General features: G+C 42.1%; 41 protein-coding genes. 28 read left to right on the top strand and 13 right to left on the bottom strand.

Translation table 11 applies throughout. The features are described 5' to 3' along the window. The first annotated feature begins 53 nt into the window (after positions 1-53). Positions 54-587: a Uma2 family endonuclease gene (locus VL121_RS17175; RefSeq protein ID WP_325407630.1), complete on the top strand. Its 534-nt coding sequence runs from the start codon at positions 54-56 to the stop codon at positions 585-587. Between the two features lie 56 nt (positions 588-643). On the opposite strand, the gene VL121_RS17170 is transcribed toward VL121_RS17175, so the two are convergent. From VL121_RS17170 to VL121_RS17160, 3 genes are read right to left on the bottom strand one after another with little or no spacing between them, the layout of a single operon-like run. Beyond that, entirely contained in the window at positions 644-1,966 is a 1,323-nt protein-coding gene (locus VL121_RS17170; protein ID WP_325407628.1) for a TolC family protein, read from the bottom strand. Between the two features lie 6 nt (positions 1,967-1,972). Continuing rightward, positions 1,973-5,062 carry an efflux RND transporter permease subunit gene (locus tag VL121_RS17165; protein WP_325407626.1) on the bottom strand — a complete coding sequence of 1,030 codons (3,090 nt, stop codon included), beginning with the start codon at positions 5,060-5,062 and terminating at the stop codon, positions 1,973-1,975. Then, the gene (locus tag VL121_RS17160; protein WP_325407624.1) at positions 5,062-6,099 is read right to left on the bottom strand and encodes an efflux RND transporter periplasmic adaptor subunit; all 1,038 of its coding nucleotides are present in this window, start codon (positions 6,097-6,099) and stop codon (positions 5,062-5,064) included. The genes VL121_RS17165 and VL121_RS17160 overlap by 1 nt, the downstream gene beginning before the upstream one ends. Positions 6,100-6,666: 567 nt before the next feature. Here VL121_RS17160 and VL121_RS17155 point away from each other — a divergent pair. After that, positions 6,667-7,917, top strand: a complete 1,251-nt coding sequence (locus VL121_RS17155; RefSeq protein WP_325407622.1) for an efflux RND transporter periplasmic adaptor subunit — start codon at positions 6,667-6,669, stop codon at positions 7,915-7,917. A gap of 63 nt (positions 7,918-7,980) precedes the next feature. Here the strand turns inward: VL121_RS17155 and VL121_RS17150 are convergent, their stop codons facing one another. Next, positions 7,981-8,328 carry a four helix bundle protein gene (locus VL121_RS17150; RefSeq protein ID WP_325407620.1) on the bottom strand — a complete coding sequence of 116 codons (348 nt, stop codon included), beginning with the start codon at positions 8,326-8,328 and terminating at the stop codon, positions 7,981-7,983. A gap of 99 nt (positions 8,329-8,427) precedes the next feature. Between VL121_RS17150 and VL121_RS17145 the strand changes: the two genes are divergently transcribed. From VL121_RS17145 to VL121_RS17105, 9 genes are all read left to right on the top strand, one after another. Then, on the top strand, positions 8,428-9,105 hold the full coding sequence (locus VL121_RS17145) for an ABC transporter ATP-binding protein (RefSeq protein WP_325407618.1): 678 nt from the start codon (positions 8,428-8,430) through the stop codon (positions 9,103-9,105). Positions 9,106-9,132: 27 nt separating this feature from the next. Then, a complete protein-coding gene (locus VL121_RS17140; RefSeq protein ID WP_325407616.1) occupies positions 9,133-9,354 on the top strand; it encodes a hypothetical protein in 222 nt (73 codons plus the stop codon). A gap of 98 nt (positions 9,355-9,452) precedes the next feature. Then, positions 9,453-11,885, top strand: a complete 2,433-nt coding sequence (locus tag VL121_RS17135; RefSeq protein WP_325407614.1) for an ABC transporter permease — start codon at positions 9,453-9,455, stop codon at positions 11,883-11,885. A gap of 166 nt (positions 11,886-12,051) precedes the next feature. Next, positions 12,052-14,439, top strand: coding sequence for an ABC transporter permease (locus tag VL121_RS17130; protein ID WP_325407612.1), 2,388 nt, complete (start codon positions 12,052-12,054; stop codon positions 14,437-14,439). Positions 14,440-14,723: 284 nt separating this feature from the next. After that, positions 14,724-17,150: an ABC transporter permease gene (locus tag VL121_RS17125; RefSeq protein ID WP_325407610.1), complete on the top strand. Its 2,427-nt coding sequence runs from the start codon at positions 14,724-14,726 to the stop codon at positions 17,148-17,150. 507 nt (positions 17,151-17,657) lie between these two features. Beyond that, positions 17,658-20,036: an ABC transporter permease gene (locus VL121_RS17120; protein WP_325407608.1), complete on the top strand. Its 2,379-nt coding sequence runs from the start codon at positions 17,658-17,660 to the stop codon at positions 20,034-20,036. Between the two features lie 186 nt (positions 20,037-20,222). Continuing rightward, positions 20,223-22,574: an ABC transporter permease gene (locus tag VL121_RS17115; RefSeq protein ID WP_325407606.1), complete on the top strand. Its 2,352-nt coding sequence runs from the start codon at positions 20,223-20,225 to the stop codon at positions 22,572-22,574. Positions 22,575-22,719: 145 nt separating this feature from the next. Next, complete coding sequence (locus VL121_RS17110; protein WP_325407604.1) at positions 22,720-25,062, top strand: ABC transporter permease; 2,343 nt, start codon at positions 22,720-22,722, stop codon at positions 25,060-25,062. 167 nt (positions 25,063-25,229) lie between these two features. After that, positions 25,230-27,638, top strand: coding sequence for an ABC transporter permease (locus VL121_RS17105; RefSeq protein WP_325407602.1), 2,409 nt, complete (start codon positions 25,230-25,232; stop codon positions 27,636-27,638). A gap of 320 nt (positions 27,639-27,958) precedes the next feature. Here VL121_RS17105 and VL121_RS17100 read toward each other — a convergent pair whose 3' ends face one another. The 7 genes from VL121_RS17100 to VL121_RS17070 all read right to left on the bottom strand — a co-directional run bounded on the left by VL121_RS17100 (position 27,959) and on the right by VL121_RS17070 (position 39,780). Continuing rightward, positions 27,959-29,707 carry a phytoene desaturase family protein gene (locus tag VL121_RS17100; protein ID WP_325407600.1) on the bottom strand — a complete coding sequence of 583 codons (1,749 nt, stop codon included), beginning with the start codon at positions 29,705-29,707 and terminating at the stop codon, positions 27,959-27,961. Positions 29,708-29,811: 104 nt separating this feature from the next. Then, entirely contained in the window at positions 29,812-30,177 is a 366-nt protein-coding gene (gene acpS / locus VL121_RS17095; protein ID WP_325407598.1) for a holo-ACP synthase, read from the bottom strand. 1 nt (position 30,178) lies between these two features. Beyond that, complete coding sequence (locus VL121_RS17090; RefSeq protein ID WP_325407596.1) at positions 30,179-31,846, bottom strand: C45 family peptidase; 1,668 nt, start codon at positions 31,844-31,846, stop codon at positions 30,179-30,181. Continuing rightward, the gene (locus VL121_RS17085; RefSeq protein ID WP_325407594.1) at positions 31,839-33,350 is read right to left on the bottom strand and encodes a phytoene desaturase family protein; all 1,512 of its coding nucleotides are present in this window, start codon (positions 33,348-33,350) and stop codon (positions 31,839-31,841) included. Before VL121_RS17085 ends, VL121_RS17090 begins: the two co-directional genes overlap by 8 nt. After that, positions 33,347-37,210 (bottom strand): 1-acyl-sn-glycerol-3-phosphate acyltransferase, encoded by a 3,864-nt coding sequence (locus tag VL121_RS17080; RefSeq protein ID WP_325407592.1) that lies wholly within the window; start codon positions 37,208-37,210, stop codon positions 33,347-33,349. Before VL121_RS17080 ends, VL121_RS17085 begins: the two co-directional genes overlap by 4 nt. 34 nt (positions 37,211-37,244) lie before the next feature. Then, the gene (locus VL121_RS17075) at positions 37,245-38,420 is read right to left on the bottom strand and encodes a DUF2062 domain-containing protein (protein WP_325407590.1); all 1,176 of its coding nucleotides are present in this window, start codon (positions 38,418-38,420) and stop codon (positions 37,245-37,247) included. 130 nt (positions 38,421-38,550) lie between these two features. Next, positions 38,551-39,780, bottom strand: coding sequence for a proline dehydrogenase family protein (locus VL121_RS17070; RefSeq protein WP_325407588.1), 1,230 nt, complete (start codon positions 39,778-39,780; stop codon positions 38,551-38,553). Between the two features lie 165 nt (positions 39,781-39,945). On the opposite strand from VL121_RS17070, the gene VL121_RS17065 reads away from it, so the two are divergent. The 5 genes from VL121_RS17065 to VL121_RS17045 all read left to right on the top strand — a co-directional run bounded on the left by VL121_RS17065 (position 39,946) and on the right by VL121_RS17045 (position 44,250). Then, complete coding sequence (locus VL121_RS17065; RefSeq protein ID WP_325407586.1) at positions 39,946-40,263, top strand: helix-turn-helix domain-containing protein; 318 nt, start codon at positions 39,946-39,948, stop codon at positions 40,261-40,263. Positions 40,264-40,341: 78 nt separating this feature from the next. Continuing rightward, positions 40,342-41,535 (top strand): ATP-binding protein, encoded by a 1,194-nt coding sequence (locus VL121_RS17060; RefSeq protein WP_325407584.1) that lies wholly within the window; start codon positions 40,342-40,344, stop codon positions 41,533-41,535. Beyond that, positions 41,535-42,509 (top strand): ParA family protein, encoded by a 975-nt coding sequence (locus VL121_RS17055; RefSeq protein ID WP_325407582.1) that lies wholly within the window; start codon positions 41,535-41,537, stop codon positions 42,507-42,509. The genes VL121_RS17060 and VL121_RS17055 overlap by 1 nt, the downstream gene beginning before the upstream one ends. Positions 42,510-42,556: 47 nt before the next feature. Beyond that, positions 42,557-43,654, top strand: a complete 1,098-nt coding sequence (locus tag VL121_RS17050) for a mandelate racemase/muconate lactonizing enzyme family protein (protein WP_325407580.1) — start codon at positions 42,557-42,559, stop codon at positions 43,652-43,654. Between the two features lie 200 nt (positions 43,655-43,854). Beyond that, positions 43,855-44,250: a hypothetical protein gene (locus VL121_RS17045; RefSeq protein WP_325407578.1), complete on the top strand. Its 396-nt coding sequence runs from the start codon at positions 43,855-43,857 to the stop codon at positions 44,248-44,250. A gap of 108 nt (positions 44,251-44,358) precedes the next feature. Here the strand turns inward: VL121_RS17045 and VL121_RS17040 are convergent, their stop codons facing one another. Together VL121_RS17040 and VL121_RS17035 are read right to left on the bottom strand one after the other, a co-directional pair. After that, on the bottom strand, positions 44,359-45,456 hold the full coding sequence (locus VL121_RS17040) for a S1C family serine protease (RefSeq protein ID WP_325407576.1): 1,098 nt from the start codon (positions 45,454-45,456) through the stop codon (positions 44,359-44,361). Continuing rightward, positions 45,453-46,022, bottom strand: a complete 570-nt coding sequence (locus VL121_RS17035; RefSeq protein ID WP_325407574.1) for an RNA polymerase sigma factor — start codon at positions 46,020-46,022, stop codon at positions 45,453-45,455. Before VL121_RS17035 ends, VL121_RS17040 begins: the two co-directional genes overlap by 4 nt. Before the next feature lie 140 nt (positions 46,023-46,162). Here VL121_RS17035 and VL121_RS17030 point away from each other — a divergent pair, with 140 nt between their 5' ends. From VL121_RS17030 to VL121_RS16975, 12 genes are all read left to right on the top strand, one after another. Continuing rightward, positions 46,163-46,372: a hypothetical protein gene (locus VL121_RS17030; protein WP_325407572.1), complete on the top strand. Its 210-nt coding sequence runs from the start codon at positions 46,163-46,165 to the stop codon at positions 46,370-46,372. A gap of 302 nt (positions 46,373-46,674) precedes the next feature. Then, the gene (locus tag VL121_RS17025; RefSeq protein WP_325407570.1) at positions 46,675-47,607 is read left to right on the top strand and encodes a prephenate dehydratase; all 933 of its coding nucleotides are present in this window, start codon (positions 46,675-46,677) and stop codon (positions 47,605-47,607) included. Between the two features lie 43 nt (positions 47,608-47,650). Beyond that, complete coding sequence (locus tag VL121_RS17020; RefSeq protein WP_325407568.1) at positions 47,651-48,835, top strand: pyridoxal phosphate-dependent aminotransferase; 1,185 nt, start codon at positions 47,651-47,653, stop codon at positions 48,833-48,835. Positions 48,836-48,838: 3 nt separating this feature from the next. Next, a complete protein-coding gene (locus VL121_RS17015; protein WP_325407566.1) occupies positions 48,839-49,687 on the top strand; it encodes a prephenate dehydrogenase in 849 nt (282 codons plus the stop codon). Between the two features lie 155 nt (positions 49,688-49,842). Continuing rightward, positions 49,843-51,534, top strand: a complete 1,692-nt coding sequence (locus VL121_RS17010; RefSeq protein ID WP_325407564.1) for a DEAD/DEAH box helicase — start codon at positions 49,843-49,845, stop codon at positions 51,532-51,534. A 50-nt stretch (positions 51,535-51,584) separates the two neighbouring features. Then, positions 51,585-52,673 (top strand): chorismate mutase, encoded by a 1,089-nt coding sequence (locus VL121_RS17005; RefSeq protein WP_325407562.1) that lies wholly within the window; start codon positions 51,585-51,587, stop codon positions 52,671-52,673. Further along, positions 52,666-53,127: a transposase gene (locus VL121_RS17000; protein WP_325407560.1), complete on the top strand. Its 462-nt coding sequence runs from the start codon at positions 52,666-52,668 to the stop codon at positions 53,125-53,127. The genes VL121_RS17005 and VL121_RS17000 overlap by 8 nt, the downstream gene beginning before the upstream one ends. 46 nt (positions 53,128-53,173) lie before the next feature. Continuing rightward, positions 53,174-54,193 (top strand): 3-dehydroquinate synthase, encoded by a 1,020-nt coding sequence (gene aroB / locus VL121_RS16995; RefSeq protein WP_325407558.1) that lies wholly within the window; start codon positions 53,174-53,176, stop codon positions 54,191-54,193. Then, entirely contained in the window at positions 54,190-55,509 is a 1,320-nt protein-coding gene (aroA, locus tag VL121_RS16990; RefSeq protein WP_325407556.1) for a 3-phosphoshikimate 1-carboxyvinyltransferase, read from the top strand. The genes aroB and aroA overlap by 4 nt, the downstream gene beginning before the upstream one ends. A 29-nt stretch (positions 55,510-55,538) precedes the next feature. Beyond that, positions 55,539-56,573 (top strand): chorismate synthase, encoded by a 1,035-nt coding sequence (locus VL121_RS16985; RefSeq protein ID WP_325407554.1) that lies wholly within the window; start codon positions 55,539-55,541, stop codon positions 56,571-56,573. A gap of 20 nt (positions 56,574-56,593) precedes the next feature. Beyond that, positions 56,594-56,893 (top strand): DUF952 domain-containing protein, encoded by a 300-nt coding sequence (locus tag VL121_RS16980; protein WP_325407552.1) that lies wholly within the window; start codon positions 56,594-56,596, stop codon positions 56,891-56,893. 294 nt (positions 56,894-57,187) lie between these two features. Continuing rightward, positions 57,188-57,671: hypothetical protein (locus VL121_RS16975; protein WP_325407550.1), on the top strand; the 484-nt coding region annotated here is incomplete at its 3' end.

Below are 57,671 nucleotides of genomic sequence, written 5' to 3'. Positions count from 1 at the left end.
AGCAAGCCTAATAGGTTTGATGTAAATAATGTATCTTTAACCTCATCCTTATTATGAGCTCTTCCGTAAAAATATTACCGCATTATACCTATGCCGATTATGTGCAGTGGGAAGGTCAGTGGGAATTGATTGACGGCATACCCTATGCCATGAGCCCGTCTCCTGTGCCCAAACACCAGCGCATTGCAGGAAATTTACTTAGCGAGTTTAGAATGCAGCTCAAAAACTGCAAAAAATGCGCCGTATATCAACCCGTAGATTACCACGTAGCCGATGACACCATTTTACAGCCGGATATGCTGATCATCTGCGGCGCAGTCACTAAAAAGTATTTAGACTTTCCGCCTGCCCTGGTGGCTGAAATCCTTTCTCCCGCCACGGCGTTAAAAGACCGGCATACCAAATACGGCATTTATGAATCGCAGGGTATACCCTACTTTATGATCATAGCGCCCGATACCGAAGAAGTAGAAATTTATACCTTACAGAATGGCGCATATACACTTTCTGCTAAAGGAAGAGATATTAAGCACAGCTTTGATTTCGAAGATTGTAAGACGGAAATTGATTGTAAAGAAATATGGTGAAACCTGTTAGATTTGCAGGGCGGAAAGGCAGCGCGGCGAATCTAACAGGTCTCAAATTATCTTATCAGCTCCCCTTTCAACCGCAACAATTCCGTTTCAGAAAGCTTGGTGTTATACCTTGCGGCAATCAGGCGGTCGTAAGCATCTTCTAAGCTTTTTTGCGCTTCTCTCAATTCTAAAAAAGTAGATACGCCCTGGCGAAAACGTTCCAGTGCGATCATCACGTTTTCCTTCGCGAGCTCAATATTTTCTTCTTCCAGCCTCAATGCATTGATCTGGTATTGATAACTGTTAAATGCCACTTTAATCCAAACATTTACCAGGCTCATTTGTTTGGATACTGCAATATCCTGGTATTCCACATCTAACTGCGCCTGCCGTATATTCCTGTTAACGCTTAAATTATTGAGTATAGGGATGGTAGCAGTAAAGCCAAAATTGTATCCTTTATTACGGCTGTATGTAGAAGAAAAGGGATTAATATTATTCTGGTTCTGATTACGGGTAAAGTTATACGCAGATACAAAGGAAACAGTAGGCCAGCGCGAAGCTTTAGCTTCTTTCAATGAAATTTTTGCAATATCCGCACCTTTTAATGCCTGTAAAATAGTCGGGTTAGAAGTTTCGATCTGGTTTTGAATATCAGATATGTTCATGTCCAGTTCCAGCGGAATGGAATCAGCCACTTCATATACTGCCGGCAGTTGCATGCCGGTAAGCTGGTTGAGCTGGTCTCTTAACTGAATCATGGTCGTTTGCTGCTCCAGGTGAGCGGCTTTCTGTGCATTCAGATCTACCTTGGCCTGCAGCAGTTCAGGCTTTGTGCCCAGCCCCACTGATAATTTCCTGTCGGCCAATTTCACCCTTTCTTCGTTGATTGACATTTGTTCTTCAATGGCTTTCAGCAATTGCTTTTGCCGCACAATCAGGTAATAATTATTGATGATCTCCGCTGTAGTATTCACCACCTGGTTTTTAAGGTTAATGCTCCCCAGGCTATACAATTCCTCCACCTTCCGTTTGGTAGCAAACATTTTTAAACCATCGAATAAGGTCCAGTTTAAATTCAGGGCGGCATTAATATTGTCCGTTTTAATACCGGAGCCTTCCACGTCATCGCGGGTATCATATTTTTGCTTTTGGGCAGAAGTACTCCACAGCGTACCGGCGGTTGCATTCAGGTTGGGCAAAAACGCACCGTAAATATAACGCTGATCAGTAGCTGCCGCAACGGAGTCGTTGCTGAGCAGTAATATATCATAATTCTTGTTCAACCCGGCAGCTATGGCTTCCTGCAGTGTAATCATTTGCTGCCCCTTTACCGTAATATGTAAACTGCATGCTATTGTAACAATGCTGATGATTTTTTTCCACTCCATAACAGGTCAGGCTCTTTTTTCTTCTGAAAAATATTCGTCAATATGACTTTCTCCTTTTTTTGCCGAAAGAAAACTATACATGGCAGGAATTACAAACAGGGTTAATATCAGCGAAAATATAATTCCGCCCACAATTACAAGTCCTAATGGTATACGGCTGGTAGAAGCCGCGCCGATAGACAAAGCGATAGGCAACGCACCCAACGCCATGGCCAGACTGGTCATTAAAATGGGTCTTAAACGGGCTACCGCCGCTTCAATAACCGATTGCGCTTTAGACAGTCCCGCTTTTTGTTTCTGATTAGCGAACTCTACGATCAGGATACCGTTTTTAGTTACCAGGCCTATCAGCATAATCATACCAATCTGCGAAAAAATATTGAGTGTCTGGTCAAATAACCATAAGGTTAATACGGCTCCGGCAATAGCGAGCGGCACAGTGAACATGATAATAAACGGATCAATAAAACTTTCGAACTGCGCTGCCAGTACTAAAAAAATAAGGGCCAGCGCCAGAATAAAAGCGAACATGGTATTGCCGGAACTTTCGGCAAAATCGCGCGAGGCGCCTGAAAGCGAAGTAGCAAAAGTATCGTCTAACATTCCATCGGCGATATCCTGCATAGCTTTAATGCCATCGCCCAGGGCCACGCCAGGAGCTAATCCTGCCGATATGGTAGCCGATTTATACCGGTTAAAATGGTAAATCGTTGGCGGGGTGGTTCCTTCCCGCACGGTTACCAGGTTATCTAATGAAATATTTTCACCCCGTTGATTGCGCAGGTAAACATTCTTCAGATCGGTTGGCTTATTCCTGTCATCCCGCGGCACCTGCCCTATTACTTCATACTGCTTACCTTCCTTTGTAAAATACCCCAGCCGCCGGTTACTGTAAGCCAGTTGGAGCGCTTCGGAAATGGCGTCAATACTAACGCCAAGATCGCTCGCTTTCAAACGGTCAACTATAACCGCAAGTTCGGGCTTATTGAACTTCAGGTCAATATCCACCCCCTGGAAAGCGGGGTTTTTATTGGCTTCATCCATGAATTTAGGGATGATTTCCGTGAGCTTTTCAAAGTTGTTGTTTTGTATTACAAACTGAACGGGCAGCCCTCCCCTGCGGTTAACCGCTATGGTTTGCTCCTGTATAGGAAAAGCCCTTCCTTCCGTAAACTTCGGGAGATTCCTGCTTATCATATCTACTATTTCCTGCTGCGAACGCGACCGCTGATCCGGATCAACAAGCATCGTTCTCACAAACCCGGTATTAACAGAACCTGTGCCTGAAAAACCCGGCGCCGTTACCGTTAATACGGTTTTAAACTCCGGAACCGAATCCATAATTAAATTGGTAAGATCTCCTATAAACCGGTCGGTATATTCAAAAGAGGAACCCTCGGGCATGGTTACCTGCAGGCGAAACTGGCTGCGGTCTTCCATAGGCGCTAATTCCGATTTGAGTGTTCTGCCTATCCCCCATATCAATCCTCCGCAAACCACAATAATGATCAGCGCCAGCCACTTTACCTTCATAAATAATTCCAGCAAACGGTGGTAGCCGGTTTCCATACCATTGAAGAAGGGTTCGGTTACCCTGTAAAACCAGCTATGCGTATGCTTTTTGTGCGCAAGTTTTACATTAAGTACAGCGGTAAGGGTTAGTGATACAAAAGCCGATACCAGCACTGCGCCTGCCACTACAATACCAAATTCGCGGAAAAGCCTGCCCACAAATCCTTCCAGGAAAATGATAGGTAAAAAGATAACGGCGAGTGTAATGGATGTGGAAATAACGGCAAAATATATTTCTTTGGAGCCCTCCTTCGCCGCCTGCCATTTATTCATTCCTGCTTCCATTTTTTTATAAATATTCTCCGTTACCACAATGCCGTCATCTACCACCAAACCGGTAGCCAGTACAATACCCAGGAGGCTCAGCACATTGATGGTAAACCCGGCAAGATACATGATAAAGAACGCGGCGATCAGTGAAACGGGGATATCTATTAACGGGCGGATAGCCATTAACCAGTCGCGGAAGAAAAAGTAAATGATCAGTATAACCAGCGTAATGGCTATAAAAAGCGTTTCTTCCACTTCCGATATGGAGCGCTGGATGAATACACTCTGATCCAGCACGATGTCGAGCTTGATATCTTCAGGCACTTCTTTCTTTAACTGTTCAAAGCGCTTGTAAAACTCTTCAGATATAGCAACATAATTGGATCCGGGCAAGGGTATAATAGCCAGCGCTATCATAGGCACGCCATTGAGCTTTAAAATGGTTTCTTCATTTTCCGGTCCCAGCACCGCTTCCCCAATATCCTTTAACCGGATGATACTGCCGCCGAAGTTTTTTATAATAATATTATTGAATTCTTCTTCTGAAGACAGGCGGCCAAAAGTGCGCACGGTCAGCTCCGTATTATAACCCGCGATTTTTCCCGAAGGCAGTTCCACATTTTCTTTTAAAAGCGCCTCCTGCACATCCTGGAAAGTAAGGCCATAAGCATTCAATTTAGAAGGTTCGAACCATATACGCATGGCATACTTCTTTTCGCCCCATATTTGCAGGCTGCTTACGCCCGGAATAGTTTGTAACCTTTCCTGCAGCACATTGGTAGCATATTCCGTAATTTCCAGTTGGTTGCGTGTGCTGCTTTGTACCGTCATTGAAATAATAGCGTCTGAGCTGGCATCGGCTTTGGAAACCACCGATGGGGCATCTAAGTCCTGCGGCAGGCGGCGTTGCGCCTGTGAAGTTTTATCTCTTACATCGTTGGCGGCAGCTTCCAGGTCAACACCCAGGTCAAATTCAACTGTAATATTACTTGTGCCCTGGCTGCTTGAGGAAGTCATGTTCTTAATACCGGCAATGCCATTAATGGATTTTTCTAAGGGCTCTGTGATCTGCGATTCTATGATGTCTGCATTGGCGCCCGAATAAGTGGTGCGCACATTAATAACGGGGGGATCAATAGCCGGATAATCCCTTACCCCCAGGAATGTAAAACCAATGATTCCAAACACAACAATTAAAACGCTGGCAACCGTTGCCAGTACCGGGCGTCTCAGGCTTATTTCGGAAATATTCATTATTGTATTTTGCTGAGTTGTATTTGAGAATTGGGTTTAACTGCCATCAGCCCGGAAACCAGCACCGTATCTCCTATGTTTACGCCAGCAATCACCTGCACATACACCGAATCCCTGATACCCGTAGTAACAGGCAAAAAATGCGGACCGCCGTTCCTGTACACAATTACCTGCTTGCCGCGGCTAAGCGGTATTACAGCCTGTGTAGGTATAATTACAGCGTTATTATCTTTGGCCAGGTCTAACGCTACTTTCGCAAATGCGCCCGGTATAAGAGAAGCGTGTTTATCTTTTACTATCGCTTTTATATTCAGACTGCGGGTATTGGCGTCAATAAAATATTCGCTTGCCAGTACCGTGGCTTCAAATCTTTGCCGCACACCATCTATGCTAAAGCTTATTTTTTTACCAGGTACAAAGTTCGTACTGTATTTTTCGGGAACGGTAAACGCTAATTTCAGTTGATCTACCTGGCGAATCGTGGCAATGATATCGGCGGGGGAAACATAAGCGCCCAGGCTGGTATTCCTCAATCCTATCCTGCCATCAAAAGGAGCTCTTATCTCGGTTTTAGTAATAGCTACTTTCACTAATTCAATATCGGCCTTATTGTTATTCACCTGCAATTCACTCAGGTCAACATCCTGCTGGCTAATACCCTGAATTTTTAATAATTCTTTATACCGCTCTACCGTTTTTTCATTGATCTCCAACTGCACCTCAAGCTTTTTAAGCTGGGCCTGCAAATCATCGTCAAACAATTTGGCTAATAAAGTTCCCTTCCTCACGAAACTCCCTTCTTTAAAATTAATGCTCACCAGTCGGCCCGTAATTTCCGGGCGAATGTCGGTGCCTTCGGCGGGCATTAATGAGCCGGCTACTTCAATGTTTTCGCTAAGCGGAATGGTTTTTACAATAAAAGCATCGGCAATAACGGTACGGCTTCTCTCTTTGGGTTGAGCTGCAGCTTCCTCTTTTTTTTCGGAACAGGCGAAGAAGCCGGAGAAGACAATAACATATAAATATAAGTTTCTCATTGCTTGCGAAACTAATACAATTTGAAGTTGAAACATTCACCACCGGTAAATAAGTGAACGTTAATTAATGTTAATAAAAAATCACCATCTTAATGAAACAGATGGCTGAAGCCGGCTGCAGGCGATGGCGTTTCTACCTGTTTTCTTTCCTTATTGCAGCCTGGCATGAATGTGGCTAAAGCCACACAGTATCACTTTTAAGGCAGTCAGCTAATGCTGACTGGAAGTGATGGGGCTTTCCTATATAATATCAATTTCCTTTGTAGTTGGCTAAGCTGGTTGCAGGTGATAGGGCCCTCTAAATGTCTTCATGCCGCATTGCATCTATCATGTTTTATATTACCGGGAATGAAATGGCTGTATCAAAAACGAACACCTGTTGTATCGCTAACGTACGAAGAAACAAAATAATAGGTTACAAATTATTGATAATCAATGTACTTTTATTCTGGCACAACATTCACTTATAAGATGAATGTTTTCCCCTGCGATGATTTTTTTATGACCAGGTTTTAAACCCGGATAACTTTTAAAACGCCCGGGAAATTGCCCGAAAAATTAAAAAGAATGGACAGAGCTATTGCAAAAAAGAAATGGAATACAAAACGGGTACTCACTATAGCCGGTATAGCGGGCATCGTTGCATTGATTGCCGCGAGTTATTATTCCACTTCCGGTAATTCAAAATTAAATGTAGATACGGAAAGGATTACCATAAGCGAAGTAAAAGAAGGCATTTTCCAGGAAACGATTCCTGTAAATGGTGTGGTGCTTCCGGTAACGAGTATTTATCTTGACGCGCAGGAAGGCGGACGCGTAGAAGAAAAATACGTGGAAGACGGCGCTGTTATGAAAAAGGGAGAACCTATTTTACGGCTTTCCAATACCGACCTTTTAATGAACCTGATGAGTCAGCAGAATACCGTTTACAATACACTAACGCAAATGCAGATCAACAATAATGCGGCACAGCAAAATACAGTAAGCAAACTGAACCAGATGGCGGATGTGGAAAGCCAGTTGAAAGAAGCGGAAAGGCTATACAATTTAAACAAAAAGCTTTTTGAACAAAAAGTTATCGGCTCCCAGGAGTTTGAGCAATCGGAGATCAGTTATAATTATTACCTGCAAAAAGAAAAATTAACAAAACAAATATTATACCGCGACTCTTTATCGCGTTTACAACAGGCTACGCAGGATAAACAATCCTATGCCGGTTCGCAGCAGGCGCTCAACATTATGCAAAAAAAGGTAGGCGATCTTATTGTGCGTGCACCGGTTGACGGGCAACTGACTTCATTAGACGCGGAGATTGGCCAGAATAAAAATAAAGGAGAAAGATTGGGGCAGATAGATGTACTGAGCGGTTTTAAAGTACGGGTGGATGTTGATGAACATTATATTTCAAGAATATACCCGGGTCAGAGAGGCCGTTTCACCTTTGCAGACACTACCTACCAGTTGGAAATTAAAAAAGTATTTACACAGGTAACCAACGGCCGCTTCCAGGTAGACATGGAATTTGTAGATAAAGTACCCAAAGGCATAAGGCGCGGTCAAACCCTGCAAACCCTGCTGGCACTAAGTGATGAAAGAAAATCTTTACTGCTGGCTCGTGGCGGATTTTACCAGCAAACAGGTGGCAACTGGGTATTTAAAGTATCCGCAGATGGTAAAAAAGCGTATAAAGTAGATATACAGTTGGGCAATCAAAACCAGGATTACTATGAAGTGTTGCAGGGATTACAACCGGGCGATAAAGTAGTAACCAGCAGCTACGAAAATTATGGAACCATGCAGGAGTTGGTGTTGAAATAATGATTAGCTGTCAGCAGTCAGCCATGAGCCGTCAGCTAACAATAGTCAAAGCCGATTGTTTTTTTACAGTTTTTCACAATATTTAAAAATCATTTTTCTGATTTCAACCGCCTCTTTATGAAGTTTAATAAAAAGTTCTTCAGTTATGTATAAAAGTTCTTTGCTAAGCATTAGTTGATATTGAATTTCGGAACAAGAACCCGTAGCAATCTGAAGGAAATTGGCAAATTGGGGATTTGAGTTTCTGCCACAACCTTCAGCGATATTCGTAGGGATTGAATAAGCAGAACGGCGCATTTGACTGGTTAATCCAAATAATTCTTCTTTAGGGAAGTTTTTAGTGATCTTATAAATTTTCAAAGTAAGTAGATGGCTCCTTTTCCAGATTTCAAGTGTTAAGAAATCACGCATAAATTAAATTTTAAAATTAAAATATAAATTTAATAAAATATAAAACGCTAAACAAGCTCATGGCTCATAGCTGAAAGCTCATGGCATAAACCAAATACAATGATCAAAATCTCCGAATTAGAAAAAATATACCGCACAGAAGAAGTAGAAACGGTTGCGCTGAATAAACTTTCATTTGAAGTAAAAGAAGGCGAGTTTGTGGCGGTAATGGGCCCTTCAGGCTGCGGAAAATCAACCCTGTTAAATATCCTGGGGATGCTGGATGATCCTGATGCAGGTAGTTTTTTATTCAATGGTATTGAGGTAGCCCATTTTAATGAACGCAAACGCGCCGACCTGCGCAAGCATAATATTGGTTTCGTATTTCAAAGCTTTAACCTTATTGATGAGCTCACCGTTTTTGAAAATGTGGAGTTACCATTAATATATACCGGTGTAAAAACCGCTGATCGCAAAAAAAGAGTAGAGGCGGTATTAGATAAGGTACAGATCATGCACAGGCGTAACCACTACCCCCAGCAATTATCCGGTGGGCAACAGCAACGTGTAGCCGTTGCAAGAGCAGTGGTTAATAACCCCAAGCTCATTTTGGCGGATGAGCCTACGGGTAATCTCGACTCAAGCAATGGCAATGAAGTAATGCAAATGCTTACCGACCTGAATGAACAGGGTACTACTATTGTTATGGTAACCCACTCCGAGCACGATTCAAGGTACAGTCATCGTATCATACGCATGTTAGACGGTCAAACGGTTACGGAGAACATACTCGTGTAATTTGAGATTTAAAATTTAAAATCAGTTATGACAACGCAATATCAAACCAAAGTACAGCGCATTACCATGCTGCTCACACTGCTGGCATTGGTAATCGTTATTGCCAAAAATGTATCGGCAGGTACACAATGCGTGCCTGTTCAGCAACCGCATCCCTGTGAAAGCAATGCAAAGACCAGTGTTATGGAAACCACCACGTCAGATATAAAAGATATTCCCTGGCAGCCTGTAATATCCATGATCTGGTAAACAAAGTATACTGTTTCCCGGTCCAATTCCCATGATTTTATTTCTGGTCGTACTTCAGTAAAAATAACCTGCCGGCAATAACTATAAAACGTATTATAATGATCAGGAATTATTTAAAAGTGGCGTTAAGAAATTTATGGAGAAATAAAACCTTCTCCCTTATCAACATTATTGGCCTTGCCACCGGCCTTGGTTGCTTTATTCTTATTGCTTTATATGTACTGGATGAACTGAGTTACGACCACTTTTACAAAAATTCCGATCGCATTTACCGCATTAGTTCCGATATCCGTTTTGGCGGAGATGAAACAAAGTATCCGTTTACTTCCGACATGATGGGGCAGGCGCTGAAAAAGGATTATCCCCAGGTTGAGCAATACACACGCGTTTATAATTCCAATGGAAGCAAACTGGTAAAAAAAGGAACGCAGTTTATTATGGAAACCCGCGTGGCACATGCGGATTCAACTTTCTTTGATGTATTTAGTTTACCGGCCATTGCAGGTAATATACACGCAGCGCTGTATGAACCCAATACGTTGGTAATAACGGAAACAACTGCCCGGAAATATTTTGGTGATGGTAATAATGCTATCGGAAAAATTATTGAAACCGATGACAATGGTAAAACATTGTATAAAGTAACGGCAGTTATAAAAGACATTCCCTCTAATTCACATTTCAATTTCGATTTTATTTTCTCCATGAAAAACGTGGATTACCGGTGGGGACAGTACCTGAGCCATAATTTCCATACCTATCTTTTGCTTAAACCCGGCATAAACCCGGCAGCTTTTAAAAAAATTTTTGACCAATATACAGATCAATATGTACTCCCTGAGGCAAAAGCGTATTTACAGATCGCCAGTATGGATGAGTTTCAGCAATCGGGTAATAAACTGAAATACTCATTAACGCCGCTTACTGATATTCACTTGTATTCTAACCGCCCTTTTGAGCTGAGCCCCGGCGGGAACATACAATACGTATATATTTTTTCGGCGGTGGCTATATTTATTTTGCTGATCGCCTGTATCAATTTCATGAACCTCACCACTGCACGTTCGGCAAACAGGGCTAAAGAAGTAGGCGTTCGCAAAGTACTGGGTACTGAACGCAAAAATTTAATAACGCAATTCCTTAGTGAATCCACCTTAACTGCTTTCATCTCCTGCATACTGGCCATATTACTTGCTTTTGCCATTATACCTTTGTTCAACAGTATTTCCGGGAAAACCATGAGTGTGCTCCACATTTTCACGCCTGCCATCATTCCTGTTTTGTTGCTATTGCCCTTTGTGGTAGGACTTTTGGCCGGTAGCTACCCTGCGTTCTTTCTTTCTTCATTTAAACCCATAGAGGTATTAAAGGGCAGGTTAAGATCGGGCCGAAGCAACGGAAGTCTCCGGAGTGCGCTGGTAATATTCCAGTTCGCTACTTCTATTGTACTCATTGCTGGCACCATTATTATTTACCGGCAGTTGCATTATATACAAACCAAAAACCTGGGCTACAATAAAAACGAGGTACTGCTCATTGAAAACGGGTATGCTTTACAAAATAAGCTGGAAGCGTTTAAGCAGGATATGCTGCAGCAACCCGGCGTAAGCAGCGGAACCATCAGCAGCTATTTACCCATACCTTCTTCAAGAAGCGATAATATTTTTTCAGGAGAACGGGTCATTGATGCAAAAAACGGGTTTAGTATGCAGGAATGGAACGTGGATTGTGATTACCTGCAAACATTAGGCATAGAACTTATTAAAGGAAGGAATTTTTCCCGGGATTTTGGAACAGACTCCAATGCAGTTATTCTTAATGAAGCTACCGCAAAAACTTTGGGGTACGCTGATCCCATAGGACAGCATATTTACAAATCGGGCATCGGCCCCGGCTCCGTTGAATCGTACACTATTATCGGTGTAGTTAAAAATTTTCATTTTGAATCCCTCAAAAGGGATATTGGTATGTTAGGTTTGTTCCTGGGTAGAAGTACAGGTTTTGCTTCTTTTAAAATGAATGCAGCCAATGCTCCGCAGATCATACAATACGCCGAAAAGAAATGGAAAACCTATGCTCCGGAAATGCCTTTCAGCTATCAATTTTTAGACGCGGCATTTAACAACGTATACCGCTCGGAGCAACGGGTAGCAAAAATTGCCATAGCCTTTTCTGTACTGGCTATTCTTATCGCCTGTTTGGGATTGTTTGGCTTGGCCACCTATATGGCCGAACAACGCACCAAAGAAATTGGTATACGAAAAGTGCTGGGCGCTTCTGTTGGCAATGTAGTTACTATGCTTTCGAAAGATTTTTTAAAATTAGTAACCATAGCGTTTTGTATTGCCGCGCCACTGGCCTGGTGGGCCATGCACAATTGGTTACAGGATTTCGCCTATCGCATTAATATATCGTGGTGGATATTTGGCATTGCAGGTGTGCTGGCGCTTTTCATTGCTTTGTTTACAATTAGTTTCCAGGCAATAAAAGCAGCGGTGGCGAACCCTGTGAAATCGTTAAGAACAGAGTGAGCCCGTCATTGCGAGCATGGCGAAGCAAAAAGCAGCAGTTGCGAATCCGGTGAAATCGTTACGAACGGAGTAATCAGATGTGAAGATATGAAAATGAGGAATATGGATATAGAATCGAAACCCTGCCCGCTGTGGCGGATATCAAATATCAAATCTCAAATCTCAAATGATAAAGAATCTCTTACTCGTTGCGCTGAGGAATTTTAAAAGAGACAAATGGTATAGCCTCTTAAATATTCTTGGGCTTACCATTGGAATAACGTTCGGTTTGTTCCTTATCTTTTATATTAAAGATGAGTTGAGTTATGACAGGTATCACGAAAAAGCGGATAGAATATTTCGTGTAAACTCCATCATTAAGGAAGCAGACAGGGATACCATGCGCTGGGCGATAGCGCCATTTCCGATGGGACCCGCTTTGGCAAAAGATTACCCCGAAGTAGAGGAATCCGTTCGGTTTGTAAACAGTGGAAGAACCATGTTTAAGAATGGTGGGTTAAGGTTGTATGAAGACAAGGTATTTTTTGCCGACAGTAATGTGTTTCGTGTATTTACTTATCCTTTTATTGAAGGAAATCCACAAACAGCATTGAAAGAACCCAACACAGTTGTACTTTCCCAATCATCAGCTATAAAATTTTTTGGCACAAACAAATCTTACGTTGGTAAAACTTTGGAGAATGTAAATGGTAAGGTATACAAAGTAACGGGAGTGATGAAAGACGTTCCCCACAATTCCCATTTCATTTTTAATATCCTCGTTTCGAGGAGTTCGCTTCCGGCTGACTTTGCAAACAACTGGGGAAACTTTGATTACTTCACTTACGTGTTGCTAAAACCAGGTACAACTGCGGCCGTTTTTGATAACAAGATGAAACCCATGTACGATAAATACCTGGCTTCCATTTTTGCGCAGTATAATATTAAAATAAAGTTTGAAGCACAACCCATCACGTCCATACATCTTCATTCCACTACAGCTAACGAGCCTGAAGAAACGGGTAGCATGTCTTATATCTACATCTTTTCGGCTGTAGCATTTTTTATGCTGCTGATCGCCTGCATTAACTACATGAATCTCACTACCGCAAGATCAGCGAGAAGAGCAAAGGAAATAGGTATAAGAAAGGTAACCGGTTCAAATAAAACACAACTGGTATTACAGTTTTTGATTGAATCAACACTTACGGCTTCAGTTGCTTTATTATTGAGTATAGGGCTTATTGCGCTATTCCTTCCCATGTTTAACACACTGGCCGGGAAATATATTTCGTTCGGGACATTATTCAAACCAGATACTATACTTATTCTGCTGGCTGTAGTGGTATTTGTTGGAATTGTGGGCGGCAGTTACCCGGCATTTTATTTATCAAAGTTTAACCCGGTTGATGTATTAAAGGGAAGCTTGTCAAAAGGCTCCAGCAATGTTAATTTAAGAAAAGCTTTAGTAGTGATACAGTTTTCCATATCCATGATTATGCTCATTTGCACATGGGTGGTATATGGGCAACTCCGATATTTAAAAAACAAAGATCTCGGTTTTGATAAAGCCCAGGTGATGACTGCATCCGCTGTTACAGACAGGGATATACAAAGTGCTGTTCTTTCTTTTAAAAATGAAATGCGCAATAACCCGCAGGTGGTTTCTGTTAGCTCAGCAAGCTCGGTGCCGGGGCAGGGAAATAGTTTTAATTTATTTTCTGTTCAAACAAAAGATGGATATGTAGATAAAGGGGTAGATGTATATGCCATTGATGAGGACTATATTAAAACACTCGGTATTAAACTGGCAAAGGGCAGAAACTTTTCAGGACTTGCAGATACGCTGCATGGTATGCTGGTGAATGAAAAAATGGTACAGGAATTTGGCTGGGGCGATAATCCGCTTGGCAAAAGAGTGAAATTTCCCGGTGATACTTCAGGTAACTATCTTGAAGTGGTAGGCGTGGTGAAAGACTTCAATCAAAAATCGTTATATAATCCTATCGCTCCATTGATCTTGTTGTACCGGCCCAATACCAATCTTATCCAGCTAAAATTAAGTACTGCAAATATTTCTTCGGCTATTACAGGCATAGAAAACACCTGGAAAAAAATGTTTCCAGATATTCCTTTTCAGTATACCTTCCTCGACCAGGATTTTGATTCACAATATGCCGCCGATGAGAAACGCGGCAAGATATTTACCGCATTCTCGATACTCACGATACTTATTACATGCCTTGGACTCTTAGGCCTGATTGCCTTTACAACAGAGCAGAGACAGAAAGAGATCAGTATACGCAAAGTGATGGGCGCGAATGTTGGCCAGATCGTTCCGCTGATTACTAAAAATTTTGTTGTACTGGTTGGATTATCCTGTATTGTAGCTTTTCCGGTTGCATGGTATTTTATGGCGAAATGGCTGAAGATATTTCCATACAATACGGGGTTAAGTATAATGCCATTTATACTTTCAGCGCTGGTTGTGTTGTTGATAACGATGCTTACGGTTATATTTCATACCGTAAGAGCGGCTGTTGCTAACCCGGTGAAGGCTTTGAGGAGTGAATGATACAAATGTGGAGATGTGAAAAATGTGGAAATGCCTGCCCGACTGAACAGGCGGGTGAAAATGAAAGTGGTCGGTACGCAACGAAAAGAGCATCAGACTGCGGGTGAATGTGGGAAATGTGGAAATGTGAGAAGTCCAGTGATATATTTTAAAGCTCATGTGGCAGAACTAAATGTTTGATATTATTCCAAAGCACCGTCTTTCTCCGCAAGGAGAAGGATAAGAGGATGAGGCTAAACTTCTCAGGAGAGATCAAAACCAAAAGTAAAAACAATAAACAATAAATGTTTAAAAACTATTTCAAAATCGCATGGCGCAACCTGGCAAGGCACAAGGCGCATACCACTATTAACGTGGCAGGACTTGCAACAGGCATCGCTGCTTCCCTGCTTATTTTTATAGTGGTATCATACGAACTAAGCTACGATACTTTTCAAACAAACTACAACAGCATTTACCGTATCGTCACATCGTCAAAGCATGCAGATGGCAGCGTGGATTATAACCCCGGTGTACCATGCCCGGCTTATGATGCATTGAAAGCAATTTTTCCTCAAATTGAAAAAATGGTTGCGTTAAACGCAAGTTCCGGCAACCAGTTTACCGTTCTGGGAAACAATCCCAACAGTGATGTGGCGATCAGTAAAAAATTTATTGAAGAGAGTCATATGATTTTTACCCAGCCTGCTTACTTTGATATATTCAATGCGAAATGGCTTACAGGGAACAAAGAATCCCTGTCGGATCCGGGTAACGTGATCATTGACAGATCTACTGCCATAAAATATTTTGGTGATTGGAAAAAGGCTGTAGGTCAGTTCCTGAAATTAGATAACACCGTACTGCTGCAGGTATCCGGTATTGTAGAAGATATGCCAGCCAATACCGACTTCCCGATAAAAATATTTGCATCGTACGAAGCCTTTAAAAAATACCCTGATAATTTTGGTTATTCTGCCGAATGGGGAAGCCTCAGCAGCAATCACCAGTTATATTTTATGCTCCCGCCGAATGTAACTGCAGAAAGCATCCAGTCCGGAATAAAACAATTCGTCAAAAAGCATTCCCGTAATACAGGACGGGATGAAAGAATGATGGTATTACAACCCATGAAAGACTTTCACTTTAATATGCAATATGGTGCACTTGGTGATCACAGCTCCAGCAAAACGATTTTGTTAACACTTGCGCTGATTGGCGTACTGATCATTATTATGGCTTCCATCAACTTCATCAATCTTTCCACCGCACAGGCTATTGGCCGGGGCACCGAAGTTGGTATCCGCAAAGTTTTAGGCAGCAGCCGTGGCCAACTTATACGCCAGGTAATGGGCGAAACCTTTCTCGTTGTTTTCTTTTCACTTATGCTGGCGCTCGGTATTGCCAGATTGGTGATGCCCTGGTTAAGCAATGTTGCCAGTGTGCCTCCCGGCATTTCGCTGTTCACACCGGCAAGCAGCCTGTTCTTAACCGCCGTATTGATTTTGGTTACCCTGTTATCCGGCGCCTACCCCGCTTTGATCATCTCGGGGTTTAAACCTGCGCTTGCGTTAAAAAGCAAGATCAGTGTTGCCAGTATGGGTGGCATTTCCTTAAGAAGAGTTTTGGTTGTTACGCAATTTGCCATTTCACAGGTGCTGATCATTGGAACTATAGTAGCCGTTAGCCAGATGAACTTTGTACGCAATGCAGACCTGGGGTTCAATAAAGACGCAGTGCTGGTGTTGCCTTCAAACAGCAGCAGTGAAAACCTGGCCAGAAGAAATCCGCTAAAGGAACAATTGCTGCAAAATCCCAATGTAATAAGCGTTTCATTTGCAAGCGATGAAGCTTCTTCCGAAAACAACTGGGCTTCCAATTTTGCTTTCGATAATAAAGAAGATGCCCCCTTCCCGGTTTTTTCTAAATATGCTGATGAGGATTATGTACAAACATTCGGATTGCAGATAATAGCCGGAAGAAGTTATTCGGCCAGTGATACAGTAAAGGAATATTTAATTAATGAAACCCTGGCAAAGAGACTGGGATTACAGTATCCCAAACAAGCTGTTGGAAAGAACCTGCGGATGGGTGGCGGCCAATGGTTACCGGTAGTAGGTGTAGTAAAAGATTTTAAAGTAAACTCCCTGCATGAAGAAGTAAAGCCACTGACTATCGCAGCAAGAAAAGATTTCTATTTTACAATTGCCGTAAAGCTCCGTACGCAAAACCTTGCTCAAACAACAGCCCAGATACAAAAGCTATGGGAAAAAACATACCCGGAATACGCTTATACCAGTCATTTTTCTGATGAAACCATAGAGCGGTTTTACCGACAGGAAACCCAGCTATTGCTGCTGTACAAAATTTTCGCCGGTATTGCCATCTTCATTTCCTGTCTTGGACTATACGGATTGGTTTCTTATATGGCCATACAAAAAACAAAGGAAGTGGGCATTCGCAAAGTACTGGGTGCAAGTATAAGCAATATTGTACTGTTGTTTTCGCGTGAATTTACTTTGCTTATTGCCATCGCCTTCCTGGTTGCAGTGCCGGTGGGCTGGTATATCATGAACGGCTGGTTACAGAATTTTGTGTACCGGATTGATATGGGCATAGGTGTCTTTGTTTTAGCCATTGTTGCATCACTCACCCTTGCATGGATAACGGTTGGTTACAGGGCCGTAAAGGCAGCAATAGCCAACCCGGTGAAAGCATTGCGAAGCGAATAGCCCCCGCCCCTCTCCCCGCTGAGGAGAGGGATGCCTAAGGTCAGAGCGTGTGGAGTAAATGTAAATGGGATAAACTCGAAAATTTAAAACAACCAGATCGTTCAGATATGCAAGGAATTGTGCTAAAGAGGATGTACTATCGGTATAGTTTTGGATTTGTTTTGCAGCACCGTCCCTCTCCATTGCATGGAGAGGGAAAGAGGGTGAGGTACTGTTCGTTTCCGTACAGGCTTCGTCCGGTATCGCACACCTTCCTGCAGAATTATTTTCTTGGGGGCTGAATATCAAACAATTATGCACTGGCACGCGTGTTGACCTGTAACTCGTTTCCAAACCGGGAGCAATATAAATGCAGCAATTTGAAAATGATAGCGGTCGGCACGCAACGAAGGAAGCGTCAGACCGCGAATACAGGATGATGTAAATGTTAGATAATTGCTGAAAGAATCTGACGGCTCAAAGCCTACAATTATGTTCAAAAACTATTTTAAAATTGCTTGGAGAAATATGCTGAAGCATAAGACTTTCTCCTTTATTAATATACTGGGTTTGTCAATTGGTATAGCCATTTGCTTTATCATTATGCTTTTTGTTCAGGGTGAATTAAGTTATGACCGATTTAATATAAAGGCAGACAGAACATATCGCATTGCTTTCAAAGCCAGCATTAACGGAGGCAAAATATTAGAGGCTAATGTAATGCCACCGGTGGCAGCCGCATTGAAAAATGATTATCCCGAGGTAGAAGAAGCTATAAGGATTAAGGAAGGCGGACGCCCCAAAGTTACCTACAAAAACAAGACTTTTAAAGAAGGCAGGTTAGCATTGGTAGATGCTAATTTTTTTAATGTATTCACTTTGCCGTTTTTAAAGGGTGATTCCCAAGTCGCATTAACAGATCCCAATACTATTGTGCTTACAAAAGAACTGGCAGATAAATATTTTGGAAAAGAGGAGCCATTGGGGAAATTACTCTTTGTTAATAACAATACTACCTTATGCAAAGTAACCGGCGTTATTGATAACATACCGGTAAATGCTCATTTTCATTTTGATATGTTTGTATCCTTGTCGGGTATTGCTTATGCAACAGATCAGTCATGGATGTCTTCCGGTTTTTTTACTTACATCGTTTTAAAAAAAGGAAGCGATTATAAAAAGCTGGAAGCAAAGTTTCCGGCCATGGTGGAGAAATATATGGGGCCGCAGATACAGCAGGCAATGGGAATGAGCTTAGAACAATTTCGTACCCGGGGAAATCAGCTTGGCTTTCTTTTACAGCCGTTAACGGATATTCATCTCCATTCCGGCAGCAATTATGAATTTGAGCCCGGCGGCGACATGCGTTACATTTACATCTTTAGCGCCATAGCCATTTTTATGCTGCTGATTGCCTGTATCAACTTTATCAATCTTTCAACTGCCGGCACATCCAAACGGGCAAAAGAAGTGGGCATCCGCAAAGTAATGGGTTCTGCAAGAATAGAATTGGTAAAACAATTCCTGCTTGAATCTGTTCTCATTACTTTAATAGCCCTGCTGCTGTCTATTGTATGGGTTAAGTTGTCGCTGCCTGTATTTAATGAGTTGTCGGGAAAAAACTTAGCAATAGGCTTCGCTATCAACCAGGCAGCCATGTTTTTGGTAATCGTTCTTTTGGTTAGCCTGCTGGCAGGCATTTACCCGGCATTTTTTCTTTCCTCTTTCAAACCCATTGCAACGCTGAAGGGCAAAATGAATACGGGCATTAAAAGCTTCAAATTACGCAGCGGCCTTGTTGTTTTCCAGTTTTTTATTTCCGTTAGTTTAATTACCGCTACTGTTGTTGTATACCAGCAAATGAAATTCATACGGGAAGCAAAGCTGGGTTATAATAAAGATCAATTGATTGTATTGCCCAATTCCTGGGCGTTAGGAAAAAATGAAACAGTTTTTAAAGAACAATTGTTGAACGATCCCCGTGTGGTGAATGCAACTATTTCCGGTTATAAGCCCGCAGGGCCAAGCTATAGTAATAATGCGCTGGCCTACCCCGAAGGCAAGGAAAACCAGGTAATGAAAACATTGGAATATGGGATAGATGAAAGGTATATCCCCACACTTGGTATTGAAATGGCGGCGGGAAGAAATTTTTCACCATCCAGACTTACAGATTCTTTAGGTATGATCATCAACGAAACTGCGGCAAAAGCCTTTGGCTGGGGCAGCAATGCCATAGGACAAAGCGTAATAAGGCAAAACAGTGTGAGGGGAAACAATGTAACCTTTACTGTAGTTGGTGTTGTAAAAGATTTTCATTTCAGGTCGCTGCATGAGGCCATTACGCCTTTATTGATGGTTTTGAATCCTGAATCAGGTTTGATCATAAAAGTAAAAACAAAAGACATGGCAGGACTGCTGGCTACCATGAAACAGGAATGGGCAAAATTTGGCCCGGAAGAGCCCTTTACATACAATTTCATGGATGAATTGTATAATAAAACCTATGCGGCAGAGCAGAAAACGGGCCGCATATTGAACATTTTTGCTGCACTGACTATACTGGTAGCCTGTATGGGATTATTTGGTTTAGCAACCTATACCGCAGAACAACGTTCCAAAGAAATTGGGATTAGAAAAGTACTGGGCGCCAGTGTAACGCAGGTTACCGGCATGCTGTCAAAAGAATTTTTAAAGCTGGTGTTGATTGCCTGTATCATTGCTTTCCCATTATCGTACTGGGCAATGTATACATGGTTGCAGGATTTTGCATATAGAATAAATATTAACTGGTGGGTATTTGTGCTTGCAGGATCCGCAGCGCTATTGATTGCAGTGTTTACGGTGAGTTTCCAGGCTATAAAAGCAGCAGTTGCGAACCCTGTGAAGCCTTTGCGAACGGAGTGATATAAATGTAAAAATGAAGTGGTCGGTACCCGACCAGGGGAGCGTCAGACCGCAGGTAAATGTAAGAAATGTGAAAATACCAGCCCCCGTCCAACTGGTGTCATCCGGGCGGGCGAAAGAATCATTCTGGCGGGACTCAGTCGGGCAGGCGGGCGGATAAAAATCAGCAATCATAAATAACGCTTTATGTTTAAAAATTATTTCAAAACAGCGTGGAGAAATCTTTTTAGAAACAAGGGGTTTTCTATTACAAACATTCTTGGCTTAACCATTGGTATTTCATGCACCACTTTTATTTTATTATGGGTGTATGATGAGCTTACCTACGACAGGTTTCAAAAAAACTATGATAACATTTACCAGGTTATTGCCAACCGCGATTTTAATAACCAGGTTTTTACCGACAGAAGCATGGCGCTTCCGCTTGCAAGAGCGCTTGAAAATAGTTCTCCGCAAATAAAACATGCTGTTGTTACTACTTACCAGCAACAAAATGTTCTTGCTTATAACAACAAAAAAATAAAGAAAGATGGTTATGTTGTAAGCGATCATTTCTTTGACATTTTTACATGGCAGTTTGTTAAAGGCAATGCAGCAACAGCGCTGAAAGATCCGCATTCTATTGTTCTTACAGAGGATGCAGCGAAAGCTTTTTTTGGAAATGAAGATCCTATTAATAAAGTACTTACAATTGATAATAACCAGACAGCAAAAGTGAGTGCTGTAGTTAAACATGCACCAGGCAATTCTACTTTTCAGTTTGATTGGATAAGACCTTTTAACTATGCTGATCCTGGTACAAAACAATCCATGAATGAATGGATAAATTCTTCATGGAATATATTTCTGTTAACGGTACCTCAGGCTGATACAGCTTTATTGAATAAAACCGTTACTAAAATAAAAAGGGCACATGGGAACGATGAAATCAGCAGCTATTTTGTTTTCCCCATGAATCACTGGCATTTGTACAGCGATTTTGAAAATGGCAAGAATATCGGCGGCATGATTGAATATGTGCGCCTGTTTTCTATTATCGCTGTTATTATTTTGCTGATCGCCTGCATCAACTTTATGAATCTTTCTACTGCAAGAAGTGAAAAACGCGCAAAAGAAGTTGGAATAAGAAAAACACTTGGTTCAAATAGAAAACAATTGTTACTCCAGTTTTTCTGCGAATCATTCATCCTGACATTGATTGCTTTTGCGCTGGCTATTGTTGTTGTTATATTATTGTTACCGCTGTTTAATGCAATGGTTGACAAACACCTTTCGTTAAATGTAATGCAGCCCGTATTCTGGGTTATGGCTTCGGGCACTATTTTATTTACTGCATTTGTTGCGGGCAGCTATCCCGCACTATATCTTTCTTCTTTCAATCCGGTAAAAGTTTTAAAAGGAACAATTGTAGCAGGCAGAAAAACAATATTGCCAAGGCATGTGCTGGTTACTTTACAATTTGCAATTTCTATTTTATTGATATCTGCCACCATCATTGTTTACCAGCAAATACAACATGTTAAAGGTCGCGACATGGGTTATAACCCCAACGGTCTGGTGATGATTCCGTCAACACCTGATACGGATAAAAATTTTGCAGTTATCAGGAATCAATTATTGTCATCGGGAATAATTACAAATATTACAAGAACCTCATCTCCTATTACAGAAATTTGGTGGAATACCGGCGCACCGGATTACGATGGCAAGCCTGCCAATTCACAAATTATTATGGGTGGGCTGGCAACTGACGTTGATTTTTCGAAAACGATGAATGTGAAAATGTTGCAGGGACATGATTTTACAGGAACGCCTGCAGACTCAACTTCTATGATTTTAAATAAAGCTGCGGTTGACGCGATGAAACTAAAAAATCCGGTCGGTATGCAAATGCGGTATGGAAAAACATATACGGTGATTGGTGTTATTGATAATGTGATTATGACTTCGCCTTTTGAACCGGCTTATCCAATGTTGATGGTTTATGAAAACCGCAGCTCCGGCATGAACACCATGCGCATTAAAGCAGGAGTGCCGGCACAAAAGGCTCTTGCATTTTTAGAAACTGTTTTTAAAAAAAATAACCCTTCTGTGCCGTTTGAATACAAATTTGTTGACCAGGAGTTTCAAAAAAAATTCTTAACTGAAAAACTGATTGGTAAACTCACTAATATTTTTTCTGCATTGGCCATTTTTATTTGTTGTCTTGGTCTTGCTGGTTTGGCATCTTTTACAATTGAAAAACGTTTCCGCGAAATTGGTGTGCGTAAAGTATTAGGGGCAAGTGTTCAGCAATTGCTGATGCTGATATCAAAAGAATTTTTAAAACTGGTTGTAATTGCATTTGTAATTGCCATGCCGCTTACTTATTGGCTAATGAGTAACTGGCTCGATAAATATAATTATCGTATCACCATCAGTTTATGGCTTTTCTTTATTGTAGGTATTGCTATGTTCCTCTTAACATTGATAGTAGTGAGTTTAAATACAATAAGGGTGGCAACAGGCAGTCCGGTAAAGAGTTTGAGAACGGAGTAGGATAAATGTGGAAATGTGAAAGTGTGGAAGTTTTAAAATGGGAATACAGAAAATGCAAACGTTAAATAATTGCTGAAAGCTGATTGCTGACGGCTCAAAGCTTACAACTATGTTCAAAAATTATTTCAAAACTGCCTGGCGGAACATGGTTCACAACAAAGCATTCTCGGCCATTAATATTTCAGGACTGGCGCTGGGGATAACCTGCAGCCTGCTGATCATGCTTTGGGTACAGGATGAGCGGAGCATTGATGGCTTTCATGCCAATGGCAGTCGTTTATACCAGGTATATGAGCGACAGCACTACGATGGTAAAGTGGAAGCCGGCTATTCAACGCAGGGACTGCTTGCGGATGAGCTTAAAAGAGTTATTCCTGAAATACAATATGCCAGCGGATTGGAATATGCAGCATCGCCGGGTACGCTCAGTACTTTTGAAGCGGAAACCAGGATCAATAAAATGAGTGGATTTTTTGCTGGCGCTGATTTCTTCAGCATGTTCAGTTTTCCTTTACTGGAGGGAAAACCGGAATCAGCTTTGAATACGCCCGAAGGCATTGCTATTTCTCGAAAAATGGCCGAACTGTTTTTTGGAAGTCCGCAAAAAGCTATTGGCAAAACCATCCGTTACGAAAACAAAGATGAATTGCAGGTTACGGCTGTATTTGAAAATATACCTTCCAGTTCTTCAATACAATTCGATTTTTTGAGAAGCTGGAAAGCTTTTGTAAAAGAGAATGCCTGGGTAAACAATTGGGGAAACACAAGTCCTTCCACCTATGTGCAACTAAGCGCCGGTGCTGATCCCCTGAAAGTAAAAGCCAGGATCAAAGATTTCGTTTACAATTACAGGCAAAAAGAAAAAGGTTTTGTAGTGGAGCTGGATTTGCAGTCTTACCCTGAAAAATACCTTCATTCTTCTTTTAAAAACGGCAAAATTGATGGCGGCCGCATTGAATACGTACGACTGTTTACGCTTGTAGCTGCTTTTATTTTGTTAATTGCCTGCATCAATTTTATGAACCTGGCAACTGCCCGTTCTGCCAAACGATCTAAGGAGGTGGGTGTTCGAAAGGTTATTGGCGCCTCAAGGTATGCACTGATTGGCCAATTTACAGGAGAAGCCATGTTACTGACATGCATTTCAGTTTTAATCGCCGTAATTTTGGTAGCCTTGCTGCTGCCGGCCTTTAATACACTCACCGGCAAACAACTATACGTACCCGTTACCAAGCCTTTCTTTTGGTCATTCTTAGCAGGACTGCTATTGGTTACAGGCCTGGTAGCAGGCAGCTATCCCGCATTTTTCCTGTCTTCGCTTATACCTGTAAAAGTGCTAAAAGGTAGTTTGAGATTTAGCCGGAGTGCAATATTTTTCCGTAAGGCGCTGGTGGTTTTCCAGTTCGCACTTTCTATTGTATTTATTGTAGGCATGATCGTAATTTATAAGCAGATGAGTTATGTTCAGTCAATAAACCTCGGTTATGACCGGGAAAACCTGGTATATATTCCTATAGAAGGCGACCTGGTTAAAAACTATGCACGGTTTAAAGAAGAGGCAGGCAAAATACCGGGCATCCTCAGCATTTCGAAAATGAGAAATTCACCAACCGTAATTGAACATCATACCGGCAGCATCGCATGGCCGGGTAAAGACCCCAATCTTACCGTGTCATTCGCCGATGGCGTAGTGGGTTATGATTTTGTAAAAACAATGAAATTAGAGTTAAAAGATGGGCGTGATTTTTCAAGGAACTTTGGAACAGATTCGGCAAGTTTTCTGCTGAATGAAACAGCCGCAGCAAAAATGGGATATAAGGATCCTGTTGGTCAGCCTGTATCGTGGGGCAACCGCCCTGGCAAGATCATTGGCGTACTGAAGGATTTTCATTTCAATTCCATACACCAGTCCATTGAACCCCTGATCTTACGGTTAGATGAAAACTGGGGCTGGGGCACTATACTGGTTCGTACAGGGGTGGGTAAAATCAAAGAAAGCATTACCGGACTGGAAAAAATAGGTAAATCATTAAATCCAAAATTTCCTTTTACCTACCAGTTCTCCGATCTCGAATATCTGAAATTGTATAAAAGCGAGCAGGTTGTCAGCAAGCTATCCAATTACTTTGCCTTCCTGGCCATTTTTATTTCCTGCCTGGGTTTATTGGGTCTGGCAATGTTCACTGCCGAGCAACGCACCAAAGAAATAGGCGTACGTAAAGTACTGGGCGCATCCGTTCCCAATATTATTGCGCTGTTATCCTCTTATTTTATAAAACTGGTTTTGGTCGCCATACTCATCGCCGCTCCCATAGCATGGTACGCCATGAACAAATGGCTGCAGGGCTTTGCCTATAAAATTAATATAGCATGGTGGATATTTGCACTTGCCGGTTTGCTCACCATTGGCATAGCGTTGTTAACAGTAGGCTATCAAAGCATCAAAGCGGCGGTGGCCAACCCTGTGAAGGCATTGAGAACAGAATGATATAAATGTGGAAAATGTGAAAGTATGGAAATCTGGAAATAAGCGGTTGGCACGCGACAAAGGAGTGTCAGACCGCGGGTTAATGTGAGCATGTAAAAATATGAAAGTAGTAATGTAAGAATATTCATTTGCTGAAAGCTCATGGCTGACGGCTCAAAGCCTAAATCATGCTAAGAAACTATTTTAAAATCATTCTTAGAAACCTGAAAACCCAAAAGGTCTTCTCTGCAATAAATCTCCTTGGACTAAGCGTTAGCCTGACGGCTGTAATATTTATATCATTGTATATACGGTATGAGTTGTCTTACGACAAATATTTACCCACATCCGGAAATGTTTACAGGCTTTATACTGAAAATACCCGGTTAAAGGAGGATGCCAATAAACTGCAATTGCCAACCGGCCTGGCAGAAATGCTTAAAAAGGAGTTCCCCGAAGTGAAGGAGTTCGTGCAGATAAACCAGGGAAAACAGGAATTTATAGGGAAAAACGGAAATATAAAAGTCGGCACGCTTGATGCCGGCAATAATTATTTCACCATATTTCCTTTCACCTTTATTGCAGGTAACCCACAGCAGGCGTTATCGGAAAAAAATTCGATTGTTCTTACCGAATCTGCTGCTAAAAAAATATTTGGCAACACCAACCCCTTGAACCAGGTATTAATGAATACCCAAAATGAACCATTTACCGTAACCGCTATTGTAAAAGACATCCCGGCTAATACTCATTTTGAAGCAGAGGCTATTGTTAATTTAAGCTATCCCTGGGCCTTAAAGCCGCTCAACTGGAAAGCCTATTCCGGTATATACCAATATGTATTATTAGGAGATAACGTTGAAGCAGGTGCGCTGCAAAAAAAGTTTAAGTCTGTTTATGAAAAATATGCTTTTCCTAAAGATATACAACTTGTTTTGCAACCGGTAACAGCTATCCACCTGCACTCCAATTTCAGCGGTGAATTAGCTGTAAACTCCGATATCCGGTATATATACATTTTCGGACTGGCAGCACTGCTGCTATTGTTTCTTGCAGGCATCAATTACATCAATCTCTCAACTGCCCGTTCGCTGCACCGTGCAAAAGAAACAGGTATCAGAAAAGTACTGGGCGCCCAAAGAAAAGGGATTATCATACAATTCCTTTCGGAAACAATCCTGTTTTTCCTTTTAGCAACCATCGCCTCAATTGTATTAACAATTATTTTTTCTGCTTTCATTGCGGGAATATTACACATTAACCCGGATGTTTTTACAGCATTTGATACCGCTTCGCTCCTTGTTTTTTTGGGAGGAATAATATTTTTTGGAGTGATAGCAGGGCTTTATCCTGCATTTTACTTATCAAAACAAGCGCCTGCATTCATTATAAAAGGGATAATGAGCAGAAACGCATTTAATGTAATATTAAGGAAAGCATTAGTGGTGTTTCAATTTGGGGTTTCCATCTTCTTCATCATAGTTACCATTACCATTTTTCAGCAACTCCGCTTCATTCAGCATAAAAAACTGGGCTTCGATAAGGAACAATTACTGATGATCCCCTTTAACAGGTATGGCAAAAATGTAGAAATATTTAAAAACAGGCTGCAGCAAAATCCTGCTATTAAAAATATATCCATTTCTTCATGGAGCCCCGGTATAGGTTATGGAGGCAGCGGAAGCTGGGAAGATCAGGCGGATTCATCTAAAAAGATTTCGGTAGACATGATGTTTACAGATGTTCATTTTATAAAAAGCATGGGTATTGAGCTCATTGCAGGAAGGGACTTTTCTGAAAAGCATCCTTTGGACACATTAGAACCGTCCGGAAATAAAAAATTAACCGGGGAAGCTTTTCGAAAAGCGTTAAGCGACAGGTCGCTCATTTTAAATGAAACCGCTGTTAAAGTATTGGGGTTACAACTACCTGTAGTGGGAACGCGACTCAGTTATCCCGCATTACAGGGAACCGTAATTGGCATAGTAAAAGATTTCAACGGGCTTAGCCTCCATCATAAAGTAGCTCCTTTAGCATTAAGGGCAGAAGGCAACATGACAAGCGGCTATACTTTTATTCGCATCAATCCGGGAAATATGCATGCGGCAATTGAAACCATTAAAAACGAATGGAAAAAAACTTTTCCTGAGAAATCATTTGAAATTTCATTTGTAGATGAATCGCTGGAAAAATTATACACTTCCGAAAAAAGGCTTGCGGCATTATTCAGCTCGTTTGCTTTATTGGGAATAGGAATTGCCTGCCTGGGGATATTTGGACTGGCCTCCTATATGGCAGAACAACGTTCAAAAGAAATAGGGATAAGAAAAGTGCTGGGAGCCAGTGTAAAACAAATAGTGGATATGTTATCCCGGCAATTTTTGAGATCCATCTTTCTCGGCGCGTTGATCATATTCCCGGTTGCATGGTGGTTCCTGGATTACTGGCTGCGCGGATTTGCATACAGGATCAGCATTAACTGGTGGGTATTTGCTTCGGCAACGCTCATTGCAGCAATTATTGCATTGGTCACAATAAGTTACCAGTCCATCAAAGCAGCAATAGCCAGCCCCGTGAAAAGCCTGAGAACAGAATAATACAAATATGAAAATGCCTGCCCGACTGGATAGGCGGGTGGAAGTGTGGAAATAAGCGGTCGGTAAGCAACGAAGGAGCGTCAGACCGCGGATAAATGTGGAAGAATCAAAATCCTGGAATTGAACTGTAGTACCGTCCCTCTACACGCCGTGGAGAGGAAATCCATTATTTTTATTGCAACAATAGTGGTGCTGATCACCATTGTCGGGCAGGACTGGTACTCCCAGTGGTCGTTAAAAAAAATCCTGCCTCCTGACAAAGTGTTTCGCCTCTCACTTCTCACCTTTCACCTCTCTCGTTTTACCGCTCGCCTCCCAGGTCATTCTGCGGCCTCATCTTCTTCAACAACGGGAGGAACGGAATAAGTAACCGAAGCCTCACGCGCGGCACGTTTCTGGGCCGGGGTAAGCGGCTGAACCCATGAATTATCATAAGGTTTGAAACAGGGGTTATCTAACAATTCCTGCAAAGTTATTTTAGCGTCAATATAGCGGCATAGTGCCGTGAACGCAGGCCTGTTCTCTTTTTTTAAAATCAATAAACTTGCATTGGTTCCTGCTTTCGCAGCAATAGGCACGCCTCCGCCCAGTTCGGCCCAATGCCCGCCCAGCAACAGGTTTTTTACCGGCGTTTGATAATGGGCTATCTTGCTTTGCATGTTCTTTCTTCCCGGCTTGGCTCCCATCATCGTTCCGTTTTTATTACCGGTGTAACGGTAATGGGTAACCGGTGTTGCCACTTCATAAAACAAAATATGCGATCGCAGCCCCGGAGCTACCAGCGCTTCTACCCTTCCGATAATGATTTCAGCGGTTTCCTTTTTTAATGTTTTATAGGCTTCTCCCCTGATATAGTTACCCTGTTCATCCCGCGTAGTATGCCAGTTATTGCTGTAGTCCATCAGTGCCGGCATAAATAAAGTAAGTGAGCCATGTCCTTCCGGCGTCATCGTCTTATCTCTTACTGATGGCGCCAGTACGCTGATTTCGGTGGTAGCCGGATCTCCGGTATGATGGCTGTCGAACGGCTGCCTTTCATCGGAGATATGAATCATTTCCTCACCAAAACCCAATGCTTCCGCAGTGCAATCCAGCCCTATGGAAATAGTTACCGATGAAGTATACAATTCTGCCTGCTGCAGCTTCTCTTTTAATTTTACGGGAACAGCACCGGCCGGTAACATCTTTTCATACAGGGTTTCAATATCACAGGCGGCAATTACATACTTACTGCTAAGCTGATGCAACTGCCCCTTATGTGAAAATTTCACACCGGTACAGGTATTCCCCTCCACCAGTATCTCTTTCACACTGCATTGCGTGCAAACCATATTATCATAAAATTCAACCACATGCTGCAGCCATTGTGGTATTACCTGTCCCCCTCCTTTTGGCGGACACTGGAAATCGTTGGCGTACGACCAGCCTATAGGAACCATACACCCGATTAATTCTGTTTCAGATGCAAAAATATCGTGCAGTTTCCCGGCTTTAAAAAAACGGTTTAGCCCCTTTTTTAAACCTTTTTCCCCGCTATATGAAATAAAAGGAATAAAAGGCAGGATCACTTTAAGCACTTTTAATTTGTTCTGCAACTTTTCCGAAAAAGACATGGTTTCTTCCGAGCGGAATATGTGGTTGAGATTATTAAGTGAATTGCCAATTTTTTTGGCTTTTAAAAAAAACCGTTCAATCCCTTTTTCATCTTCAGGAAACGCCGCGATCAGCTCATCCTTTAATTCATCAGGATTATTGGTGAGAAGATAATTGTAACTATTGCCTAAGTACCTGCGGGTACGCTGCAGCGTTATGGCCCGGGGATGATCGCTGCCCAGCACATCAAAAAGCCTGGTTACCATCCCTTCCGGGCCATACTGGTTCAGCCAGTGAATAGCGGTATCAAATATAAAATCCTTTCTCCTGAAACCGGCGAGGTATCCCCCTACATGCGGTTCTTTTTCCAGTACACAAACCGAAAGCCCTGCCTTACTTAACAAAGCCGCGGCAGTTAATCCGCCTATGCCGGCGCCTATGATTACCACATCATAATGCGTCTCCAATTTTTTCATGGCAGGAAATTACTAAACAGATTTCAATTGTATGTTTTAATTATTCTTTTTCCGGTGGATTTCAAATTTATAGGCCCGATAATCATCCTTTGCGGGATTCCTGTTCATTGCTCTGCCACCACCACTGCCGTTGCCATATTTTTGACATGCGATAATGAAACGTGTATCTTCATAACTCCAATTGTAATGGCGGTTTTTCCAAGTAATTGTAGCTCCGGCTTACCATTTTCATTGTTAACAATTTCCACTTCATTAAAAGCTGTTCCATTTTTCCAGCCTGTGCCAAGCGCTTTAAAAAACGCTTCCTTAGCCGCGAACCGCGCCGCGTAATGCTCGTATTTATTGGCTTTTGATTCGCAATACGCTATTTCAATATTTGAAAAAACCAGCTCCCTGAAGCCCTGTTCTTTTTCAATAGCCTTTGCTATCCTGCCTGTTTCAACAATATCTGTTCCAATACCCGTTATCATTTTATTGCAATTTCTTTTGAATATCGGCTATTTGCCGCCGGATATAGGCTTCTTCCTGCTTTGTAGCAATTTCTTTTGTTAATGCCTGCTCATAATATTTTATGGCACGATCCGGTAGTTTATGCCTTAAACAATAATCGCCCGCCAGCACATAGGCATGATAAAACTCAGGGTTACTGGCTACCAGGCTATCCGTATTTATGGCTTCTCCTTCGGCTATACGATGCCTGTATTCCCTGTATTTTTCAAAGTTTTTATATTGCCGGCTCAGTAAAAAAGTATCGGCGGCAATAGTAAGCGCCGAATCATATATTTCCCGGTTGTTCTGCGGCTTGTGCATGGCAAAAACCTTATTAAGATCGTAGGCAACAAACTCACCCAACTGCCAGGGAGATGTGGATACCCATACCAATAATTTTTTAGGTTCAAATACAATGGCGTGATGGGCTATCAACTGGTTCAGGGCCTTTTCATTTCCCATACCAATATTAGCATCGTGCAAACCCTTCCTGTCTCTTAATATACTAACCGTATTTTGCACAGTATTTTTTCCTTTCTCCTGCAACAGTTCCTGCAATCTTCTATACCGGTAAGCAGAAGCGCTTTCATTAATTTGTTCAATATTAGGCTCTGATCCAGCCAGTGCTTTACTTTGAAAATGATTGGAACAAAGAATATGATCGGATTTCGGATCATACACATCCAGGGTGTCTGGTGTTTTTTCAATGACCACAGCTTTATTATCTGCCGCCGATCCTACCAAAAAAGACTCAGATACAAACATGGTGCGTTGATGCGCTATAGCAATGGCTTCATCAATATTGGCAGCGTACTGCAATATTTCTCTTGCCACCAGTGAAACCGGCGTAGCTGAACCGGAGGGTATACTGCTTTTGGCGGCATTAATAGTTACGGTAAGCCCTTTTTCGTTCATGCCCGATACTACGCCTATAAAACCGCCCCAGGTAACGCTCATGAACCTATAACCCTGCGAAGGTTTTTCAAAAAGGATGATCTTGTTTCTGGCGAAGTCATCGCCCACATAAAAATCAAAATTCCGGCCAATGATCATCGTACTGTCTTCCGATGCCGCGTTCCAGGTACCGAAAGAAGTACATCCTACCAATGCCATGTTCTGCAACGCATGACCAATATCGTGCGCTGCATGATAATTGAGTATGCGCTGGTAGTTGGTGCCGATATATCCATACGCATCAGAGGCCGATTCAGATATGCCGTATATTTCCTGTTTATACTCATCAATAATATTTTTATCCAGGTTGCGGTTGAACCAGCCGATCACATATTTTAAAAAGTGCAGGTAAAAAGTGGATGGGATCATTTTGCTGATCTGCGCGCTGAAATAATCTTCCTGCGATACCAGCAATTCTTTGGAAAGCTTACCATTTACCACTCCCCGTTCAAAAGCATCGCCTTCCACATATAATTCAAATAAGCCCGATTTACTTTTTTTCAGCCAGTTGTTTCCAAGGGTATAAAATCCGTTGCCATGATCCTCCCGCTGCCATTTCAGGCTGCCCCTATCTGTAATAACAGGCGGATCTGTTTTGCTTACATATACTACATATGCGAAACTGCAAAGCAATATCAGCATCAATACGCCAATACTGTACAACAGCCATTTCCCTGTTTTTCTGATGCTACGCATTTCTTATTTTTTCAACCACGTTTTCGTTACCTAACAATGACACACAGGTAAGCAGGGCGCTTATGGAAGAACCCAGCACACCGTGAATATTTATATTTTGCCCGGTAAGGAACAGGTTCCGCACTTTGGTGCGGGGTGAGATAAATGTTTTTAAAGGATCTTTATAATCTTTGGCTATACCATATAAAGAACCATCATAATTGCCTATATAATCCCTGTAAGAAAGCGGTGTGGAAGTAGTATAGGATTGAATACAACTTCTTAACCCCGGAAATTTTTCTTCCACGCAATCTAACAATATTTCAGCTTTATATTTTTTAAACGCGTCATACCCTGCTCCCCGGTTATTTTCAGCAGACACAGTATTAAAAGTATGCTGCCAGGGTTCCACCTCCTCATAACGCATATACGTAAAAATAGTCATAGCATCGGCGTATGCGCCTGTTTTAGATGAGGGGGGGAAAAAAAGCGCGTAACCCAGGGGCCAATTGTCTTCGGTATAATCTGCCAAATTCCATATTTCACCAGCTTTATGATAATAATAATTATGCCTGAAATATTTAAAGCTGCCTTTCTTTAATACAATATGTATTAGAAAGGAAGAAATGGTATGCGGAAGGTTACGTATGCGTTTACGGTATATATTTTTAATGACTTCCGCGTTGGTTAACTCCATTGTTTTTGCAGGATGGATATTGGAAATAAACTGATCGGCATAATATCTTGCGCCATTGGCGGTTTCGGCGTAAACAGCCGTGTCGCCTTCGGTTACGATCTTTATGACTTCGCAGTTCCGGGCAATCTCACCGCCGCTATCCCTGATGTTCCGGGCAAGAATCTTTCCAATCTGGGATCCCCCGTTAATGCATTTCCATGAGCTTTCTATATAACTGTTAATAATAAGCGCATGTATATAAAACGGCGTTTCATCCGGCCTGCCCACATACAGGGCGTTATTGCCTGCCAGTACCGCCTGCAGTGTTGTATTACCGGTTAAGGATGTAATAACGGAATGGGTATCTAAAGTTAATACATCCGCCTTCTCTTCATACAACCCGTTGGTTCTTAAATTATATAAGGGAAATTTATTGCAGATTTCCTTTATTTTATCACAATAATTACGGATCGCTGTCTCTTCCTCCGGAAAATCATCCGCCAGGTGCTTTATAAAATTCTCATATCCCTGTGCCTGCCGGTATACTTTATGATCATTGCTGATGATAATTTTATCAAAAGCATCCTCATCCATTCGCTGCAGCTTCAGCTTATCCATTACACCCAGGTATTTAAATATCTGGTAAAGGTTTTGCCCTTTATCTAATCCGCCAATATAATGAACGCCCGAATCGAATATCTCTTTTTCGCGTGAAAAGGTTTGCAGGCTGCCGCCAATCTGTTTGTTTTTTTCGAGTACACATACCCGGAAACCTTCCCTGCTGAGTATGCCTCCGCATACCAGTCCGCCGATACCGCTCCCTATGATCACTATATCATACCTGTTCATTGTACGCCATTGCGGTTTTGAATTACAAAAATAACGTTAGATGTATACTTCGTTTCATCAATTTTACGGCATTCCATATGATGCGCCGCTGCCATATCACTAATCATGCGGCCCGATAAGAAAGACAGGCCCGAACCGGTAGTTTTATTAAATCCCAAAAGCCTTGTGGAAAAAAATTCTGTCAGCTTAGTACCTTTGTGCTTTTCTTCCAGGTCGCTGTCGCCATCCCTTATAATAAGCGTTCCTCCTGCCTGTAAACTATTCATGCATTTGCTGATGATCTGTTTTTGCTGATCGGGGGTAAGATAATGCAGCATGTCGGCAATGATGATACCATCGTATTTTTTGAATGCAAAGTTCAGTACATCTGCATGTTTAAAACTGATCCGCTCATCCCTGCTGAAACAATGGCTGGCAACAACCGTTTTTTCGGCATCATAATCAATACCTGTAATGATCCTTTCACCTGCCGCAAAATGCAGCATATACGACATAAAGCCATAGCCGCAACCTATATCCAGCACTTTACCCCGCACTGGCAGTAGCCGGTGAAACTGCAAATAATCCTTTTCCAGCTTTACCTTCACCCGCATATACCATTCCAATACCGGCCCTTTATAAATATAATTATAAAACAATTGCTCCCTGAACCAGGACGGCACTTCCACCGATGCCCGTAACTTCTCATATTCAGCCCTGAAATAGCGCCCAACCTGTTTTGCCCGTTCACTGTAATTGTTACCATAGCTCTTGTCACCCGGTTCTATCCGGGGTAAAAACTGAACCGTTATCTTTCCGTCTTTTACCAGCATATCTTTCTTCGTCATCGTGTAGCCGGTACCGTGAATAATCACGGGTAATATATCTAAGTGCAGTTGCTCCGCAAGATAAAAAGCGCCCCGGTGAAATCTTTTTATTTGTCCATCCGGCGAACGGGTACCTTCGGGAAATATAACAATAGAATAACCCTGCTTTACTTTTTCTTCCATCTCTTTTATACCGCTCTCTGCTCCCGCCGATGCAGAATAATAATCCGCCATGCGAACCACCGCACCCGAAACAGGCGCATGTCTTACCCTGTCGTTAGTAAGCAATATCAGCTTTGGGTACTGCATCATCATTATAAAATTATCTAATCCAGACTGGTGATTGCAGATAATAACAGCAGGCTTTGCAAAGTTTTCGCCCAACGGATTAATGATCGTTTTTTTAACATTCCCCATAATATATATGAGCGATCTTGAAAACCGGGCAATAACCACATGGAAAAGATATTTACCTTTTTCTTTATTAAAAGGATTGCATTTTACAAGAATAAAACCAATAACAGCCAGGATAATGCTGCCGCCAATGAACCACACATGGGCAAACATGGATTTGCAGCAGCCAAAAAACGTCCAGGGAAATAATTGCTTCTGTGTTCTGTTCCTGATGAGTACGGAAAACAAAAAAGGAATACACACCTGCGCCACCAGCGCCACGCATAATATACCAATAACCGAAATCATGGCAATAGAGCGGAGCGCCGGGTGTTTGGCAAATAAAAGCACGCCAAGTCCTACGGTAGCAGTAATGGCCGAAAGCAGGATGGATGATTTAAAGGAAGAAAGATTTTTTTTGCCGGTTTTATATTCCTGCAGCAAACCATCCATTATAAAAATACTGTAATCATCGCCCAAACCAAAAATAAGGGTAGATACAATAATGTTAATAATATTGAATTTGATGCCTGCGATACCCATTATGCCCAGTATCCATATCCAGCTTACAAGCATAGGTAAAAAAGCCATCAGCGCCAGTTCTATCCTCCCATACGTTATCAGCAAAACAAAAAAAACGAGTAAAGAAGTGATGAGTGCAATGTTGGTAAAATCGGCATTAATAAGTTCTACAAACTTACCCGTAAGGTATTGCTTATCTAATATGGTAGCACCGGGTTGGTTCTCAAAAGCGTTATATACGGCCGCTTTGCTTTGTGCCGGCACTTTCAGCAAGTTTACTACCGTTGCTTTTCCGGGCTCTTCGGTAATATAATCATCCAGCAGGGTTTTTCGCACAGTGGTCACCGCAGCGCTTTCAACTGCATCAAAAGACTTGTTGAGCAACAACGCGAAACGATTAAAAGCCGTGGCGCTGTATCCCAGCGCGGCGCCTTCCTGCTGCATTACCGATAATAACTGTTGCTTTTTTTCAGGAGTCCAGTAAGTATTCCATCGTGCAATCCTTTGCCGCTGCAGGGTATCGGAAATAAGCAGCGAGGATACTCCGGAATATGTAGAGATAATATCTTTTGCCTTAAATGCTTCTATCTCCTTTGTCAGCTTTTCATTAAGTACCAGCGCTTCATCCAGTGTTTTTCCTTCGGCCACAAGGTAAACCGACTGCAGCGCGGCTTCATTAATGCTGTTCAGTTTTGCTTCAGCCTTTTTCAGCTCATCCGGCATGAAGTTCATGTTGTTCAGCTCTGTTTCAAAACCTACCCTGCCGGAGGTATAGGAAAAAATAAGGGTAAGTACAACAATACCTATTATAATATACCTGTTGTGATCCGGACGAAGCGCCGCTATCCTGTCTATCCAGGAGTGCCGTCTTGCTACTACTGCTTCCTGTTTCTTTTGCGCAGAAAGAAAATGGGGTAAAAAAATAAGAGAGCAGAGAGAGGCACCGATAAGACTAAATCCCGCAAAAAGACCCAGGTCTTTCAGCATATCGGATGCAGCAAAGTTTAAACAAAAGAAACCGCCTATAGTGGTAACGCCCCCCAGCGTAAGCGGAAAAGACAGGTCGCTTATTACTTTTCGCATATCGCCGGTATGGCGGTAATGATTAAACACATGCAGCGAATAGTTCACGGCTATGCCTAAAATTACCGAACCGGTACCAATAGCAATTACCGAAATGCTTCCGCGTATAAAATATACCGCCATTAAAGCAAACAAAGCGCCAAATACAACAGGGATCATTATTAATACAGGTGCGGTTACCCGTTTGAAATACAAACCGATAAATACAATTAAAAAAATAATGGTAGCCGTTTGCGTAAATAAAGTGTCTTTTTCTAATTGGGCGGCGTTACCTGCCGAAACGGCTGTGGCGCCAAAATAAGAAGCGGTTATCTGCGGAAAACCGGATGTTGTTTGTGCAATAACCAGGCTATCCAGCCCTTCTAAAAACAAAGCGTTCTTGCCCGTATTATTGGGCGGATACGCCGGCGTTATAAAAAATAAAAGGGTTTTGTGATCTTTGGTTATGACTGCATTATCATACAATTCAAAATTCTCATCGTACTGGAGTTGCTGCAGCTTCTTTAGCGCAATAAATGAAATACCCACCGGATCATTGCTGATCATATTTTTAAATGCCAGGCCTGCCGGAGAACTTAATATTTGAATATTTCGCTCCAGGGTTTGTTTTACCGCATCCGGAGCAATAAGACTGTCGATAGCATGGTAATCATTCTCTGTAAGATAAACGGGCAGATGTGCATTAATAACATCAAACATCGCCATCGTTACTTCGTCATCTACTTTATAGCTGATTTTGCTTATATAAGGCGAGAGCTTTTCCTGTACCTGCGCTGTAAAGTCATCCCCGAAAGCCACAAGACTGTCGGGTTCGGCTATTGCCGTGTCTTTGAAGGATATCATTACCACCAGCTTATCCATGAATTTGGAATGCCGGAAAACATGATTTAGCTTTTCAACCTTTTCATCGCGGGGAAGAATTTTAGCAATATCTTCTTCAAACCTTAGCTGAGCGGCAAAAAAAGCCGATGTAATTAAACAAATGGAAAAGAGCAGGTACAGTTGCCACTTACGTTTTTGAAAATAACGGTATATGCCGGCAAAAATCTTCTCCATATAATTGCTGAATTAAACTGCCGTACTTGTTTTTTTACTGAAAAATGAAAGCAGCGCCCATGTTGCCAGTCCGCATACAATGCCGGAAACCAGGGCCAGGGTAATGCCGCCATAAAGATATTGCTGAAAATTGTTCTTTACGGATGCGAAGGTAAGGTTGCTTGAAAAAGTAAGATTGCCCCCCCCCGTTCTTCATCCATACAGCGCCTGTTTTGTAACTAAAAAAAATGATCAGGGGTATCAGGGGTGGTATGCTAATATTAGCTGCTATAATAACCAATGCTTTATTTAGCTTTAACACGATGGATAAAAATATGGCGGTAACTAATTGAAAACCCCATACAGGCATAATGCCCATGCATATGCCGAGCGCAACAGAAAAGGCTTTTATATAATGCGGTTCATTTTCATTCAAAACCTGTTCCCTGAAAAATGCTCCCCAGTTTCTTTTTTTAAACAGCAGCCTTATAAAATTGCGCGGTTTGATATACAAAAAAGCAATTAGCACCAGCAAGGTATTCAACAGGCTTATCCTCAAAAAATCCCTGAAGGGTCTGAAATGTGATACCCGCTTTTCTTTCGGCGCATAGTATACCGAAACCGGAACAGACGTTACCGCAATTCCCTTCCAGGCTGCTCTCACCAGCACTTCAATTTCAAACTCATATTTGCGGGTAAAAAAACGTATCTCCTTCATTAACGCTACCGGGTAAAGCCGGTAACCCGATTGTGTATCGGGCGCATTGATGCCTGTTTCTATTTTAAACCAAAAATTAGAGAATTTGTAACCAAAGCTACTTTTCCCCGGAACAGAAGACTGATTCATATTGCGGGCGCCTATAATAATGGCATCCTGCGCTTCCTTCAGTTTATTTATGAATACAGGTAAATCGCTGGCAAAATGCTGACCATCCGAGTCAATGGCTATGGCATACAAATAACCCAGCTCAACGGCTCTTTCAAAACCTTTACGCAGCGCTATTCCTTTGCCTTTATTTTTTGAATGACTGATTACGTCTATATGTGGCAAAGCGGTTAGCATAAATGCCGTGTCATCGGTAGAACCATCGTTTACTACTATAATATTCCGCGTATAGGCTGCCACATCTGCTATTACAGCAGGGAGCGTATCGGCATTGTTATAAGTAGGAATAATTACGCAGGCACGATACAGGTTGAAAAGGGTGTTCAGAGATGCTTTATCACTCATTTAAAATATAGTAAGATTTAGATTGCCGGCGCAAAGATAAATATTTAATACCTGAGGGATAAAGCATAGCGCTGTTTATTATACATATAATGTGTAATGATCGCTGCAAAAGCATGGAAGCGCATTGACATTACAGGTTTCTGCGTTGCAGTTCTTTTTTGATCAACCCTAATTCTCTGCCCGCCTGTCCTGCCACTGAACTGTTTTCCTGCGCCCGGCGCATCAGGTAAGGTACCACATCCCTGATAGGACCGAAAGGAAGGTATTTGCTTACCGGGCAACCCGCTTTGGCAAGATTAAAAGTAATATGATCGCTCATGCCGTATAGTTGTGAAAAATGCACATGCGGATGATGTAACGACAGTCCTTTTTGCTGAAGTAGCTCAGTAGCATAACGATTACTGTATTCATTATGTGTAGCCACAATAACACCGATCTTATTGATGTGGTCAATACAAAACGCGATACTATCGTTATAGTCGCGGTCGGTATCCGCCTTACCGGGCTGTATAGGCGAAGGATAAGCCATTGCGGCAGCCCTTTCTCTTTCCTTTTCCATATAAGCACCCCGCACCAGCTTAGCGCCAAGCATAAAATGACGCTGTTCAGCGGCTTCAAGCGAATCCTTCAAAAAATTAAGCCTGTCGTGACGGTAAAGCTGAATCGTATTATACACCACCACCTTTGAAATGTTAAACCGCTCCATCATTAAAATCGTAATCACATCAACCGGGTCCTGTATCCAGGTTTCTTCAGCATCAACCAATACGCCAATCCCTTTTTCGGCTGCTGTTCTGCAAATCTTTTCCATTCTTCTTTGCACACTTTGCCACTCGGCACGTTCTTCATCACTTAATGACTCAACGGCTTTGGCATATCTTTTCATGAGGGAGCCCTGCTGGTCTGAAACGGAAGCGTCTAATTTTTCCAGCAAACCCTTTCTTGCAAAACCCGTAACTTTAATGCTTATGAACGGAATATTGGGCTGTGTGGCAGCGTAACGGATTACCCTTATAAATTCTTCCATGGAATGGTTAAAAGCCGCTTCATCATTTTCTCCTCCTTCCACACCATAATCAAGAATAACCCGCACGTTGTAATTACCCAGCTTTTGGGCTACCTGCGCCGTTTCTTCTAATGTTTCGCCCCCTACAAACTGTTTAAAAATGGTATGCCGGATCAGTCCTTTAACCGGCAGCCCGGCTTTTAAAACCCAGGGGGTTACCTTTGTGCCCCACCTCACCAGCAGTTGACACTCCATTGACGAAAAAAGGATTTTCGTTTTTTTTAGCTCTTTATCTGTTTTGTAGGCAAAAGCATTTTCCGTATTATCAAATGAAATAGGGACAGTAGTGCCCATAACTGAATTATTTGTTTCAAATGTAAGTAATACGAAACGGATTTTATTTTAGAAATATATATACAAGAATCTCCGGATTAATTGCTAATTTGGACAATTATTGACAAGTCTGATTTAAGTCCACTGAAACCAGTTGCGGTTCACGAATACCATAAAATGAAAATCATGTCCGGGAGTAGTACATTAGGTCAACAATTGAGAGCATGCCGGGAGGCCAAAGAATTATTGCTCCGGCAGGTGGCGGCAGCTTTAGCAATGGACACGGCATTGTTGAGCAAGTTTGAACGGGATGAAAGGAAGCCGAACAAAGAACAGGTGCTTTCATTTGCAAAATTTTACAATGTGAATGCTGATGAACTGCTGCTAGCATGGCTGAGCGACAAGATAGCCGGGGAAGTGCGGCATGAAGACCTTGCCAAAGAAGCTTTGAAAATAGCTGAAAAGAAAGTTGAACTTTTTAAAAAGAAGAAAAAGCCGGAATAATGAAGAGTGCGATCAGTTGAAAATCAACCCGGTGTTTAAGGTGAAGGACGCTGGAATAGACTTTAAAACGATATGAATATGACCGAAGAACAGGTAAAAATACTTATAAAGGATTTGGAATCTGACAGGATAGAACGGACTATTTCTTTCCGAGAAGATAAACTCGGGCCGGCAGTTTGTGCATTATCAAACGACTTCCCCAATCACCGTCAGTCAGGGTATGTATTATTAGGAGTAAATGATGATGGAAGTGTAAAAGGAATTACTATTGGCGATGAAGAACTTCAAAAAATTGGAAACGTAAAATCAAATGGAAACGTTTTGCCGCAGCCTTCCTTATTGGTGAGCCCCGTTTTTCATATTGACGAAGGCGATGTAGTAGTAGTTGAAGTGAGCCCCTCTTTGTACCCTCCGGTTCGTTATGACAGAAGATGTTGGATTCGTGTTGGTCCAAGAAAAGCAAAGGCATCTTTGGAAGAAGAACGAATTTTAACTGAAAGACGTGTTTCGTATGCGAAAACATACGATTTAGTTCCTGCTCTGGGTTCAGGTATAGAAGATATCAGCGTTGAGTTATTTAAGATTAATTACTTGCCATCAGCAATAGATAAGGATACATTAGCGGAAAACGGGAGAACAATAGAGGAGCAATTAGCCTCGTTACGATTTTATGATATAAAAGAAAAATGCCCTACAAATGCCGGTATCCTGTTATTCGGGCTAAATCCTGAATTTTATTTACCAGGTGCATATACTCAGTATGTTAAATTTTCTGGAAAAGAGATGACTAGCGATGTGGAATTTGAAAAGAAATTTTCCGGAGCCTTGATAACGGAACTAAGGCAATTGGATGATTTTATTAAAAGTAACGTAATCAAAGAACGCCCGGTAAAAAAAGATTCTTTTCAGGAAGATGTTGCCCGAAACTACCCTTATTGGGCATTAAGAGAATTAATTATGAATGCTATTATGCATAGAAGTTATGAGTCCAACGCACCCATCTATATTTATGAGTTTTCAGATCGCATTGAAATCATAAATCCAGGAGGATTATTTGGTGAAGCAACACCTCAAAACTTTCCTGATGCAAGTGACTACAGGAATGTAGTTTTAGCAGAGGCTATGAAAATATTGGGTTATGTAAACCGCTTCAATTATGGAGTAACACGGGCAAAGAACGAATTGATTGAGAATGGAAATGGCGAACCGGACTTTGATTTCACCCTAACAACAAAATTTAAAGTTACTATACCTATTAATCAAAAATGGTAATGAGGACAATCACTTTTTTCAATAATAAAGGTGGAGTAGGAAAAACCACCACCGTTTATCATGTAGCCTGGATGATGTCTGAATTAGGGATTAAAACAATAGCTATAGATTTAGACCCTCAGTCTAACCTAACCTCCATGTTTTTAACAGACGAGAAGCTGGAGGATGTGTATGAGAATAATTCTCCTGCTACCATTTTGGATGCTATTACTCCAATTGTAAACGGAGATACAGCAGTTCCGGTTCATATTGAACAAATAAATGAAAACCTTGGACTGATTTTAGGCAATCTTACATTATCAACTTTTGAAGATGTATTAAGTGATGCCTGGCTCAAGTGTCTGGACAGTCAAGTGTATCCATTTCGCATCACCAGCATATTTAAAACGATTATAGATGAGGCTGCGCTGCGCTTTAACGCATCTGTTGTCCTGATTGACGTAGGGCCAAATTTGGGGGCAATAAACAGAGCAGTTTCAATTAGCTCCGACTACATTATTATGCCTGTAGCTTCTGATTTATTCTCTCTTCAGGGAATAAAAAACCTGGGCACCACTTTAAACCTTTGGAAGAAACAATGGAATCAAAGAAAGGAATTAAAGCCTCAAAATCTTACAGTTCAAATTCCGGAAAATAATGCCAGACCTGCAGGCTACATTGTGATGCAATATTCTGCAAAAGAAAGCAGGCCGGTGAAATCATATCTAAAGTGGGCAAACAGAATACCAAATATATTTAGGGAATTTGTTTTAGGAAATGGTAATGATAAAGTAAATAGCGTTGATGATGACATTAATTGTATTGCTTTGCTAAAGCATTTTAGAAGCCTTGCTCCTATGTCAATGGAAGCTCACAAGCCTATTTTCTTATTAAAACCTGCAGATGGTGCAATTGGTGCTCATGTTTATGCTGTAAAGCGAAGCTATGATGAGTTTGAAAATCTATCTAAGCGAATTCTTGAAAAATGTCCATGAAGCGCTCTTCAATAGCGATCTAAAATATCAGTTTGAGGCAATATGATATGAAAATTACCCACACCAGCATTTACAAATTCAGCATTCCCATGCATCCGTTCACCATTGCTACCGGAACCATGCATTTTGCCCAGAACATTTTTATAAGGATACATACCAGCGCGGGCATATACGGCGTTGGGGAATGCTCGGCTTTTCCCATGATAGTAGGCGAAACACAGGCAACCTGCTTTGAAATGGCAAAAGATTTCGCTTTGTTATGGAAAAGCAAAGACCCGCTGAACATACCCGAACGCATGAACGAATTACACGCGTATACTGCTTACAACAGCACGATCAAAAGCGCTTTTGATATGGCCTTATATGATATAAGCGCGAAAGCGGCAGGCAAACCCCTGTATGCCTTTCTGGGCGGAGAGAAAAAAAGCATGGAAACAGACCTTACCATTGGTATTGATACGCCCGAAGCCATGACAGAAAAAGCGGTTGAATTTAAAAATAAAGGCGTACGTATACTTAAAGTAAAATTAGGCAGGAGCCCCGAAGAAGATACCGAACGGATCAGGCAGATACGTTCGGCTGTGGGCGACAGGTTACAGCTACGCATAGACGCTAACCAGGGATGGTCTTATGAAGCGGCCCAACGGGCGCTAACCGCCATCGGCCCGTATAACATTCAATTTTGTGAACAGCCTATGCGAAGGTATAATGATCATTTTCTTCCGGAACTCAACCGCAGCTCCCCTATTCCTGTTATGGCCGATGAAAGTGTTTTTGACCATCATGATGCCGGAAGGATTATAAAAAGCAAAGGATGCAGCTATGTAAATATAAAGTTCGCTAAAAGCGGCGGCATCCTTGAAGCATTAAAAATTAATGAGGTATGCAGTGTCCATAATATTCCCTGTATGATGGGCGGCATGCTCGAAAGCCGTATTGCACTTACTGCCTTTGCGCATTTTGCCGCGGCTACGCCCAATATACAATTTTACGATATGGATACCTGTATGCTTGGGCATACACTTGATCCGGTAACAGGCGGAGTAACTTATAATAATTTTTTTGTGGAACTGCCCGATACCGCTGGTATAGGCGCAGATGCGGAGGAAGCATTTTTACTTGCCAATGAACATACCGTTGTTTAAACGGGATTTGTTCTTGTATAGCGGCAATATCCATATTAAGCAATTCACGAACGCCATTAACAGGCAATACGGCCCTCTTTCATATTCCATATTTATCCAATACACACATCGTACCGGGTATATTTATTCACAACAGGCAGCATAAAGTATAAGTGGAATGATATTTTATGTATATTGTTTTATAAAGAAAGCCGGCCACAATGAAAATATTCATCATTTTGCTAATTGCAGCCTTTCCAGCAACAGGTTTTTGTCAGTTAAACGGCAACCAGGTTATTAAAATACCGGGCATTAGTCTGGAGCAACTGATCAGGGGGTTTTTAGATGCAGGCTATTCTATTGAAAAGAGCGAAGCGTCTATGAGTGTTATCGTAACTCACTTAAAAGAAGCCCAAAAATTGAATGTAGCTACGCAAATAAAAGCGAAGATTAAGGATGGCAATATACTTTTGTCGGGTGAATATGTTGAACCCGGAAAAGGTCAGCACCCTTCTCCCATTACAAACGCGGGAATTCCGGGAAGCCCTTGCAGGGAATCATGGAATATAATGCATGACTTCGCGCAATCTTTTAACAAGCCATTAGAGATTCAGTAGTTCAGTTCCCGGGAAGATTTTCAGTTATTACCTACCCGGCCTGCTGTATTGAATTGAAAAAATCACTACTCGCTCACTACTCACCACTCCCAACTTGTAAACCACAAATCAATATCCCTTTACCATAAACACGCATTCTTCAATCTTCTTCACCTGCTGGGTTCTGTCTATATTTTTAATAGCGGAAGCGAATGGCAATTTAATATGCAAATTACTGCTGTCTTTCTTCAATGCTTCCAATGCCTTAAAAATATTTTTTGATTTTATAGCAAAAACAACCCCTTCAGCGCTGGTCTGACGTGTACTTAATATACCAATTACTTCTCCGTCTTTATTAATAACAGGACCACCGCTGTTTCCGGGATTAGCGGAAATGGATATCTGGCAGGTAAGCGTATCACCGTTAAAACCTGTTTTGGCGCTCAGGTAACCTTCGCCATATACAATCTCTTCCCTGGGGTAGCCTAAAGTAAATATGGGTTCGGCAAGATCAACGGCAGATTTTTTATTAATAAAATAGGGCAAAGCACTCAAAGGCTTATACAGGCTGTCGCTAATTTTAAGAATTGCAATATCTAAGCTATCATCCGAAAATATGGTTACAGCGCTTAGCTCAACACCGGATTTACCCTGCACAGTAACTTTTTCTGCCTTGTTCACCACATGGGCGTTTGTTACCAAATAGCCCCTGGCATCAATCAAAAAACCTGTTCCGCCAAATTTTGCAGGAACGCCGGGAATCTCAATCTTATTCTTTACATCAGTTAATTCACGGCGGGTGTGATTTTGATTCTTTTCCAGAATGTCAATTTTTCTTCCCAGGTTTTCAATTTGTGCTTTATCCGCTTTTGGTGTTAATGAGGTAATCATACCGCTAATAATTAAAGCGGTGATCCCTGCAATTGAAGCTGCAACGGCTATTGTTTTTTTATAACGGTTCCACAGGTAAACCAGTTTCTGACTCCCGCGGGGCCGCTTTATTTTTCCTTCTGCTACTAATTTATCATGTACCTCATTCAATGAAGCACGGTATTGTTTATCCTGCTCAAACCGTTCCATCTGGTTTATAAAAAAATGATGCTCCACCACCAACTGGTCTGCATCGGGATGGGTTCTGCGCAGCTCCTGGAATAATATTTTTTCTTCCTCCGACAAATCTCCCTGGAGGTAACGTTCCACCATTTCTAATAAACGAACATCATTCATTTGTTACCATTTTTATATTGTGCAAAAAATAGCTTTCGTAACCGTACCAGGCATTTATACTTCTGGTTCTTGGCATTCTCCGAATTCGTGTATCCAAAAAGTTCTGCAATCTCCTGCATATTTTGCTTTTGGATATAATAGGCTTCAAGTATGCTTTTACAGGGCTCGCCAATGTTGGTCATGGCAAATTCCATCATTCCAAACTCTTTATTCCGCTTCTCATGTATCCCAATATCATCTTCCACATATATCGTTTCTTCAAATCCATTAGACTGCAACTCATACCGGCTGCTTTTTTGCAGCCGTTTAAGCCATAGCCGTTTACTCACTGCATACAAATAGGTTCCAACCTGGCAATTTAACTCAAACTCAGCCGATTTAGACTTTTCATACAGTACGATCAAAGCCTCCTGAAAAACATCCTTGGCATCCTCTTCCGACCCATTATTATTCAAAACCAGGTTTTGAATAATCCCGTAATGATCGCTGTATATCGTTTCAATGGCGTTTTTATCGTTAACTGACAGCCCCCTGATTAATGCTTGTTCCTTAAGGTTACTACTCACTAAACGTATATTAATACTATAATGCCATAATTGGTAACCCAAAATTGGGCAAAAATTAATTTTAAAAAAAACGGGTTACCTTTTTTTCACTTCCGTATTAAAGATAGATTTCATTATCAAACTATTCAAAAACATTAAGAATGAAAAAGTTACTCGTTATTTTAGCTATAGGCGCTTTTGCTGCCTGCAACAATGCAAGTGAATCTACTGAAGCTACAGTTGACAGTTTAAAAACTGCTGCTGAAGTTACTGCAGACAGCATTAAAGCCGATGCTAATACCGCTGTTGATTCGTTAAAAGCAGCTACAGACGCGGCTGTTGATTCTGCAAAAGAAGCAGTTAAGCAATAAGCGGATCGAAGTTTTTTTATATGGCAAGCAATCGTTGAGGCCACTCCTGTTCAGGGGTGGCATTTTTTTAAATAAAAAATTGTGTCCTAAATATTTATTTATTTATTTTTAGTCTTACATTTGCAACGCAATGAACAAAACAAAAGCATACGGTTTCTTTTATTTTTATTTCTACTTTACCGGCAGACCGGGATTGCTTTTGTTGAAAAATAAATAAAACGTAAAAAATTCAGCATAAACAGTCCCGGCTTAAAACCGGGATTTTTTTGTGACTTTTTGAAATCAGATTATACAAATACGACATGAGTGATCTCAGTAACATATCTGGAATGAAAGACCCGGTTTACGCAGATACTGATGCCGCAACCGGCGGCGAGGAACAGGCGGTTCCGGAAGAAGGAATAGCGGCAGTTGTTGCTATACAGGGCTATGAAGGTAGTTTTCACCAAATGGCGGCCCAGCATTTCTTTGGCAAAAAAACAGGTGTAATTTGCTGCGCTACTTTTGGAGAAGTGGTTAAAAAAGCGTTAAACAAAAAAGAAAGTGACGGCGGTGTTATGGCAATTGAAAATTCAATTGCCGGCAGCATTTTGCCCAACTATAACCTGTTACAAAAAAGTAAACTTAAAGTTGTTGGCGAAATATACCTGCAAATCAGGCAAAACCTACTGGTAAACCCTGGCATACCGTTAGAAGATATTAAAGAAGTTCATTCGCATCCCATGGCTATTCAGCAATGTCTCGAATATCTTGATCAGTATAACTGGAAGCTTGTTGAAACCGAGGATACGGCATTAAGCGCAAAACATATTCACCAGCATAAAAGCAAACATGTTGCCACCATTGCCAGCACGCTGGCTGCAAGTTTGTATCATCTGGATGTACGCACTCCCGACATTCATACACTAACAAATAATTATACCCGCTTTCTGATATTGCAGCACGAAGACCTGGCGGAAGTAATTGAAAACGCCAATAAAGCGTCTGTTAGCTTTCACACCGATCACTCAAGGGGCAGTTTGGCCAAAGTGCTTACCACCATAGCCGAAGGACAGATCAACCTCAGTAAACTGCAAAGCTCGCCTATCCCCGGATCCGATTTCAGGTATTCTTTTCATGCCGATATGGAATTTGATTCGCTGCACCAGTTTTACCAGGTAATAAAAGATATGAAAGCGCTTACAGAAGATTTAAAAATTTATGGGGTATACCGTAAAGGAAAACATTATACATAAACCCAAATAACTTACCACTTACTACTTACCACTTACCACTATTATGATCTCCACAGCAAAACGATTAGAAGGCATTGGTGAATACTATTTCTCTCAAAAACTGAGAGCAATAGATGAGCTGAACCGGCAGGGGAAACAAATCATTAACCTGGGCATAGGAAGTCCGGATATGCCCCCCCACCCGGATGTAATAAAAACCTTGCAGGAAGAAAGCGCTAAACCCAATGTACACGCTTATCAAAACTATAAAGGCTCGCCCGTTTTACGCGAAGCTATTGCAGCCTGGTACAAAACCTGGTACAACATTACATTAAATGCCGATACGGAAATATTGCCGCTTATAGGCAGCAAAGAAGGCATTATGCACCTGTGCATGACCTATATTAATGAAGGAGATGATGTGTATGTACCCAACCCCGGTTACCCCACCTACAGAAGCGCCGCTACATTGGCCGGCGGAAATATAGTGGAATATACACTGGAAGAAAAGAACAACTGGCTGCCAGACCTTGAAGCGCTTAAAAAACAAATAGCCGGTTCACAAAAGCGCCAGTCTGCCCGTTTGCTCTTTGTAAATTATCCGCATATGCCCACAGGACAGTTGCCAACAGCATCCTTTTTTGAATCCCTGGTGGCTTTTGCAAAAGCAAATAACGTTTTAATCGTGCATGACAATCCTTACAGTTTCATCCTCAACGATAACCCCGCAAGTATTTTAAGTGTGCCGGGCGCCAAAGAAGTAGCTGTTGAATTGAATTCATTAAGCAAGTCGCAGAATATGGCCGGCTGGCGTGTAGGTATGCTGTGCGGCGCCAAAGAAAGGATGGATGAAGTGCTGCGCTTTAAAAGTAATATGGACAGTGGCATGTTTTTGCCGGTTCAACTGGCCGCGGCAAAGGCTTTAACGCTTGGGCAGGACTGGTACAGTAGTATTAATGCAATGTACAGGAACCGGAGAGAGAAAGTATTTGCTTTACTGCAATTGCTCAATTGTTCCTTTTCATTGCAACAGGCAGGCATGTTTGTATGGGCTAAAATTCCGGCAGCATATAAAGATGGTTATGCGTTAAGCGATGAAGCCTTGTATAACGCCGGGATATTTATAACGCCGGGAGGAATTTTTGGAAGTGCCGGCAATAATTATATAAGAGTAAGCCTGTGCTGTACGGAGCAAAAAATACAGGAAAGCATAGAACGAGTAAAAGCATCACTGAAAGGAAAAAAATAAACCATGTTCGATACCATTACTATTGTAGGCGTAGGCCTCATCAGCGGTTCATTTAGTATGATCCTAAAAGAAAAAGGGCTGGTAAAACATGTAATTGGTGTAAGCCGTACAGCAAAGAGTATTAACAAAGCGCTCGAATTAGGCATTATTGACGAGGCTTTGCCATTGGAAGAAGCGGTAAAGAAAAGCAGCCTTATTTATGTAGCTATACCGGTAGACGCCACTATACCTGTAGTACAGAAAATAATGGACCTGGTGAATGAAAAACAAATAGTAATGGATGCGGGATCAACCAAGCAGGCGCTTTGTGAAGCCCTGGCCAAGCATCCTATGCGCAGGCGTTTTGTTGCCACGCATCCTATGTGGGGAACAGAATACAGCGGGCCGGAAGCCGCGGTTGCGGATGCATTTGCAGACCGGGTTTGTGTAATTTGTGAAAAAGAAAAAAGCGATCCCGATGCGGTAGATACTGCAGAAAAAATATATAAGCTACTGGGCATGCATGTTACCTATATGAATGCAGACGCGCATGACATACACGCGGCATATGTTAGTCATATTTCACATATCACGTCTTTTGCGCTGGCCAATACGGTATTGGAAAAGGAAAAAGAAGAAAACGCCATTTTCGAACTGGCAGGGGGCGGTTTTGAAAGTACGGTACGCCTGGCAAAAAGCAACCCTTCCATGTGGCTTCCTATTTTTAAACAAAACCGGGAGCATGTATTAGATGTACTTAACGAGCACATTACCCAGCTAAGAAAGTTTAAAAGCTGTCTCGAAAAGGAAAACTATACCTACCTGCAGGAACTAATGGAAAATGCCAATAAAATAAACCGGATAATTAAGTAATTGGGAGATGAAGCTGCCGGCGATCAGCTTTCAGCAATGAGCAGTACTTAAGCCGATAGCTGACTGCCGATACCTGAAAGCGGAAGGGCAAAAGCGGCAAATAATAAGGAGAATCAGCGAAATCGTGTTTATCTTTGCGAAAATTTTTTTAATATATGATGACATTTGAAGAGTTGGGTTTAGACGCGAGATTGGTACAGGCTACCGATGCTTTGGGATTTAAACAGCCAACCCCTATACAGGAAAAATCAATTCCTGTTTTGCTGAGCGGCACCACGGATTTGGTGGGGTTGGCACAAACGGGTACAGGAAAAACGGCAGCATTTGGACTACCGTTGTTACAGCTTATAGATGCAAAGGATAAATACCCACAGGCGTTGGTGGTTTGTCCTACCAGGGAACTGTGTATGCAAATTGTAAATGAAGTAGAGCTTTTTAAAAAATTTATCACCGGCATGCATGTGCTGGCCGTATACGGCGGAACTGCCATTGGCGCACAAATAAGGGAGCTAAAAAGAGGCGTGCAGATTGTTGTAGCTACCCCGGGAAGACTGATAGACTTAATTGAACGCAAAGCTATAAACCTGGAGCAAATTAAATATGTAGTGCTTGATGAAGCAGATGAAATGCTGAATATGGGCTTCCAGGATGATATTGAATTTATTTTACAAAATACACCCAACCGGGAAAGCACCTGGCTGTTTAGCGCTACCATGCCTGCTGAAATACGGCGTGTAAGTAAAAAATACATGAAGACCCCCGTAGAAATAACCGTGGGCAAAATGAACACGGCCAATAAAAACGTAGATCACCAGTATTATATAGCCAGCGCCCAGCACCGTTATGAAGCATTGAAGCGGTTAATTGATTTTAACCCCGGTATTTATGGCATCATCTTTACCAGAACAAAAGCCGATGCCCAGTCCATAGCGGAAAAGCTTACAAGAGAGGGCTATGATATTGACGCTTTGCATGGCGATTTGACGCAACAGCAAAGAGACAAGGTAATGGGTGAGTTCAGGGATAAAACACTGCAGCTTTTAATAGCAACAGATGTGGCCGCCAGGGGTATTGATGTGCAGGGCATAACCCATGTTATTAATTATGAACTGCCCGATGATGTGGAAGTGTATACACACCGCAGCGGACGTACAGGCCGCGCCGGAAATACAGGTATCTGCATGTCGGTTATACATAGCCGTGAAATCGGGAAGATCAGGCAGATTGAAAGAATGGTGCAGGTACCTTTTCATAAACTGGAGATACCCGCAGGCAGGGATGTATGCCGTAAACAGTTCTACCATTTTATGGACAACCTGCTGCAATTAGACATAAGCGATACCAGCTACGAGCCTTATATACCCATGCTGGAAGAAAAATTTGCCGATGTAAGTAAAGAAGAAGTATTAAAACGGCTGGCCGCGCATGAGTTTAAACGGTTTTTGAAATACTATGAAAATGCAGAAGATCTGAATGTGAGGGAAAGAACCCGTGAATACCGTGAAAGCGGTTCCAGGGATACCAGGGCGTTTACAGAAAGACGCGATATTACCCGCAGGCGGGATACGAAGGGACGCGAATTTGGCGGAAATGGCGGTAGTGGCGACTTTACCAAACTATTTGTAAACCTCGGCACCAAAGATGGTTTTTACAAAGCCAGCTTCCTGCAGTTTATTTTAGATATGAGTGATTTGAGGAAAGACTCACTCGGAAGAATAGATATGAAAGAAATGAACAGCTGGATAGAAGTAGATAAAAAATCGGCGCCCCAGATGATCCGGTCTATTGACGGCAAAAAATATAAGGGCAGAAGTATTAGAATGAACGAAGCCGATCACAGAAGATAGTTTAAGCATAATTTCAATAACCCGATTAGTAACAAATAAAACATGATTATATGCAAGCGGTTGAAACCAATACAAAAGCTGCAGTGCTGGAAAAACTGAATAAAAAACCATTGATCATTTCCGGCCCCTGCAGTGCGGAAACCGAAGCGCAGGTGCTGGAAACAGCGCAACGCCTGGCCAATACAGGAAAAGTGGATATGCTCCGCGCCGGCATCTGGAAACCCCGTACCCGTCCGGGAAGTTTTGAGGGAGTAGGCACAAAGGGTTTACCCTGGTTACAACAGGCAAAAAAAATAACGGGGCTGCCCACAACAGTTGAAGTAGCCACAGGAAAACAGGCCCAGGACGCCCTGCATTTTGAAATAGATATGCTTTGGATAGGCGCACGTACAACCGTTAACCCGTTCAGCGTACAGGAAGTAGCCGATGCATTGCGCGGTGCGGATGTTCCGGTGTTTATTAAAAACCCCATCAACCCCGACCTGGAATTATGGACAGGCGCGGTAGAGCGCATAGCCAAGGCCGGTATTAAAACCATAGGACTGATCCACCGCGGTTTCAGCGCGTATGGTAATACCGAATACCGTAATGCCCCTATGTGGCACCTGGCCATTGAAATGAAAAGACGTAACCCAGAGCTGAAAATAATAAATGACCCCTCGCATATTTGCGGCCGCAGGGATATTCTTTTAGAAGTGGCGCAAAAAGCCATTGACCTTGACTTTGACGGGCTTATGATTGAAAGCCATATTGACCCCGATAACGCGTGGAGCGATGCCAAACAGCAGGTTACCCCTGAAAAGCTGGCGGAAATGTTAGACGCCATTACATGGAGAAAAGAAGATGCGGGTTCAAGGGAATTTCATGCAGCCCTGGAAAAGCTTCGTCAGCAAATCAATCATCTTGATGATGAAATGATGCAGATACTCAGTCAGCGCATGAGTCTTGCTGAAAAAATAGGACAATATAAAAAGGAAAACGACATTACCATTTTGCAAACTTCCCGGTGGAACGAAATCCTTGAAAGAGCATTTAAAAAAGGGGAAAAGATCGGGCTGAGCAATGAGTTTATCACTAAATATTTTGATGCGGTACATATGGAATCCATCAACCATCAAAATAAAATTATGAATGCCTGAGTTTTTCCGCGGCAATATTATGCAGGGCAGCAATACTACTTTTATTTATATTCATGCTATATGGTGTACTGCCGGCAAACAGCCCGTACTTACCCCTATAGTCCGGAAAGTACTATTTGCCTGCATGAAAAAAAGCCCGGAAGAAAAGGGTATCCAGGTAATAGCCGTAAATGGCGGCGATGAACATGTTCACTGTCTTTTTAAACTAATGCCTGTCCAGTCTGTTTCAGCAATCATCAACCAGCTCAAAAGCGAATCGGAAAACTGGCTGAACAACAATAAGTTTTTGCCAGACCCATTTGAATGGGATGATGTTTACTCAGCCTGGTCTGTCAGTCCTTCCACCATTGATAAAGCTGTTGAATATATAAGCAGGCAGGAAGCATACCACCAGGAAAAGACCTTAGCTGAAGAGCTGACCGCATTTGACAGGATGGTAATACACATGAGCTGAAGGCTTACCCGTAAAATCCGAAATCTCAAAATCAGAACTATTCATAATGGATCCTATACAATATAAATTCAGTAATACTTCTACCCATTTTTATTTTGACAGCAGTTTTTCTCAGTTAAAAAAAATCGTTGACCCTAAATCGGCAATTCTGGTTACCGATGAAAATCTGTACAGCGGTCATACCAAAAAATTCAGGAACTGGAATACGATTGTGCTAAAGCCAGGGGAAGCCTTTAAAGTACAGGCTACCGTTGATACGGTAATTGAACAAATGATTGCGTTGGCGGCCGACCGAAAAACCACGCTCATTGGCATTGGCGGAGGAGTAATTACAGATATTACAGGATACGCGGCATCGGTATATATGCGGGGCATTCCGTTTGGATTTGTACCCACATCGGTACTGGCAATGGTAGACGCAAGCATTGGCGGAAAAAACGGAATTGACGTTGGCGTATATAAAAATATGGTGGGCGCTATCCGGCAGCCTTCTTTTCTTTTACATGATTACAGTTTGTTACAAACACTGCCTCAAAATGAATGGGAGAACGGTTTTGCGGAGATCATCAAACATGCCTGTATAAAAGATGCGGCTATGTTCAGGGAACTGGAGACCGGTACACTTAAAACCTATCAGCAAAAGAAAACGGCAATGCGCTCATTAATCCGGCGAAATGCGCTGATCAAAATTAAAGTAGTACAGAAAGATGAATTTGAAAAAGGCGACAGGCGGTTGCTGAACTTTGGACATACGCTGGGCCACGCGCTGGAAAACCAATACGACCTGTCGCACGGACAGGCTATTTCCATAGGCATGACCTATGCCTGCCATATTTCGGCACAGTTAAGAGGATTTAAGGATACCGGAAAAGTAGTGAAGTTATTGGAACAATACGGACTGCCTACCTATGCGGATTTTAATAAAAAGAAGGTGATCGAAGTGCTGAAGATGGATAAAAAGAGGGAGCGCAGGGAAATAAATTATGTATTACTGGATAAAACAGGCAGGGCTGTAGTGGAATCAATGCCTTTACTGCAACTGGAAAAAATAATAGCAGCATTATGATAGCTACCATTCAACCATCGGTACTCTGTAATACGGTTCAGGCGCCAGCGTCCAAAAGCGCTATGCAAAGGGCCTGCGCCGCGGCACTGATATGCGGGGGGAAAAGTATTATTTATAACCCGGGGCATTCCAACGATGATAAAGCCGCGCTGCAGGTAATTGCAGCCTTAGGCGCAAAAGTGAACACACGCGATGATGGCGGTATAGAAACAGACAGCAGCGGCACAGACCTGTCTTCTCCCGGCACACCTCAAAGCACGCTTACCATAAATTGCGGAGAAAGCGGGTTAGGTATACGTATGTTTGCCCCCGTTATGGCATTAAGCAGGCTGCCCGTTACCATAAACGGAGAAGGAAGTTTGCTATCGCGGCCAATGGATTTTTTTGACGAAATACTGCCGCGTTTAAACGTTACGGTTAGTTCAAATAAGGGCAGGCTGCCCATTACCCTTTCGGGGCCGCTGCAACCCCGCAACATTGAAATTGACGGCTCATTGAGCTCCCAGTTTTTAACAGGCCTGCTGATGGCCTATGCCGCCGCGGAAGCCCGTGATGTTACCATTAAAGTGAATAATTTAAAAAGCAGGCCGTATATAGACCTTACATTTAAAGTAATGCAGGCTTTTGGTTTAAAAATACCGGAGAACAAAAATTATAAAGCGTTTTATTTCGACCAGTCGCCTGCCCACCTTTCGCCATCGGGGATACGGTATACTGTAGAAGGAGACTGGAGCGGCGGAGCATTTTTGTTAGTGGCAGGAGCCATTGCGGGTAATATAGAAGTATGCGGGCTCGATCCGGATTCTGCACAGGCCGATAAAAAAATAGTAGAAGCATTGCGGGATGCAGGCGCCGGAATAGACACCGGCGATAAAGGAATCAGGTTATTTCCGGGCGCATTAAAAGCTTTTACTTTTGATGCTACCGACTGCCCCGATCTTTTTCCTCCATTAGTGGCATTGGCGGCATATTGCAGCGGAACAACGGTTATTAAAGGTGTAAGCAGGTTAGCACATAAAGAAAGCAACCGGGGATTAACCCTGCAGGATGAGTTTAGTAAAATGGGGCTGCGGGTAGATTTACAGGATGACATTATGCATGTGCATGGCGGAAAAGGCCTAAAAGGCACAACGGTGCATTCCCGTCACGATCACCGCATTGCCATGGCCTGCGCGGTGGCTGCACTGCGCGCTGAAGGAGCAACCACAATTGAAGAAGCGGAAGCGATCAACAAGTCATATCCTGATTTTTATGAAGACCTCATTAAGCTGGGGGCGAACGTAAAAATAAAACAGCAGTCCGTTCATATTCAATAATCAATCATTAGCTTTAAGTAAATTCGCATATGAATTCTTTTGGGAGACTATTTCGCGTACATATATTGGGCGAATCGCATGGCGAAAGCGTGGGTATCTGCATTGACGGCTGTCCGGCTGGTTTGCCATTGAAAGCAGATGATTTTTTGAACGATACAGAACGGAGGAAAGGAGGCACACAAAAGGGAACAACACCCAGGCAGGAGTCTGATTTGCCCATTTTTAAGAGTGGTATTTTTAACGATACTACAACGGGCGCCCCCATTACGATACTGTTTGAAAATAACAATACCCGTTCGGGAGATTATCAAAAGCAAAGAGCCGTACCCCGGCCCGGACATGCCGATTTTGTAGCACACCAAAAATTTGGCGGATTTGAAGATTACAGGGGTGGCGGCCACTTCAGCGGACGCCTTACCGTAGCATTGGTAGCCGCGGGAGTGATAGCTAAAAAATTATTACTTGCCTTATCACCGGAAAAAAGCGGGGCCGTACCCGGCGGCATTTCGGTTATAGCCTCCCTGCTCGAAATTGGCGGGGAAAAAGATATTGAAAAAGGACTTCAAAAAGCTATTGATGCTAAAGATAGCATTGGTGGTATTGTGGAGTGCAGGGTAAACGGGCTGCCATTGGGACTGGGTGAACCTTTTTTTGATTCAGCGGAATCTTTATTAAGCCATGCTGTTTTTGCCATACCCGCTATACGTGGAATTGAATTTGGAACAGGCTTCGCGGCAGCCGCCATGTTCGGCAGTGAGCACAATGACGCTATTACAGATCAGAACGGAAAAACCCGTACCAATCATGCGGGAGGAATAGTAGGAGGTATAAGCAATGGCAACGAATTGGTGTTTCGCATTGCCGTTAAGCCCACTTCTTCCACACCTAAGGTGCAGGAAACTTTAAACTGGGAAACAGGAGATATAGAAAAATTTTCCGTAAAAGGACGTCATGATCTTTGTATAGCTTTACGGGTGCCTGTTGTACTGGAGGCGGTAACGGCCATCGTTTTAGCCGACCTGATGTTAACAGCACAAAAAATACCGCGGGTATTATACACTTAAATTTATTTAAACTGAACATCATGCCTGTCATCTACCACATCACTACTGCTTCTGAATGGAATGATGCAAAACAAAAAGGATTTTATGAATCCAAAGCACTCAAAGAAGAAGGATTTATTCATTGCAGCGAAGAGCGGCAAATACCTGATGTGCTGAACAGGTATTACAGCGGCAAAACAGATCTTATTAAATTAGTTATTCAAACAGAAAAACTCACCAGCCAGTTAATTTATGACTGGTCTAACGCTATTGAAGATACCTTCCCCCATATATACGGCCCGCTCAACCTGGATGCTGTGATACACATTGAAAACATATAGTGCTGAGGTAATTGCAATATGTCGTAGTAAGTGGTAAGTGATGAGTAGTTTCACGTTTATCGTTTTTCGGGGTGAACAGTGAACTCACGGCATATCAGAGTTAAACTTAACACCGGCTGACGGGTTGATATATATCAACCCGTCAGCGCCTATTGCCCGCATATTGTTGCGTTATGGTAAGAAATCCTTTCCCGCCTTAATTTACCGATCAATCATGCGGTTTTTACCATCCCCGTAAGTACTTTTACTAACCCTTACAGGGATAATACTATCACACATTCTAAAAAAACACGTATGAAAACTCTATTAGTTATTACCAGTATTATCCTCTTATCCTTTCAGATAGACCGCCTGCTGGTAAACCATTTATCCGGAACCGGCAATAAAATGGAAATAATAAGCAATGCACTTTCCATCAATGAACCTGTTTCGGATGTGCCACCTGCACACAATAATGCAGCCACCAGTCTGGCAGAAACAATAATTCCGGAAGCGCTTGCTTCAAAAACAATTACGGAGCATATTGAAAAAAAATCCGCAGTAAATTTAAAACCGGAAAATAGCAATGCAGCACAAAGGAACAGCAGGAACAGTGTACTCCATCGTAATATAAAGCAATCCGGCAAATACCTGGAACTAAACACACTGCAATTTGGGTTTGACCAGTATGAAAAAGTAGAAACCAAAGAATTTAATAATATCCTGCATTTTGCCGATCAGCTCATTTTTAATGACTCATTAAAAGTTAGCATTGCCGGTTTTACAGATAATACAGGCA

This window comes from Agriterribacter sp. (assembly GCF_035497235.1).
In the GTDB taxonomy this organism is placed as follows: Bacteria; Bacteroidota; Bacteroidia; order Chitinophagales; family Chitinophagaceae; genus Agriterribacter.
Note: the sequence above shows the minus strand (reverse complement) of the source record. Positions and strands in the feature narration are given on the sequence as shown.

What these genes read in the sequence shown, in the direction of transcription:
- VL121_RS17175 (WP_325407630.1), top strand. Translation starts at nt 54, where the DNA reads ATGAGCTCTTCCGTAAAAATATTACCGCATTATACCTATGCCGATTAT.
- VL121_RS17170 (WP_325407628.1), bottom strand. Translation starts at nt 1,966, where the DNA reads ATGGAGTGGAAAAAAATCATCAGCATTGTTACAATAGCATGCAGTTTA.
- VL121_RS17165 (WP_325407626.1), bottom strand. Translation starts at nt 5,062, where the DNA reads ATGAATATTTCCGAAATAAGCCTGAGACGCCCGGTACTGGCAACGGTT.
- VL121_RS17160 (WP_325407624.1), bottom strand. Translation starts at nt 6,099, where the DNA reads ATGAGAAACTTATATTTATATGTTATTGTCTTCTCCGGCTTCTTCGCC.
- VL121_RS17155 (WP_325407622.1), top strand. Translation starts at nt 6,667, where the DNA reads ATGGACAGAGCTATTGCAAAAAAGAAATGGAATACAAAACGGGTACTC.
- VL121_RS17150 (WP_325407620.1), bottom strand. Translation starts at nt 8,328, where the DNA reads ATGCGTGATTTCTTAACACTTGAAATCTGGAAAAGGAGCCATCTACTT.
- VL121_RS17145 (WP_325407618.1), top strand. Translation starts at nt 8,428, where the DNA reads ATGATCAAAATCTCCGAATTAGAAAAAATATACCGCACAGAAGAAGTA.
- VL121_RS17140 (WP_325407616.1), top strand. Translation starts at nt 9,133, where the DNA reads ATGACAACGCAATATCAAACCAAAGTACAGCGCATTACCATGCTGCTC.
- VL121_RS17135 (WP_325407614.1), top strand. Translation starts at nt 9,453, where the DNA reads ATGATCAGGAATTATTTAAAAGTGGCGTTAAGAAATTTATGGAGAAAT.
- VL121_RS17130 (WP_325407612.1), top strand. Translation starts at nt 12,052, where the DNA reads ATGATAAAGAATCTCTTACTCGTTGCGCTGAGGAATTTTAAAAGAGAC.
- VL121_RS17125 (WP_325407610.1), top strand. Translation starts at nt 14,724, where the DNA reads ATGTTTAAAAACTATTTCAAAATCGCATGGCGCAACCTGGCAAGGCAC.
- VL121_RS17120 (WP_325407608.1), top strand. Translation starts at nt 17,658, where the DNA reads ATGCTGAAGCATAAGACTTTCTCCTTTATTAATATACTGGGTTTGTCA.
- VL121_RS17115 (WP_325407606.1), top strand. Translation starts at nt 20,223, where the DNA reads ATGTTTAAAAATTATTTCAAAACAGCGTGGAGAAATCTTTTTAGAAAC.
- VL121_RS17110 (WP_325407604.1), top strand. Translation starts at nt 22,720, where the DNA reads ATGGTTCACAACAAAGCATTCTCGGCCATTAATATTTCAGGACTGGCG.
- VL121_RS17105 (WP_325407602.1), top strand. Translation starts at nt 25,230, where the DNA reads ATGCTAAGAAACTATTTTAAAATCATTCTTAGAAACCTGAAAACCCAA.
- VL121_RS17100 (WP_325407600.1), bottom strand. Translation starts at nt 29,707, where the DNA reads ATGAAAAAATTGGAGACGCATTATGATGTGGTAATCATAGGCGCCGGC.
- acpS (WP_325407598.1), bottom strand. Translation starts at nt 30,177, where the DNA reads ATGATAACGGGTATTGGAACAGATATTGTTGAAACAGGCAGGATAGCA.
- VL121_RS17090 (WP_325407596.1), bottom strand. Translation starts at nt 31,846, where the DNA reads ATGCGTAGCATCAGAAAAACAGGGAAATGGCTGTTGTACAGTATTGGC.
- VL121_RS17085 (WP_325407594.1), bottom strand. Translation starts at nt 33,350, where the DNA reads ATGAACAGGTATGATATAGTGATCATAGGGAGCGGTATCGGCGGACTG.
- VL121_RS17080 (WP_325407592.1), bottom strand. Translation starts at nt 37,210, where the DNA reads ATGGAGAAGATTTTTGCCGGCATATACCGTTATTTTCAAAAACGTAAG.
- VL121_RS17075 (WP_325407590.1), bottom strand. Translation starts at nt 38,420, where the DNA reads ATGAGTGATAAAGCATCTCTGAACACCCTTTTCAACCTGTATCGTGCC.
- VL121_RS17070 (WP_325407588.1), bottom strand. Translation starts at nt 39,780, where the DNA reads ATGGGCACTACTGTCCCTATTTCATTTGATAATACGGAAAATGCTTTT.
- VL121_RS17065 (WP_325407586.1), top strand. Translation starts at nt 39,946, where the DNA reads ATGTCCGGGAGTAGTACATTAGGTCAACAATTGAGAGCATGCCGGGAG.
- VL121_RS17060 (WP_325407584.1), top strand. Translation starts at nt 40,342, where the DNA reads ATGACCGAAGAACAGGTAAAAATACTTATAAAGGATTTGGAATCTGAC.
- VL121_RS17055 (WP_325407582.1), top strand. Translation starts at nt 41,535, where the DNA reads ATGAGGACAATCACTTTTTTCAATAATAAAGGTGGAGTAGGAAAAACC.
- VL121_RS17050 (WP_325407580.1), top strand. Translation starts at nt 42,557, where the DNA reads ATGAAAATTACCCACACCAGCATTTACAAATTCAGCATTCCCATGCAT.
- VL121_RS17045 (WP_325407578.1), top strand. Translation starts at nt 43,855, where the DNA reads ATGAAAATATTCATCATTTTGCTAATTGCAGCCTTTCCAGCAACAGGT.
- VL121_RS17040 (WP_325407576.1), bottom strand. Translation starts at nt 45,456, where the DNA reads ATGAATGATGTTCGTTTATTAGAAATGGTGGAACGTTACCTCCAGGGA.
- VL121_RS17030 (WP_325407572.1), top strand. Translation starts at nt 46,163, where the DNA reads ATGAAAAAGTTACTCGTTATTTTAGCTATAGGCGCTTTTGCTGCCTGC.
- VL121_RS17025 (WP_325407570.1), top strand. Translation starts at nt 46,675, where the DNA reads ATGAGTGATCTCAGTAACATATCTGGAATGAAAGACCCGGTTTACGCA.
- VL121_RS17020 (WP_325407568.1), top strand. Translation starts at nt 47,651, where the DNA reads ATGATCTCCACAGCAAAACGATTAGAAGGCATTGGTGAATACTATTTC.
- VL121_RS17015 (WP_325407566.1), top strand. Translation starts at nt 48,839, where the DNA reads ATGTTCGATACCATTACTATTGTAGGCGTAGGCCTCATCAGCGGTTCA.
- VL121_RS17010 (WP_325407564.1), top strand. Translation starts at nt 49,843, where the DNA reads ATGATGACATTTGAAGAGTTGGGTTTAGACGCGAGATTGGTACAGGCT.
- VL121_RS17005 (WP_325407562.1), top strand. Translation starts at nt 51,585, where the DNA reads ATGCAAGCGGTTGAAACCAATACAAAAGCTGCAGTGCTGGAAAAACTG.
- VL121_RS17000 (WP_325407560.1), top strand. Translation starts at nt 52,666, where the DNA reads ATGCCTGAGTTTTTCCGCGGCAATATTATGCAGGGCAGCAATACTACT.
- aroB (WP_325407558.1), top strand. Translation starts at nt 53,174, where the DNA reads ATGGATCCTATACAATATAAATTCAGTAATACTTCTACCCATTTTTAT.
- aroA (WP_325407556.1), top strand. Translation starts at nt 54,190, where the DNA reads ATGATAGCTACCATTCAACCATCGGTACTCTGTAATACGGTTCAGGCG.
- VL121_RS16985 (WP_325407554.1), top strand. Translation starts at nt 55,539, where the DNA reads ATGAATTCTTTTGGGAGACTATTTCGCGTACATATATTGGGCGAATCG.
- VL121_RS16980 (WP_325407552.1), top strand. Translation starts at nt 56,594, where the DNA reads ATGCCTGTCATCTACCACATCACTACTGCTTCTGAATGGAATGATGCA.